At 59.0% G+C, this 57,671-nt stretch carries 46 protein-coding genes (2 of these 46 only partly in view); 19 read left to right on the plus strand and 27 right to left on the minus strand.

All coding sequences use genetic code 11. From position 1 onward, the window contains the following. The 3 genes from BUC26_RS02780 to BUC26_RS02790 all read right to left on the minus strand — a co-directional run. Positions 1-1,392, minus strand: partial view of a bifunctional DNA primase/helicase gene (locus BUC26_RS02780; RefSeq protein WP_073373306.1) — the 5' portion only. Its footprint begins 384 nt before the window's first position; 1,392 of the gene's 1,776 nt are visible here — the first part of the coding sequence; the start codon lies at positions 1,390-1,392; the stop codon falls past the left edge of the window. A 29-nt stretch (positions 1,393-1,421) separates the two neighbouring features. Then, complete coding sequence (locus BUC26_RS02785; protein WP_073373307.1) at positions 1,422-4,808, minus strand: cyclic nucleotide-binding domain-containing protein; 3,387 nt, start codon at positions 4,806-4,808, stop codon at positions 1,422-1,424. 303 nt (positions 4,809-5,111) lie between these two features. Then, positions 5,112-5,783, minus strand: a complete 672-nt coding sequence (locus BUC26_RS02790) for a Maf family protein (RefSeq protein ID WP_341864983.1) — start codon at positions 5,781-5,783, stop codon at positions 5,112-5,114. On the opposite strand from BUC26_RS02790, the gene BUC26_RS23715 reads away from it, so the two are divergent. The 6 genes from BUC26_RS23715 to BUC26_RS02815 all read left to right on the plus strand — a co-directional run bounded on the left by BUC26_RS23715 (position 5,770) and on the right by BUC26_RS02815 (position 11,429). Then, entirely contained in the window at positions 5,770-5,994 is a 225-nt protein-coding gene (locus BUC26_RS23715; protein ID WP_167369252.1) for a hypothetical protein, read from the plus strand. The genes BUC26_RS02790 and BUC26_RS23715 overlap by 14 nt on opposite strands. A 35-nt stretch (positions 5,995-6,029) precedes the next feature. Beyond that, positions 6,030-6,479, plus strand: a complete 450-nt coding sequence (locus BUC26_RS02795) for a cyclic nucleotide-binding domain-containing protein (RefSeq protein WP_073373308.1) — start codon at positions 6,030-6,032, stop codon at positions 6,477-6,479. A 31-nt stretch (positions 6,480-6,510) separates the two neighbouring features. Beyond that, positions 6,511-7,338, plus strand: coding sequence for a GGDEF domain-containing protein (locus tag BUC26_RS02800; RefSeq protein ID WP_073373309.1), 828 nt, complete (start codon positions 6,511-6,513; stop codon positions 7,336-7,338). Continuing rightward, the gene (locus BUC26_RS02805; RefSeq protein ID WP_073373310.1) at positions 7,338-8,807 is read left to right on the plus strand and encodes a transglutaminase-like domain-containing protein; all 1,470 of its coding nucleotides are present in this window, start codon (positions 7,338-7,340) and stop codon (positions 8,805-8,807) included. Before BUC26_RS02800 ends, BUC26_RS02805 begins: the two co-directional genes overlap by 1 nt. Before the next feature lie 175 nt (positions 8,808-8,982). Beyond that, positions 8,983-9,774: an ABC transporter ATP-binding protein gene (locus BUC26_RS02810; RefSeq protein ID WP_073373311.1), complete on the plus strand. Its 792-nt coding sequence runs from the start codon at positions 8,983-8,985 to the stop codon at positions 9,772-9,774. An 11-nt stretch (positions 9,775-9,785) separates the two neighbouring features. Further along, positions 9,786-11,429: a putative ABC transporter permease subunit gene (locus tag BUC26_RS02815; protein ID WP_208609701.1), complete on the plus strand. Its 1,644-nt coding sequence runs from the start codon at positions 9,786-9,788 to the stop codon at positions 11,427-11,429. A gap of 40 nt (positions 11,430-11,469) precedes the next feature. On the opposite strand, the gene fabL is transcribed toward BUC26_RS02815, so the two are convergent. From fabL to BUC26_RS02835, 4 genes are all read right to left on the minus strand, one after another. After that, entirely contained in the window at positions 11,470-12,213 is a 744-nt protein-coding gene (fabL, locus tag BUC26_RS02820; protein ID WP_073373429.1) for an enoyl-[acyl-carrier-protein] reductase FabL, read from the minus strand. 157 nt (positions 12,214-12,370) lie between these two features. Beyond that, positions 12,371-13,303, minus strand: coding sequence for a DUF362 domain-containing protein (locus tag BUC26_RS02825; RefSeq protein WP_084540399.1), 933 nt, complete (start codon positions 13,301-13,303; stop codon positions 12,371-12,373). 44 nt (positions 13,304-13,347) lie between these two features. Beyond that, complete coding sequence (locus BUC26_RS02830) at positions 13,348-14,532, minus strand: phosphoglycerate dehydrogenase (RefSeq protein WP_073373312.1); 1,185 nt, start codon at positions 14,530-14,532, stop codon at positions 13,348-13,350. Between the two features lie 179 nt (positions 14,533-14,711). Continuing rightward, positions 14,712-16,400 (minus strand): B12-binding domain-containing radical SAM protein, encoded by a 1,689-nt coding sequence (locus BUC26_RS02835; RefSeq protein WP_073373313.1) that lies wholly within the window; start codon positions 16,398-16,400, stop codon positions 14,712-14,714. A 333-nt stretch (positions 16,401-16,733) separates the two neighbouring features. Between BUC26_RS02835 and BUC26_RS02840 the strand changes: the two genes are divergently transcribed. Beyond that, the gene (locus tag BUC26_RS02840) at positions 16,734-19,820 is read left to right on the plus strand and encodes a ChaN family lipoprotein (protein ID WP_073373314.1); all 3,087 of its coding nucleotides are present in this window, start codon (positions 16,734-16,736) and stop codon (positions 19,818-19,820) included. Between the two features lie 29 nt (positions 19,821-19,849). On the opposite strand, the gene BUC26_RS02845 is transcribed toward BUC26_RS02840, so the two are convergent. Both BUC26_RS02845 and BUC26_RS02850 read right to left on the minus strand, forming a co-directional pair. Continuing rightward, positions 19,850-20,623: an exodeoxyribonuclease III gene (locus tag BUC26_RS02845; protein WP_073373315.1), complete on the minus strand. Its 774-nt coding sequence runs from the start codon at positions 20,621-20,623 to the stop codon at positions 19,850-19,852. 196 nt (positions 20,624-20,819) lie between these two features. Further along, positions 20,820-22,109, minus strand: a complete 1,290-nt coding sequence (locus tag BUC26_RS02850; protein WP_161949790.1) for a 3-deoxy-D-manno-octulosonic acid transferase — start codon at positions 22,107-22,109, stop codon at positions 20,820-20,822. A gap of 545 nt (positions 22,110-22,654) precedes the next feature. On the opposite strand from BUC26_RS02850, the gene BUC26_RS24360 reads away from it, so the two are divergent. Both BUC26_RS24360 and BUC26_RS02860 read left to right on the plus strand, forming a co-directional pair. Then, complete coding sequence (locus tag BUC26_RS24360; RefSeq protein ID WP_073373431.1) at positions 22,655-23,653, plus strand: peptidylprolyl isomerase; 999 nt, start codon at positions 22,655-22,657, stop codon at positions 23,651-23,653. 467 nt (positions 23,654-24,120) lie between these two features. Then, the gene (locus tag BUC26_RS02860) at positions 24,121-24,651 is read left to right on the plus strand and encodes a DUF4388 domain-containing protein (RefSeq protein WP_073373317.1); all 531 of its coding nucleotides are present in this window, start codon (positions 24,121-24,123) and stop codon (positions 24,649-24,651) included. 21 nt (positions 24,652-24,672) lie between these two features. On the opposite strand, the gene BUC26_RS02865 is transcribed toward BUC26_RS02860, so the two are convergent. The 6 genes from BUC26_RS02865 to BUC26_RS02890 form a co-directional block, all read right to left on the minus strand. Then, complete coding sequence (locus BUC26_RS02865; protein ID WP_084540402.1) at positions 24,673-25,242, minus strand: HDIG domain-containing metalloprotein; 570 nt, start codon at positions 25,240-25,242, stop codon at positions 24,673-24,675. 23 nt (positions 25,243-25,265) lie between these two features. Further along, on the minus strand, positions 25,266-26,231 hold the full coding sequence (gene trpS, locus BUC26_RS02870; RefSeq protein ID WP_073373318.1) for a tryptophan--tRNA ligase: 966 nt from the start codon (positions 26,229-26,231) through the stop codon (positions 25,266-25,268). Positions 26,232-26,391: 160 nt separating this feature from the next. Then, positions 26,392-28,326, minus strand: a complete 1,935-nt coding sequence (gene dnaK / locus BUC26_RS02875; RefSeq protein WP_073373319.1) for a molecular chaperone DnaK — start codon at positions 28,324-28,326, stop codon at positions 26,392-26,394. 150 nt (positions 28,327-28,476) lie between these two features. Beyond that, the gene (locus BUC26_RS02880) at positions 28,477-29,064 is read right to left on the minus strand and encodes a nucleotide exchange factor GrpE (protein ID WP_244155770.1); all 588 of its coding nucleotides are present in this window, start codon (positions 29,062-29,064) and stop codon (positions 28,477-28,479) included. 263 nt (positions 29,065-29,327) lie between these two features. Further along, positions 29,328-30,686, minus strand: a complete 1,359-nt coding sequence (locus tag BUC26_RS02885) for a sigma-54-dependent transcriptional regulator (RefSeq protein ID WP_073373321.1) — start codon at positions 30,684-30,686, stop codon at positions 29,328-29,330. A gap of 16 nt (positions 30,687-30,702) precedes the next feature. Then, positions 30,703-31,281, minus strand: coding sequence for a flavodoxin family protein (locus BUC26_RS02890; RefSeq protein WP_073373322.1), 579 nt, complete (start codon positions 31,279-31,281; stop codon positions 30,703-30,705). 259 nt (positions 31,282-31,540) lie between these two features. Between BUC26_RS02890 and BUC26_RS02895 the strand changes: the two genes are divergently transcribed. From BUC26_RS02895 to BUC26_RS02910, 4 genes are all read left to right on the plus strand, one after another. Next, positions 31,541-32,047, plus strand: a complete 507-nt coding sequence (locus BUC26_RS02895; RefSeq protein ID WP_073373433.1) for an asparaginase domain-containing protein — start codon at positions 31,541-31,543, stop codon at positions 32,045-32,047. 6 nt (positions 32,048-32,053) lie between these two features. Further along, entirely contained in the window at positions 32,054-33,229 is a 1,176-nt protein-coding gene (locus tag BUC26_RS02900) for an AI-2E family transporter (RefSeq protein ID WP_084540403.1), read from the plus strand. Further along, positions 33,213-33,683 carry a CYTH domain-containing protein gene (locus BUC26_RS02905; protein ID WP_073373323.1) on the plus strand — a complete coding sequence of 157 codons (471 nt, stop codon included), beginning with the start codon at positions 33,213-33,215 and terminating at the stop codon, positions 33,681-33,683. The genes BUC26_RS02900 and BUC26_RS02905 overlap by 17 nt, the downstream gene beginning before the upstream one ends. A gap of 138 nt (positions 33,684-33,821) precedes the next feature. Next, positions 33,822-35,279 (plus strand): TrkH family potassium uptake protein, encoded by a 1,458-nt coding sequence (locus BUC26_RS02910; protein ID WP_073373324.1) that lies wholly within the window; start codon positions 33,822-33,824, stop codon positions 35,277-35,279. Positions 35,280-35,435: 156 nt separating this feature from the next. Here the strand turns inward: BUC26_RS02910 and trkA are convergent, their stop codons facing one another. The 4 genes from trkA to BUC26_RS02930 are packed head-to-tail and all read right to left on the minus strand — an operon-like array spanning position 35,436 to position 42,848. Beyond that, positions 35,436-36,845 carry a Trk system potassium transporter TrkA gene (trkA, locus tag BUC26_RS02915; RefSeq protein ID WP_073373325.1) on the minus strand — a complete coding sequence of 470 codons (1,410 nt, stop codon included), beginning with the start codon at positions 36,843-36,845 and terminating at the stop codon, positions 35,436-35,438. 54 nt (positions 36,846-36,899) lie between these two features. Then, positions 36,900-37,295 carry a GatB/YqeY domain-containing protein gene (locus BUC26_RS02920; protein ID WP_073373326.1) on the minus strand — a complete coding sequence of 132 codons (396 nt, stop codon included), beginning with the start codon at positions 37,293-37,295 and terminating at the stop codon, positions 36,900-36,902. A gap of 37 nt (positions 37,296-37,332) precedes the next feature. Next, positions 37,333-41,112 (minus strand): translocation/assembly module TamB domain-containing protein, encoded by a 3,780-nt coding sequence (locus BUC26_RS02925; RefSeq protein WP_143165889.1) that lies wholly within the window; start codon positions 41,110-41,112, stop codon positions 37,333-37,335. Beyond that, positions 41,109-42,848 carry an autotransporter assembly complex protein TamA gene (locus BUC26_RS02930; RefSeq protein WP_073373328.1) on the minus strand — a complete coding sequence of 580 codons (1,740 nt, stop codon included), beginning with the start codon at positions 42,846-42,848 and terminating at the stop codon, positions 41,109-41,111. The genes BUC26_RS02925 and BUC26_RS02930 overlap by 4 nt, the downstream gene beginning before the upstream one ends. Before the next feature lie 101 nt (positions 42,849-42,949). Here BUC26_RS02930 and BUC26_RS02935 point away from each other — a divergent pair, with 101 nt between their 5' ends. The 4 genes from BUC26_RS02935 (at position 42,950) to BUC26_RS02950 (ending at position 47,919) form a co-directional block, all read left to right on the plus strand. Further along, a complete protein-coding gene (locus BUC26_RS02935; protein ID WP_161949791.1) occupies positions 42,950-44,284 on the plus strand; it encodes a class I SAM-dependent RNA methyltransferase in 1,335 nt (444 codons plus the stop codon). 212 nt (positions 44,285-44,496) lie between these two features. Further along, on the plus strand, positions 44,497-46,011 hold the full coding sequence (lysS, locus tag BUC26_RS02940) for a lysine--tRNA ligase (RefSeq protein ID WP_073373330.1): 1,515 nt from the start codon (positions 44,497-44,499) through the stop codon (positions 46,009-46,011). Between the two features lies 1 nt (position 46,012). After that, positions 46,013-47,239, plus strand: a complete 1,227-nt coding sequence (locus BUC26_RS02945; protein ID WP_073373331.1) for a lipoprotein-releasing ABC transporter permease subunit — start codon at positions 46,013-46,015, stop codon at positions 47,237-47,239. Beyond that, positions 47,236-47,919, plus strand: a complete 684-nt coding sequence (locus tag BUC26_RS02950) for an ABC transporter ATP-binding protein (protein WP_073373332.1) — start codon at positions 47,236-47,238, stop codon at positions 47,917-47,919. The genes BUC26_RS02945 and BUC26_RS02950 overlap by 4 nt, the downstream gene beginning before the upstream one ends. A gap of 62 nt (positions 47,920-47,981) precedes the next feature. On the opposite strand, the gene BUC26_RS02955 is transcribed toward BUC26_RS02950, so the two are convergent. Then, positions 47,982-48,569, minus strand: coding sequence for a DJ-1/PfpI family protein (locus BUC26_RS02955; RefSeq protein ID WP_073373333.1), 588 nt, complete (start codon positions 48,567-48,569; stop codon positions 47,982-47,984). A gap of 311 nt (positions 48,570-48,880) precedes the next feature. On the opposite strand from BUC26_RS02955, the gene BUC26_RS02960 reads away from it, so the two are divergent. Next, a complete protein-coding gene (locus tag BUC26_RS02960; RefSeq protein WP_073373334.1) occupies positions 48,881-49,804 on the plus strand; it encodes an ADP-ribosylglycohydrolase family protein in 924 nt (307 codons plus the stop codon). A 31-nt stretch (positions 49,805-49,835) separates the two neighbouring features. Here BUC26_RS02960 and BUC26_RS02965 read toward each other — a convergent pair whose 3' ends face one another. The 5 genes from BUC26_RS02965 to BUC26_RS02985 all read right to left on the minus strand — a co-directional run bounded on the left by BUC26_RS02965 (position 49,836) and on the right by BUC26_RS02985 (position 55,139). Continuing rightward, positions 49,836-50,522: a DUF1847 domain-containing protein gene (locus BUC26_RS02965; RefSeq protein ID WP_073373335.1), complete on the minus strand. Its 687-nt coding sequence runs from the start codon at positions 50,520-50,522 to the stop codon at positions 49,836-49,838. Between the two features lie 55 nt (positions 50,523-50,577). Beyond that, positions 50,578-51,006 (minus strand): ACT domain-containing protein, encoded by a 429-nt coding sequence (locus BUC26_RS02970; protein WP_073373336.1) that lies wholly within the window; start codon positions 51,004-51,006, stop codon positions 50,578-50,580. A 69-nt stretch (positions 51,007-51,075) separates the two neighbouring features. After that, the gene (locus tag BUC26_RS02975; protein ID WP_073373337.1) at positions 51,076-52,290 is read right to left on the minus strand and encodes an anion transporter; all 1,215 of its coding nucleotides are present in this window, start codon (positions 52,288-52,290) and stop codon (positions 51,076-51,078) included. A 61-nt stretch (positions 52,291-52,351) separates the two neighbouring features. After that, entirely contained in the window at positions 52,352-53,446 is a 1,095-nt protein-coding gene (locus BUC26_RS02980; RefSeq protein WP_073373338.1) for a hypothetical protein, read from the minus strand. A 211-nt stretch (positions 53,447-53,657) separates the two neighbouring features. After that, positions 53,658-55,139 (minus strand): serine hydrolase, encoded by a 1,482-nt coding sequence (locus BUC26_RS02985; protein ID WP_073373339.1) that lies wholly within the window; start codon positions 55,137-55,139, stop codon positions 53,658-53,660. Positions 55,140-55,359: 220 nt separating this feature from the next. Here BUC26_RS02985 and BUC26_RS02990 point away from each other — a divergent pair, with 220 nt between their 5' ends. Further along, on the plus strand, positions 55,360-56,082 hold the full coding sequence (locus BUC26_RS02990) for a M15 family metallopeptidase (RefSeq protein ID WP_084540405.1): 723 nt from the start codon (positions 55,360-55,362) through the stop codon (positions 56,080-56,082). A gap of 92 nt (positions 56,083-56,174) precedes the next feature. On the opposite strand, the gene BUC26_RS02995 is transcribed toward BUC26_RS02990, so the two are convergent. Both BUC26_RS02995 and nifJ read right to left on the minus strand, forming a co-directional pair. Beyond that, positions 56,175-56,900: a FadR/GntR family transcriptional regulator gene (locus BUC26_RS02995; RefSeq protein WP_161949792.1), complete on the minus strand. Its 726-nt coding sequence runs from the start codon at positions 56,898-56,900 to the stop codon at positions 56,175-56,177. Positions 56,901-57,085: 185 nt separating this feature from the next. Then, positions 57,086-57,671, minus strand: partial view of a pyruvate:ferredoxin (flavodoxin) oxidoreductase gene (gene nifJ / locus BUC26_RS03000; protein ID WP_073373342.1) — the 3' portion only. 2,936 nt of this gene lie beyond the right edge of the window; 586 of the gene's 3,522 nt are visible here — the last part of the coding sequence; its start codon lies off the right edge, out of view; its stop codon occupies positions 57,086-57,088.

The raw sequence follows: 57,671 nt of genomic DNA on the forward strand, positions 1-57,671 counted from the left end.
GTACTCCCGCTGGGTCTCGTGGCGCATGAAATCGATATGCCGCCGCATGATCTCCGGCGTCAGGCGACGATCGTTAACGATACGAAACCAGGTCAACAGCTTTCTGAACTCCTGACAGGCCTGCTGATAACGCCGGCGATCCTCATCGTTGAAACGACCCGTCTGCAGTCCGCGAAGGGCCAGCCGACTGAGGCGCACCAGCGTACGTTGCAGGATCTTCTGCCTGCCATTCTCGAAATCGTAATAGATCACCGGGATGCCGCGACGAGCCATGTCGGTGGCAATCTGGATCATGAAACAGGACTTGCCGACCTTCGGCGCCCCGCCGATCACGTTGATGCCGTGAATACCGTCGACGGCCCGATCGAGTTTGGCCAGTCCGGTCTTCATACCGCGGAAATCGTCTCCCCGCTGCTGCTCCAGCCTCTTGAAAAACCGGTCATGCTCTCGTTTCGGCGTGGCAAACGGAGAAAAAGCCCGGGAAGAACGGGCCATCGCAATGACCTCGCCGCTGAAACCGGCGCCCTTGTCACAGGCGAGCTGCCAGAGGCTGTAATTGCGGCTCACACCGATCGGCCAGCCCAGCAGGCGCACCTTGTGGCCGATGCGGGAGGCCAACGACCGGGCGCGAATCTCCGCTTCGGCGTTGTTGACGGTAGCGATAAAAAGCGTCCTGATATAGGCGAAACGCTGCGGATCGAGGAATTCCAGGATCTGGCTGTCGGGCACCGCCACGCCGGGCAGACCGATCTGTTTCAGGGTCAACAGACTATCCTCACCTTCACAGATCACCAGGGTGCCGTTTTCACATCGCCGGATATCCTCGACATTGAACAGCTGATACTCTTCAGCGCGCAGGGTCTCGTCTCCCTGCCAGAAAGAGTCGCTCGGTCGATCCGGGTAAACACAACGAGCGGTATAGCAATTGCCATCTTCCTGGAAATAGGGATACACGAGGTATCGGCCGTTATAACCGATGCCGAGTTCACGCAGGACCGGCTCGGTAACGCCAGCCGTCTGGAAATGAGCCAACACCGACTCGGTCAGATTGTCCTGGAAACCCTTGACCTGCTGATTGAGTGTCTGGGCCGGATAATCGATCTGGCGCAGAAGCGGCTCGCGGTCAGGATCAAAGCCCGGCGTCGCCTCCGGATTCAGTTTGGCCAGCGCCGTGAACCAGAGCGGGAACCCGCCCGGAACGCAGCGGTTCAAACAGCGGAAATAGCCGTGGAAAAAGCCGTCCGGATTGATCGTAACCACCAGTCGCTGCTGGCCGTCCAGTCCTTTTTCCGGACAAAACGGGCAATCGGCGCTGTAGATCGATTTATCGAGCGAACCACCGCTGAGATTGCTGACATAGAACTGGTAGACCGCCTCGGCGTAATCGCTCATTTCACTCTCGCAAACGGTGGTGGCAGCCTTTACGGCAAGGTGGTGTCTTTTCCGGTTTTGACGATTGTCTGGAGATCGCTGCCGGAGATATCGTCGACAAACTTGACGTGAACCGAATATTCATTTTCCATGGCCTGGTGTCCGCGCACTGCGATAATCGTTCCCAATACCGCTACCTGACGCTCAACCGCTCCCTCCATCGGCAAGAGGACCCTGGTGCTGCGCCCGAGCAGCAGGCGAGCGTTCTTTTTCTGGGAAATGCGCAGGAAGAACGATACACCGCCGGTTGAGATGTCGGACAACTCGCCCTTGGACGCGATACCGGTGTCGCGTCCCCTACTGTCGAGCAACAACGAGGTCACACGGCCGGACAGCTTGTGCCGCCGCGTCGCCCGGCGATCCTTGCCGCTGCGTGAAAAATACGCCTGCAGGCTCGCCGATTTGAGGCAGAAATCATGAAGTTTCGACTCCAGGGCCGGCGACTCCTCACGCCATTTATAGATGGTGTCGATGCCGAGGTAGAGCACCTCGGTCCGAACCAGGCAGGAGACGCTGACCGTCCACACCGAGGCTTCAAACACGGTGTCTGCTCCGAGGATCTCGCCACGGGTTGCATTTTTAACGAGCACATCGCCGGACGCGTCCCGATAGGAAATCCTGACTTTGCCGCTATTGATCAGATAGAGGCCGGACTGCATATCCCCCTGCCGGACGATAAACTGTTCGTTCTCGTAGGTAACGCGTTTGAGAGCATGGTAAAAGTTGGCAAACTCCTCGGTGGTAAGGACGTCATAGAGATCGGACCAGGCCTCGACCTGATCCCGGTCGATCGCGGAAATCTTTTCTTCCTCGATCAACTCCGCCGCCCGAATGATTTCGGAAAGGGCCATCGGGTCGATCTCGATCAGCCATTCCCGCAACGCTTCCGCCTCGGCAAAGCGATGCTTGGCCACCGCCTTGGCAATGAATTCGAGCAGTACCTCGCGGGCCAGCTCCTTTTTCCCCTGGCCGACCAGCTCCTTGACCTGGCTTACTCCCGGCACCTGCGCCAGCGTCCTGGCCAGCTCCGTGTCTCCTTTTCCTTCTCCTGCCTCTCCAGGGCCGGCGCCAGCGGCTGGAGAGGGAGAGGGAGGCTCGATCGGCGTCGGCTGACTCGCCCGTTTCATCTCTGCAGAGACCGCTTTCAAGGCGTTCTCCGCGTCAACCCAGACCTGATTCCCCAGTTTCCGATTGACTTTTTTGCCGCGGTTATCCAGGAATTCGCGCAGGGCTGTATGAACGGTCGCGGTCGGTATTCGTGACAGGGCCTTGATGATTTCATGGAGCAACGGTTCGCGAACCGCTTCGGAATAGTGTTCCTGGTCGGCCAGAATGACCATCAGCGGCCCGCTCGTCTCTTCATCGGTAAACCGGTGCAGGGCTTTGACGATCTGCAGCAACATCGCCTCGCTGGCCCCGCTGAAGCAGTCGAGCAGTGCCTGCTTCCGCCGCTCACCGCTGATGGTGTAGATGCAGGCAAAGGCCTCGCGCTGCACGCGCAAGTCTTCATGGCGAAGAAACGGCATGATGTCGGCAACCTGCTTCGGCCCGGCCAGCTCCGCCGTCAGCTTGATTAGGTTTCGCTTACCATACCAGGGCATCGGCTCCGGCAGTTTCTCGAGAATCACCGACAGGACAACCGATCCCATCGCGGTCAACAGGTCGATGATCCGCAGTCGATCCTGAGGCTCCTCCTCCTGCAACAGCTGATCGACGAGAAAAACGCCGGCGGGCCGGCCCATCATGGTCAGCCGCTCTCCCGCCTTGCTCTTCGCCCCACTTTCGAGAGATTGTTGCAGCAGCTCCCGAAAGAGCGGTCGATTGAAGGAGCGGTCCTGAATACGACCGATCAACGCCGGGATGGGCGGCGGTTTAGCCAACTGACCGGTACGGATCTTATGAAAGAGCGCCAGGACCTGATCGGCACGGTCGAAATGTCCTCGCTGGCAGGACGCACCGACGATCACCTGCAGCAGAAACGCCGCTTTTTCGTAAGCCGAGTCGCCTTCTTCCGATTCGCGGATCCAGGAAATCAACGCGCCACTCATCTTTTCCAGCGACGTCCAGCGTTTCTGGGCAAACAGGACACTGCCGACCATCACCAGACTGCGAATGAGGCGTCGCCGAAGATGATCGTCGCCGCCGAGCATTTCCGCCGCCATAATCTCGACCAGACGGTCGGCGGTGGCACCATCACCGCGCCGGTAATATTGTTCGATTTCCTCCGGCAGATTGAGCAGCAGTTCCTCGCTGCGCAAACCGGCGAGATTGCCGCTGAGCAGCGCGCCGATACCCGTTTCGATTCGTTTGTCGCGACGCTCCTGTTCGCTGCTTTCCAGCAACGAACGTGCTTTTTCCTTACCGAGATAGAGTTTGCCTTTCGGTGTGCCTGCAAGCAGCTCAACAGTCGCCGCAACGATCGCATCATCGACGCTGATCTCGCCACGCCGCCCACCGGTTCGCTCGCTTAGCTCGCGGAGTCTTGTCATCGCCGTATCAAACAGCTCGTTGGGGACCAGCTCGACCAGTGCATTTAAGAGATACCGGCCGAAATCATCGGGATAATCCTGGCAGTAGAGCCTCGTCAGGAAGAGAGCCGAACCGGCGCGCACCACTATGGCTGCAGCGCCGGCGGCAACCTGTTGATGCTGCTGCGGTGATAGATGGCCACCGACACGGCGCACGAAACGGGAAAATGCTGCCGACCTGGTCGGCAGCGGAGCAGCTTCGACCGCGCTCAATTCCTGCAACGCCTGGGCAACGCCGGCAACAACCAGATCGATCGCCCGCGAAGTGTCCTGCAGATAGGAGGACAAGCCGGCCAGTCGCGTGGACGGATCGCGCCTGGAAAACAGGTCGTTGAGCAGGTCCTGCGGCACGGCCGCCGTCTCGAACGACACCTCCTCGTCTGCCTCGGTCTGAGCCGGGTCGTATTCGAGTTCGGGGGCCTCCTCCGGGAAATAATGGGCGAGGCCCAACTCATTGACAAAAGAACGACCGCCTCCCTCCCGGGCAATTTTCTCTTTTCTCGCGGTAAAGACCGTCAGGATGGCACTGAACACCCTGCGGTCAAACGTCGGACGCAGGACGACATGCTCGAGATTGAGCAGGGCCAGATGACGGTAGACAACCATGTTCTTCAGCTCTTCCGCCACCTGTTCGGCCACCTGGAACCCACAGACCAATGGGACGTCCGGTGATTTTCCATAGCTGAACTGACCGGCCGTCCGGGAAAACGTTTTGATCGCCTGATACGCCTTTTCTACCGCATTGGCGACCTGCGGGGAAGCAGCCGGGTAGAGACGGGAGGTGGTGACAGCCGCATTGAACGACTTGAGGGTCGCCAGTGCTTCATGCTGTATACGCTCGATGTTCATTACCGGCGCTGACCCCATGCTCTGAGGATTGTTATTGCCGCCTCTACGGCGATCTGTCGGAGATCCCGGCACGATAGACAGATCGACAAGCGATCGAACATCACGTCGGCCGGTTTGTCACAACCGATCTGCCGCCACCACTTCACTATATTATTCACTACCACGCCAACATTTCAAAAGTCAAGGAAAACAACTGGTTAATGACATACCTCGAATCCTGTCGGACACCGTCGACAAACATCGCCGGAAACGAATATTTTCATTTACATCCCGGTATGATACATAGCAAACCTACGACCGTTTTCAACCATTGTGCGCCGGTTTGCAGCGGGACGAACGTATCTCGATAATGCCAAGTTCGGTCAACAGATCGCTGATTTCCGCCAACGGCAGGCCGACCACATTGGAGTAGGAACCGTCGATTGCCGCCACCAGCATCCCGCCTTTCCCCTGGATGCCGTAGCCACCGGCCTTGTCTAGCGACTCTCCGGTTCGAACGTATGCTCGGGCCAACTGTCTGCCAAAGGGAGCGAATCTGACCCTCGTTGCGACACAATCGACATGGCAAAACGATTCGCGACGGCAGTACAGCGTAAATCCGGTCAGAACGAAATGCTCCCGACCGGCCAGCCGGCACAGCATCGTCACGGCCTCCTCGCTGTCACGTGGTTTACCGAGTGCTTCAGAATCGAGAACCACCGTCGTATCGGCAGCCAGGATCCACTCCGAAGCAAAATTAACACCGACCATCCGGGCCTTTTCTTCCGCGATTCTGCAGACATAATCGCCGGGATCCTCGCCCTCCTTCGGGCGTTCGTCAAGGGATGCCGGACAGATCCGGAAATGCAGTCCGAGCTCCGTCAGCATACGTTTTCTCCGTGGCGAAGCCGACGCCAGGACAAGTGGTTTGACAGTGGCAAACATCTCGCCGGCTGCTTCGTTATCGTCCGGCTGATCCGGTATGAACGAGCTCATTTCTCTGGTGCAGCGCCTCTGTTGCAATCTTCACTTTCTGCAGACAAATCTTCCGACCACCTTACAAATTGTTCACTATCGTGATAAGATTGGCGATAAATCTTTGCTGAAGGGAACCTTGAATTTTTCAAGCTCCTCCAAAATCCGTAGCCCTCGGCCGGATACCACTGACGAGTGCGTCGGCGATACAGAGCGGTTGCTGCCGGGCTAATCAGGAACCAATCATCTTTTTGCCGAGATGCATCGATGAGCGAAGCAGGAAAAATCATTACTCGCATCTGTCAACCGGAAGAGGTCATCTTCCGGCAGGGTGATGCGGGCCGTCATCTCTATCTTATCCTCAGTGGATTGGTGGAGATTTATAAAACAATCGACGGTAACCGTCAATCAATCAGCCGTTTCGGCAGCGGCGAGATCTTTGGAGAAATGGGGGAGTTGACCAACGAACCACGCTGCGCCACTGCCACCGCCATCGAAGAACCCCGGCTGATCTTGGTCGACGAGTATATTTTCCACAATGCGCTGGGCAACAACAAACTGCCCATTCTCAAACCGCTGACCAGACAATTGGTGCAACGGTTGCAGGAAACCGAGGCTTTGCTGCAGGAAAGCCGCCATCGGGTCAGCCAATTGGAACAACAATTGACCGCTAGCCGCAGTCTGCGTTCCGACGATGGGCGCCGAAGCGGCCGCTGAATTGATCTTCGCTTGGAGGATTGTGCCTGGTATGGCCTTTTCACCCCCCGCAACCATCACGGAATTCGCCGCCGCCGCCCGTAAACCGTTCAGCTATGATCTGCGGCACAACAGCTACATCTGGTTCGGCTTATTCTGGGGAATTCCGATCCCGCTGGTCACCATTTTATATGAACTACGCTTTTTGCACTCGGTGGACAGCATCGCCGCACCGCTGGCGATTTTCGGTTCGCCGCTCCAATGGTTCTTCCTCCTGCACCCATTGCTGTTCGGCGCGGTCTTCGGCATTCTTGGCACGATCCGCCAGGAGAAGGAAAACGAACTTCGCCTTCGCCTGCGGCAACTCAGGGACATGGCCATCCACGACCAATTGACGGGATTGAAAAACCGTCGCCATTTCGCCCATATCTTCCACGATGAATGTGCCAGGAATTTGCGCAGAAACGAGACTTTGTCTATTCTTTTTCTCGATATCGACCATTTCAAGAAGATTAACGACAACCTCGGCCATCACCAGGGAGATGTTGTGCTGAAAGAATTGGGAAACTACCTGAAAAACCAGTGCCGCCCCTACGACACCCCGGTACGCTGGGGGGGAGAGGAATTTCTCATCCTGCTCCGGGCAACCGACGAACAGAGCGCCGTGCGCTTTGCCGAGCGGATCCGAAAGCAGATCGAAAACGGGATCAGCCCTGCCCTGCCGTGCATGTTTACCGTCTCCATCGGCCTGGCTGAATACCGGGAAAACGACACGCTTGAAGCGATCACCAACCGGGCCGACAAAGCCCTCTACCACGCCAAGCAGACCGGCCGGAACCGGGTCGTCTCCTGGAGCATGTTACAAGCCGCCGCTCAATAATGAGACCTCGTTCCACCATTAGGGCAATACCGCTGGTCAAGGCCGTGATCTGCGTCGTCTGGCTGCTGCTCTTTGTCATTCTTCTCCAACGTGATTCTTTTGTCAGGACCATCAGCAGTCGCGAAAACGCCGTTCTGGAACAGGCCAGGCACACCGCATACCAGGGCATCTATTTCAAAGACAGGAAAATCGGTTATGTTCAGCATCATAGCATCCCGGCCGATGACGACACCGTGGCCGTCAGTCAACGGGCGGTCATGGATCTTACCATTTCCGGACAATCCCATCCGATCGATCTCGATCTCAGGGCAACCGTCGACCAGAGCAGCCGCCTGCTGGATTTTCACTTCAATTTTTCATCGCCGTTTTATCGCATGGAAGCCACGGGAGAGGTTTCCGGTGCGACCGTGTCGTTTACCCTCGACACCGGCAATTCGATTATCAAAGATCGAATCACCCTGCCCGACCCGCCGCTGCTGCCGACTTCCCGGCGCGCCTACCTGCTCAGTCAGGACATGACGGTCGGCGAAAAAATTCGCGTCCCCTGGTTCGATCCGCTGTCGCTGACCGCGAAGACCTCCCTGGTCGAGTACCGCGGCCGGGAAAAGACCCTGATCAACCAACGCGTGTACCCGTTGCACCGCTTCACCGAACTGTTTGCCGGCGTTCGGGTCAACGTCTGGCTCGACGACGACGGGAGTGTCGTCAAAGAAGAGTCGCCGGCCGGTTTCGTCTTTATCAGGGAACCGGAATTCAAGGCAAAGATGGTCGATGGCCGGGGCCAGGATCTGCTGGCAGGCGTGTCCATTCAGATTACCGGAACCATGCCCGACCTGATCGGTCGCGAAGAAATGCGCTATCGCCTGAAACTTCCCGAAGAAGGCGACTTCGACCTCTCGTCCGGACGGCAGGACTTTGTCGCCCCGATCCTGACCGTTCGCCGCGAACGGTTGCCAAACAGCGGTTCAAGTGCCTCCGGTCCTTGCGATGATGCCGATCGGGAATTGCAGGCCTCGCCATACATCCAGTCTGATGCCGAAGAAATCATCACCCTGAGCCGGGAGATTACCGCCGGCGCGTCATCGCCTATGGCACAAGCCACTGCACTGGCTGACTGGGTTTTTGACAATCTGGAAAAGCGGCCGGTTATCGGCATTCCCGATGCGCTGAGCACACTGAAAGCACGAATCGGCGACTGCAACGAACACGCCTCTTTGTTCGCCGCGCTGGCCCGTGCCGCAGGAATTCCGACGAAAATCGCCGTCGGCGTGGTCTGGCAACAGAATGCCTTTTATTACCACGCCTGGAACGAAGTATGTATCGGCGGGACCTGGATCAGCCTGGATACCACCACCAACCAATTACCGGCCGATCTCACCCACCTCAAGTTCGTCGAGGGGGAATTGCAGGAGCAGATCCGGATCGGCTCGTTGCTCAACAACCTGGCGATCCAACCGTTGAGCGACTGATCGGGATCTGGAAAAATCACGAATTTCGTTCAAGGTCGAGGCTCGCCAGAAACGTTTACCGCCGTCATATATATGATATTATGATGATAAAATTTGACCGTGCAACGATGAGATTGGGCGAAATGACAATTTCTCAAGGTCCCCTGATATCGACAGCACCGCACTGAGGTCTTTTATGTCCAAGGACGTCCTGGTCCTGAAGCAATTGAGCAAACAATTCGACCGGCTTACCGCCGTCGACGGAATCGACTTGCAAGTGGGCGCCGGGGAGATTTTCGGTTTTCTCGGACCCAACGGCGCCGGCAAGACCACCACCATCAAGATGATCGCCGGCCTGCTGCTGCCCACCGGCGGCTCCGCGTCAATCTGCGGCCACTCGTTGACCTCCGAATCCCGGATCTGCCGGCAGTTGACCGGCTATATTCCGGACCGCCCCTATCTCTACGAAAAACTGACCGGCGGCGAATACCTGAACTTTATCGCCAGCCTCTACCCGGACACCACGGAACCGGGCCGGCAACAGGTTCGAGCCGAACAATATTTGCAGCTTTTCGATTTGCACCAGTGGCGCAACAACCTGATCGAGAGCTATTCGCACGGGATGCGCCAGAAACTGATCATGACCTCAATGCTGATGCTTGACCTGCCGCTACTGGTCGTTGACGAGCCGATGGTCGGACTCGACCCGAAAAGCGCCAGAATCGTCAAGGAACTCTTCCGGAAAAAAGCCCGGCACGGTACCACCATCTTTTTATCGACCCATTCGATGGAAATCGCCGAAGAACTCTGCGATCGGGTCAGCATCATCGTCAACGGCTCGATCATCGCCAGCGGCGACATCGATTCGTTGCGGCAAGACCCGTCGCTGGCCGGAAAAAATCTCGAGGAATTGTTTCTGCAGCTGACCGGCGCCTTCGAGCTGCAACACGTTATCGCCGCGCTGCGCGAAGACAGCGCCGGAAATTGAGGGGGCATCTCGTGCAGACCCGGCTGTTTCTCCCTTTTCTCTGCAGCGCCCGAAACCGACTTCTCGGCCGCGGCGCCGTCACGCTGAAAACGATCCCGCTGACGCTGCTCGGACTGGCAATCTGCGTCGTTCTCTACGTGATCACCTGGCGGGCTGTTTCCTACTTTCATGCACAAAGCGAATTGGGCATCATCCTCAGCATGAAAATCTATCAGATGGCCTGGATCACCATCTTCATCATGCTCGTCTTTTCCTCGATGATTGCCGGAGTCTCAACGCTCTACCTGTCCAAGGACAACGAGATCATGGTCGCCGCACCGATCGGCTGGGCCGAACTCTTTCGGATGCGACTGCTGACCACGTTTTTCAACACCTCCTGGATGGTACTGATTTTCACGCTGCCCGTTTTTGCCGCCTTCGGCACCGTGTTTCAGGCCGGACCGCTCTATTGGCCCCTGCTGCTGGTGACCATTCCAACCACGGCTTTGATCGCCAGCGGCAGCGCCATGCTGCTGGTAATCCTGCTGGTCTTTCTGTTCCCGGCCCGGCGGACCAAGGATATCATCTTTTATCTGACGCTGTGTTTCGGCATCCTGCTCTACCTGGTATTCCGGCTGATGCGGCCGGAAGATCTGGTCAACCCGGAAAAATACAGCCAGTTCGTCGAATACCTGGCAGCGGTTTCCAACCCGGCCGGCCCCTGGCTGCCGGCCGGCTGGACGGCCAACCTGCTGACCGTCTATCTGCTCGACCGGCAGATCGACTGGCTGCTCCTCGGGCTGCTGCTGTGCACCCCACCGGTCCTCGTTTTTCTCGGAGAATGGCTGATGGAGAGATTCTTTATCGGTGGTTACTCCAAATCCCAGGAATCGTTCGGTGGCTATCGCCGGTTTCGGCCGCCGCGGCAACGCAGCAGCCGGTCCTGGATTTTTCGCAAGGAGCTCATTTCATTTCTACGGGACTCGCGGGAGTGGTCCCAATTCTTCATGATCGGAGCGCTGGTGGTGGTCTATCTTTACAACTTCAAGGTCCTGCCGTTGGAATCAACCTTTGGCAGCACCTATGTGGCCAACCTGATCTCATTTGGCAATATCGGTCTGACCGGGTTCCTGGCCGCGGCGCTCGCCGCTCGCTTCGTCTACCCCTCGATCGGTGCCGAAGGGGAAGCCTTCTATCTGATCCTCAGCTCACCGCTGTCGATCGCCCGATTCTTCTGGTATAAATACCTTTTTTACGTCATCCCGTTCAGCCTGTTGACCATCGTGCTGATCGTCGTCTCCAACCACCTGCTGCAGATCAGCGGGCCGATGTGGTGGATCTCCTTGTTTGCCTCGCTGCTGATATGCTGGACGGTGGTGGCCATGGCCCTCGGTTTCGGCGCGATGTATGCCGATTATCATGCCGAAAACCGCTCCGCCTCGCTGGGCATCGGTGCCGTTCTCTACTTTTTCTGCGCCGCCGCCTACCTGCTGGTCATCCTGCTGACCGGTTTTTCTCCCGTCTACCGGCTCGTCAGACGCTGGATCTTCCACCGTGGGCTACCGCTCTTCGACACCCTGCTGACCGGCGGCTGGGTTGTCGCTGCAATCCTGGTTTCACTGGTGATCGGACTGGTCGTCAGTCGTCGAGGCATCAGCGCCCTCCAGCCGAAATAAGGCCCGACCACCTGCTGCTCAAAGGACCTCCGGCAGGCCGTCAGCCCCTGATCGCATAGCCGCCGTCCACCGTGATAACCTGCCCCTGGACCATATCGGCGAGATTGCTGCAGAGAAACAGCGCCACGTCGGCTACATCTTCGGGGGTGGTCAAGCGGCCGAGCGGCGTGCGGTGCAAGGCGTTGTCGAGGATTTCGTCGCGGTTCGGAAATTTCTTCAGCGCATCGGTATCCACCGCTCCGGCACTGACCGTGTTGATCCTGATTCCCTGCGGACCGAGTTCCACAGCAAGATGACGAACCAATGACTCCAGGGCCGCCTTGGAAGCCCCGACAGTAGTGTAGTTCTCTATCGCCCGGGTGGATCCGAGGCTGGAAACAGCGATTACCCTGGCTCCGGATCGCATCAACGGCAGGCCTTTCTGAATCAGGCCGAGCAAGGCTCGGGCATTGATATCCATGGCCCAGTTCCAATGACGCTCGGTCAACTCCAGGGCGGGCTTGAGGACACCGGAAGCGGCATTGCTGACCAGGATATCCAGGGCGCCGAACTCCGTGGTAATGATCTCGAACATCGCGTCGACGTCATTCTGTTTGGCCACGTTGGCCTTGACGATCAAGCAGCGGCGGCCAAGTGCCTCCACCGCCGTCGCCGTGTCTTGGGCGTCCTGCCGGTGGCGGACATAATTGACGATGATGTCGACGCCGTGTTCGGCCAGACGAATGGCTATCGCCCGGCCGATGCCGCGCGATCCCCCGGTCACCAGGGCAACACGCCCGGTCAGATTGAACATAGTGCTATCCTCTCCGCTCAGATGAGCTGTTATGGTTGGGAAATACGGCCGTATTGCGGCGGGTTTTCGCTGCGATACGGCCGATACATCCGTTGTCTTGTCGTCCCGATCAACTGCCCGGTAAAAAGAGCACCCGAGACAGCCGCTCTCAGCGGGACATTCCACCGATCACCCGGCGCAGCGCATTAACCAGAAATCGCAGCGGATTGAACGGAACCGGAGCGAGATGGATCGGCGCGACAAAGCCCGAACCGTGAAATGCCGTTGGTGCCTCAAACGGGAAGGCCAGTGCAGCCGGGTCTGACCCGGTCAGACCGCGCTTACGGGCAGCTGCGCAAATCGGGCAACGCTCGGCCGTCAGCTCAAGGGCATCAATCAGGCCGTAATCGACGGCTATCGGATTGCGCCCGGCGGCCAAGCATCCGAGATGAAGTCGGTCGCCGCGCGCCGGACCCCGTCGATGCATGACCTCGATACCGTCAACCAACGTCACATGCTCAGGCAGCAGGGCCAGCAGGTCCAGGATCAAATCAGCAAAACGCTGGTGGCTCGGACCGTTTTTCATATGGGCCAGGGCCTTTCTCATGCCGCAGACGATGCCGAAGATATTCTTGACCGCCAGGGTCACGTGCATCTGCGTGTGCGCTTTGATTTTCGGCAGATTGACGAGCAGATCGCAAGCCAGCGCTTCTTCGGCAACAGCGATGGCGACACCGTGGGCCAGCCGTACCGGCCGCGGGGTTCTGAGCTCGACGACTCTGAGGTCCAGATCCCCGAGCAGACTGCTGATTCCCTGTCGTTGCATGACCTGGGCGGCACTGCCGAAGGACGGCGAATCACCGATGACAAGCCGGGCGCCGCGATCGAGAAACCACTCGGCCACCGCCCGCAGGAACCTCCTGTCGGTGCAAGCCAGCGGTGGAGCCAGAGCGCTGACCAGATTCGGCTTGAGCAACACCGTTGTGCCGGCCAGCGTCGCCGGCAGTCGGCACAAGGGGGCACAGCGATCGAGAAACTCGTGCAACCCGCGCTTCTCGTAGGCCGCACAACGACCGAGCAGGACCGGAATCAATTCAGCCATCAGGCAACGCCAACCGACACGGAGCGGGCGGCTTCACCCGCAAATCAGCGGGCAAAAGAAATGGTTCGGGTCCTGATAACATTTTCATCGCCTTGAATCTCGGTGATAATTTCCTCGGCGACATCCTGCTCCATATCGATGATATTGTAACCGATGCTGCCGTTGGACTCGTTCTTGAATGAACTGATATTGATCTGGTGACTGCCGAGAATGTTAGTGATAAAAGCGATCATCCCCGGTACGTCACGGTTGATGACGATCAGCCTGGTCCGAACCTGATCGGCCGGAATCGTCTCGATGTTCGGGAAATTGACGCTATTGGTGATATTGCCATACATCAGGTAGTTGGCAAGTTCCCGAACCGCCATCCGGGCACAGTTCTCCTCCGATTCGGTCGTCGATGCTCCAAGATGCGGCGTCAACAGCACCTGCTCATGACCAATCAACTTGACACTGGGAAAATCGGCAATATAGCCGAGCAGCTGCCCGCTTGCCAAGGCCTCCAGGACGGCATCTTCGTCAACGATCGGACCGCGGGCGTAGTTGATCAGTAACGCGCCAGGTTTCATCCGGGCGATGAACTCTCGATTGACCATGCCCCGGGTCTTGTCGATCAGCGGCACATGCACACTGACGATATCGGCATCACCGATGGCATCGGACAGGGTCTGGGTGATCTGCACATCGGGCAGTAGCTTATGGATATTGGCCAATACCGGTTTCGGGTCGAAACCCTTGACCTTCATGTACCTATGGACCCCACCGTTGGCCAGCCTGACGCCGATCTGGCCGAGACCGATCACGGCAAGGGTCCGACCGGCGATTTCCACGCCGCGAAAGGCGGCTTTGCGGCGTTCCACCTCTTTGGCAACCTTGTCCGCCTCGATTTCGGCCAGCGATTGGCAAAAGGAAATGCCCTTGTAGATATTGCGCTGCCAGACGCCGATCATCGGAAAGACCAGGTCGACCACGGCATTGGCATTGGCACCCGGGGTATTGAAGACGCAAACTCCTCGCTCGGTCGCCTTGGCCACCGAGATATTGTTGACACCGGCACCGGCTCGGGCCACCGCCAGCAGCGAGGGGAAATCGTCGGTATCGACCGGTGAGCTGCGAACCAGGATGCCGTGCGGATCGGTTTCGTCATCACTGACGACGAATTGTTGCCCGAGCTGAACGAGCCCCTTGCGGGCGATGGCGTTGATTTTTCTGATGCGATATGCGTTCACGGGATACTCCTTGTGGTAACGGGTTGTCAATTGCACCGCGCTGGTGCACTGGAGCCAGTTGCTGAGCCCTGCTATATATAACTCCCATGATTGGCAGTGGCAACGAACAATGAAAAATTGGCGTCAGGTCGGACCGGCCAGCCCGGGGAGTGATTTTCGTATAAACCCGGGACTGCAGGTCAATCGCTGATTGTCAATAAAACGGTTTTCTGCAAGCCAAACACCCGTTCTTCCCGCTGCGTCAAAAAACAGAGTAGCGCCCCGTCGGGCGGATCACTGCACCCGGTTTGCTCGAGCAGCTGCGGAGAAAAACGATAGAAGATCTGCTTTTTGATAAAACGACTGCGGCCCCGCCGGTCGAACAATCCGTCGATGGCAGCGGGCAGCCGCCGGTACATCTCATCACGCAGCTCCTCGAGGGTGACGTCCTGCTGCAGGTGATCGGGCAGGAAGCGGTGGCCACAGCGCAGCCAATCATAGGTGAGCAGCTCCCGGCACAGATCAGCGTCGCCGCGGCCGTAGAGATGTTCAAACAGCAGGATGCTCAGGGTTTCCTGGGTCGTTCCGGCGCCGCTAAAAACTCGGCGCACGAAGAGCTTGGCCAGGTCCCGGAAAAACATCGCCATGTCCTCGCCGCCGGCAACGAGATAGCGCCACAGGGCGACAAAATAACGATTGTTGACGAACCGCTCCAGACACTCGCCGCGCCGGTACAACGCGCGCAGGGCCGTCTCATCCAGCCAGCGATTGGCAAAAACCGGATAGGGCGGCCGCGGGCTGAAGCGGTAGTGATGGACCGGAGCTGTTGCCGCCATCTCGGTTCCGGGCAGGATCTTGAGCAGTCCCATCTGGATGTAATGGGGCTCCATGGCAAAGGCGTCGTTGATCGAGCGGGCAAAGGTTGCCGCCGATTCAAACGGCAACCCGAGAATCAGGTCGACATGGAGGTGGATCGTCTCCAGTCGTCGCAACCGGCGAATCGTTTCTGCCGCAGTTTCCGGATCGACCGGCCGCCTGATCGCCGCCAGCGTCGACGGATTGGTCGACTGCAGACCGATCTCGAATTGGAACCGGCCCGCTTCGACAGTCTCGAGAAAGGCAAACATCTCCTCGGTGAACCGATCCGGAGCGAGTTCGAAATGAAACAGGGTTGGCCCGTCCTGCTCGGCGAGAAAGCGCCAGATGGCCAAAGCCCGCTGCGGTCGATCGTTAAAGGTCCGGTCGACGAAGCGCAGGGTCTTCGGCCGATGAACCAGGATCGCCGCCAACTCCATCCGAACCTGATCGAGATCTTTGTGGTACAGGCCATGCTCTGCCGACGACAGGCAATAACTGCAGGAAAACGGACAGCCGCGCGAGGATTCGTAATAGACGGCGCGATTGGCCAGCGGGCCGGCAAAGTCTTCCGGTCGATACGGACTGGTCAATACGCGGCCGGCACCGTGAAAGGACGGCGCCCGATAGTGTCCCCGCACCTCTTTTTGCCGAAGGTCGCGGTAAAAATCGCTGCCGGCCGCCTCGATGGCCCCGCTGAAGATGCACACCCGGTCCCGGTCGGCACAACGTATGCCGATCACCTCGGCCTGCGGGCCGCCGACCACGATGCGCGGTCCATTGGAGACGACGAGCAGATCGTCAATAAGGTGTTCGAGCAGCTCGCTGTTCCAGATGACCGCGGAAAAAAACAGATAGTCGGCAGGTTCGTCGGCCAACTGCTGCACAATCTCATAGGGAGGATCGTTGATGGTGAACTGGCGGATGGCCACCGCGGCATCGGGCAGATGGTGCTCCACCTCCTGACGAAGATAAAAACAAGCCAGACAGGAATGGGTATAGCGGGCATTGATGCCGACGGCGACAATTTTCATGTCGTCCCCCGCACCTGTCGAGACCGGCCCCAGTTTTTTTTAGCATCCATGGCCATGCTGGTTATAAGTATCCAATACGCTGCATAACACGTTTTGTCTCTGGACTTCAGGGGAGCTTGAAAAATTCGAAATTTCATTCAAGATCGAGGCGTGCAAGAAAATTTTACCGCAGGCATATACATCATATTCCGAGGATAAGATTTGATTGCGCAACGATGAGATTGGGCGAAATAACAATTTTTCAAGTTTCCCTTTAAACCTGCCGGTTCCAACGTGCTCTGTCCGGTATGCACCCTGACGAAACCATGAAATGTTTCACCGACGAGAATCCCCATGACCCGTCTTTGTACCATGATTCTCTATAGCCTGGCAATGACCCTCGCTATTGCCGCCGCAACCGGTGCCATGACCACCGCGCCGGCCGCTCAGACCGCCCCCCGGATCGAGCTGGCCGTCTCTTTCGACCAGCACCAGGGCCTGCTCCGCGGCACCACCAAACTGACCCTGCCGGCCGGCAACGGGCTGACCCTGCTGCTCGGCGATCTGCGAATCACCGCTGCATTGCTCAGTCTTCCGGGCCGGGAGAACCTGCCGCTGACCATCACCACAGCTGGAACTCTGCCGCTGCCGGCGGCACCCCATGAGCAACGCGTACTGCTTTCCTACGAGAAGCAGGTCGGCGACACCTTTGCCAACAGTATCACCGAGGAAGCAATCGTCCTGACCTCGTCCTGGCACCCGGTGCCCGACCGACCGGTCATTTTTTCGCTGACCGCCCGGGTCCCTCCCTCCTTCCTGGTGATCAGCGAAAGTGATCACCTGCCGGAACCGGACCGGGACGGCTGGATCGACTTTTCCTTCTCTCAGCCGGTCAGGTCGCTGCATCTGGCCGCCGCGCCGTACCACAAGTACAGCCGTACGGTTCGCGACGGTCTGAGCGTTCACACCTTTTTCCTGCCCGGCCAGCAGGAATTGGCCGACGACTACCTCGAAGCCGCGGCGGCCTATCTGAGCAGATACGAGCGTACCATCGGTCCCTACCCCTACGCCCACTATGTTATTGCTGAAAACAGCAAACAGACCGGACTCGGCCTGCCGACCTTCACCCTGCTTGGCAGCCAAGTTATCCGGCTACCGTTTATCCGGCACACCTCGCTCGGACATGAGATTCTTCATTCCTGGTTCGGCAACAGTATTACAATCGCCCCGGGTTCCGGCAATTGGGTCGAGGGATTGACCACCTATCTGGCGGACCTGGCCTATCGCAGTGAGGCCGGCGAAGGTGCGGCAGCGCGCAAGGAGGCGCTGCTCTCCTATCTCAGCTATGTGACTCCGCCGACACCGCCCCTGCGCAGCTTCATCGGGGTCGGTCACGATGATCGGTCGGGTAACCGTGACCGGCGCGCGGTCGGTTATACCCGTTCAGCCCTGCTCTTTCACGAATTGGCCGTACGGCTCGGCGATGCCGCCTTTTCCCGGGCTATCCGGCAATTCTACAACGATTTTCGCGGCCGAGCGGCCTCTTGGGACGACCTGGAGAGGCTCTTTGCCGCCGAAGCGGGTCGGCCGCTGGACCGCTTCTTTCGCGAACGCCTCGATCATAACGAACTGCCGACACTTGCCGTGGAAGACGTCCGTACCGCTTCACGTGCCGATCACACCGTGCTCAGCTTTACCGTCGTTCAACAGCAGGAGCACTCCTACGAACTGCTGCTGCCGGTTACGGTGACCACCGTCGGCGATCCGATCACCCGTCACCGTTTGATCTCCGAACCGCGGACCGCAATTGAGCTGGACCTTGACACCCAACCTCTGGAGCTGATTATCGACCGGGACTACGATCTGGCCCGTACCCTATCCGGGCCGGAACGAAGGCCGGTCTGGTCGCAGATCATGGGCTCGGACCGGGTCCTGACGGTACTTGCCGACGGCGCGGAACGGCACCGCTATGAGCCCTTTCTCAGACTTGCCGAGCATAACTCCTGGCCCGTTGTCGAAACCGGCGATATCGACGCCACCACACTGATCGACAAGGACCTGATCTTCCTCGGCACCTCCGGAGAGGAGAGCCGCGGTCTGTTCGGCACCCCGGGGCTGCCGTCCGACGGTTTTGCCCTGGAGATGCGTGTCCATCCGTTGCGGCCGGAACGGGTCGTCGCACTGGTCTCCTCTGACAGTGCCGAACAGACGGCTGCCGTGGTGGGGCGGCTCAGTCATTACGGTCGTGCCTCGTTTCTCCATTTCCGCCAGGGCAGGCTCGTTGAGCAATCATTCACCCCGTCCCGGCAGGGCATCCGGGTCAGACTGCTGGAGCGCCCGACCGGGCTGGCCCGGGCCGAGCTGGACGACTTTGATCGCCTCGTCGAGCAACTCAGTGACAATCGGGTCGTCTATATCGGCGAGACGCACACTTCCCGGGCCGACCATCTGCTGCAGCTGCTGCTTATCGAGGCCCTGCACCGACGCGATGGAGACCTGGCCATCGGCATGGAGATGTTTCCCGCCTCCAGCCAGCCGGCCCTTGATCGCTACATCTCCGACCCTGATTTCGATGAAGCCGACTTCCTCCGGGAAGCACACTATTTCGATGTCTGGGGCTACGATTACCGTTTGTTTCGGCCGATCTTCGCCCTGGCCCGAAAACACCGGATTCCTGTCATCGGACTAAACGTCGAGCGGCAGCTCGTCAGCACGGTTTATAACTCGGGCGGCATTGACAAGCTGCCCGACGAGCAGCGGTTGGTGCTGCCCGTCGACCGCGACCTAAACCTGCCCGGCTACCGGGAGCGGCTCGTATCCATCCATGCCCAGCACGCCGGCAGCGGAGACGGCGCACGCAGCCCGGAAAGCTTTATCGAGGCTCAGGTCCTCTGGGACGAGGGCATGGCAGCGGCAATTCACCGCTTCCTCAGTGATCATCCGGGAAAAAAGATGGTGGTCCTGGCCGGCAGCCAGCATACCCGCATCGACTCGGGCATCCCGCCGCGCCTTGCCCGGCGGCTGGCCGTCACCCAGGCAACGGTCGGCAATCTGGCCAGTCAATCCATGGCGGCGTTGCGCGATACCGTAGATTATCTGTTTTACCTCGACAGCGAGGCGTTACCGGAAAGGGGCCGGATTGGCGTCAACCTGCAGGACCCCGAGGATTTTTCGGCCGGCCTGCAGATCGTCGGTCTTGAACCGGGATCGCACGCGGCGGCGGCCGGCCTGCAGGTGGGCGATAGACTGCTCGCCATCGACAAGCAAGCGATCACCGATCTGAGCGACGTCCGCATTGCGATGCTCGAGAGACGTCCCGGTGAACTGCTGCCGATCACCATCGGCCGCGCCGGACCGGACGAGCAGCAGGAGATTCAACTCCAGGTGGAGTTGAGCGGATCGCCGGCGCCGCATCCGCCGGTGATGATGCCGGACAGATAGCCGGCAGCGGACAGACACCCGGCCAAGGCTCAGATATCCAGTTCGAGCCCCACCGGGCAGTGATCGGAGCCATCTATCTCGTTTAGAATAAAGGCTTCACGCACCGCCCCGCGATCGATCAGGTCGCGGCTGACAAAGAAATAGTCGATCCGCCAGCCGGCGTTGTTCCGCCGGGCATTGAATCGGTAACTCCACCAGGAATATTTGACGGTATCGGGGTAGAGGGCGCGAAAGGTATCGACATAGCCGCGAGTGACAATATCGTCGAGCACGTCACGTTCGATCCGCAGAAAGCCGGAACGATCCTTGTTGGCCTGGGGGTTCTTCAGATCGATTTCGTTGTGGGCGGTATTGAAGTCGCCGGTAATCACCAGGCTGCGTCCCTGCTCACGCAGCCGATCAGTATAGGCAAAAAAATCGCGATAGAAATCGAGCTTGTAGCCGAGCCGATCGGCATCGCGCTGACCGTTCGGAAAATAGACATTGAAGAGGATGAACGGCCCGTAGTCCAGTTGCAGGACCCGACCCTCCCGGTCGAACCGGTCGATGCCGAACCCACAGCGCACCTCTCGGGGCTGGTGGCGGGCATAGACGGCCACACCGCTGTACCCTTTTTTATCGACTGAGTAATCCCAATACGAATCGTACCCGCTCAGAGCGAGCATCTCACCGGTCCGTTGATCCTGCTGCAGCTTGGTTTCCTGCAGGGCCAGGATATCTGGTGCCATCGCGGCCACCGCCTCGGCAAACCCTTTCTTGTAGATCGCCCGCAAACCATTGACATTCCACGATAACAGCCGCATCAAACACTCCTCGTCTATGCTTCTTAAAAAACAGGGAACCTTGAAAAATTATCATTTCGCCCAATTTCATCGTTGCGCAATCAAATTTATCCTCGGAATATCGTTTATGCCTGCGGTAAAATTTTCTAGCGCGCCTCGATCTTGAACGAAATTCCGAATTTTTCAAGCTCCCCAAAAGTTTAAACCAAACCGATCATCACCGCCGGCACCGATCGCCGAGCGCCGCCACCACCAACGCCGCCTGCCGGTCGACGGCACCGCACTGGTGATGGGCCGCGCGGGCGGCCTCTCCGGACCGTCGGGCCAGCTCGCCGGGATCGTCAAGCAAACACTGCAATCGATCCGCCAACTCCTCGGGCGAGGCTATCCTGAGGCCGCCGCCACTGGCCTCCAGCGTTGCCGCCGCTTCCTGAAAATCATCGGTCGACGGACCAAAAAAGACGACACAGCCCCAGCGCGCCGCCTCCATCAGGTTATGACCGCCGTAATCAACCAGGCTCCCGCCGATAAAGGCGCTACCGGCAATACCATACAATTCGGCCAGATCACCCATGGTGTCGACCAGGATGAAACGCTGACGACGACCCCGGTCGCCGTTAATTTCGCTGAGCAGATCAAAGGCCACCCCATGCTGACGGCAGAGCGCTGCGATCTGTCCCAATCGTTTTGGGTGCCGTGGCGCCAGCAGGCAGATCCGCCCGGTCTCGACCAAGAGACGCAGCAGGGGCAGCAGCATCGCCTCCTCCGGGGCATGGGTCGAGGCGGCGATAAACACCTGCTGCCCTCTGTCCACCTGTAGTCGTTGCCGCCAGTGCGCCCGCACCGCCGCGGGGTCCTGGAGCGGAGTACCGTCTTCCTTGACATTGCCGGTGACGATAACCCTCTCCGGTCGAACCCCCAGGGACAGGAAGCGCTGTCGGTCTTTTTCACCGATCACGGCAAGGCGGTCGAAATGAGCCAGTACCCTGCCGAAAAATGCTCGAAAGCGCTGATAGGTGCCGATGGACCGCTCGGACAGACGGCCGTTGAGGAGTACCGCAGCGGCGCCGGACCGCTTGACCGAATCGAGCAGCAGCGGCCACAGCTCCGTTTCCAGGCAGACATAAAGGATCGGGCGCAACTGCCGCACCACACGGCCGGCCACGCCAGGCACATCAAGAGGCGCCAGGAAGACCGGCAGCGAGCGAGGCAGCAGGGTCCGGGCAAAATCACGACCGTGGATGGTCATCGTCGTCACCACGAAACGTACCTCCGGCACCTGCTGCTGCAACCGATTGATCAGTTCCCGGGCAACAGTGATCTCGCCGATGGAAGCGGCATGCAGCCAGATCAGCGGCCGCCCCGGCTGCCGCTCTGCCCCCCGGTACCAGCCGAGCCGCTCGGTCAGGCCCCGGCGATGAATGCCGGTCAGCAGAACGATCAGCAGCAGGACGGGGAAACAGAGCCAGAACAGCAGCCCGACGATGATGCGGTAACACCAATACACCACTCTTCACCAATTTTTTCTGTGGAAAATGGTAACTCCGGGGCGGTCGGCTGTACCTCCGGCTGCTGCTCTCCGGCCTGATCGGCTGGTCTCAGAGGCCGGCAGACAGGCCATCCATGGCCTGGCCGCCGGACGCGGACGCCCTGTCCGCGCCCCTTCGGGCCCGGTTCTGAGCCCTGCCGGGCCTCCGCGATGCAGCCTGCGGCACAGCCGACCACCCCTCCCGGTTATCGTGATGCTTCTCATCGTTCGCTTTGTCTCTCAAGCAGGAGCAAACAGGATAATCTGGCGCGACGGAGGCCACTTTATCTTCTCGCTCTATGCATCCGCGGGAGGTGCGCTCCCAGATTCGTACGATGCACTAAAACCAGCAATGCAGCAGTCGTCAACCGGGAATCGGCAAACCGCGCCGAATCCTATCGGAAGAGCACGGCTGCTTGACAACGAGGGGCGAATCGAGTAGTGAGAACCTTTCCCGGTAAGCGGATCTTCAGGGAGGAGACGACATGAACAGATCAACAGGGATGATCACCATCCTGATTACCATGTTATGCTGTTTTATCAATGGAGCTGTATCCCCAGTGGAGGCAAAAATGAAGAATGGGTTGTACGCAAAGATCTTTACCGACAAAGGAGAAATCCTGTTGTCTCTGGAATTTGAAAAGACGCCGCTGACGGTCGCCAACTTCGTCGGCCTGGCCGAAGGTACCAAGGAACTCGGTGGTGGAACCGGTTCCGGTCGGACCCGGTTCTACGACGGCTTGACCTTTCACCGCGTCATCCCCGACTTCATGATCCAGGGCGGTTGCCCGCTGGGTACCGGAACCGGTGGACCGGGCTATACCTTTCCCGACGAAATCGATCCCAGCCTACGCCACGACCAGCCGGGCATCCTGTCGATGGCCAACGCTGGACCGGGGACGAACGGCAGTCAATTTTTCATCACCCACGTACCGACCCCGTGGCTCGACGGCAAGCACACCGTATTCGGTCGCGTCGTTTCCGGCCAGCAGGTGGTGGACGACATCAGGCAGGGCGACACCATCACGGCCGTGGAAATCATTCGTGTCGGCGACAAAGCGGAAGCCTTTCAGGCCGATCAGGCCGCTTTTGACAACCTGCTGCAAAATCTGGCCAAGCGACAGCAGGAAAAAGAACTGACCGCCTTGGAGGCCCAGCAGGAATTGATTGACAGCCAATTTGCTGACGCAGTCACCACGCCGAGCGGTCTTAAGTACCTGGTAGTCGAGGAGGGCGTCGGCGAGAGCACTCCACCCCAGGGAACCACCGTCACCGCCCACTACGCCGGCAGGCTTCTTGACGGCACACCGTTTGACAGCTCCTACGACCGGGGGCAGCCGATCAGGTTTCCGGTCGGGGCCGGCCGGGTGATCAAGGGCTGGGATGAAGCGTTTCTGACCATGAAAAAAGGGGAAAAACGGACCCTGATCATCCCGCCGCAGCTGGCCTACGGCAGTGCCGGAAGAGGGCCGATCCCGCCGAACGCTGTGCTCGTCTTCGATGTGGAACTGGTTGACTTCTAACCCCCACAATGGCCAATGTAAATAGGCGCCGTGGTCGGAAGGTCCGGTTAGTGAAAGTGAGCGGGGAACAGGTTAAAACCTGTCCCCCGTTGATAGTGATGCAGACGAACAGCTCGTGGCGCTAAAGCCGGAATCAACACGACCCGTCTCGGACAGCTCCTCGTCAGTACCACACTGACCGGGGGCATTGCCCCGAATCCCGGCACAAAAAAAATGCAGCGGTCATCCCTTTTCAGAGAAAGAGCACGGCGGCCCCTTTCACAAAACCAACCTTAAATATTTATAATTTTTACTGATATGTCACAGACCGGGTATATTTACCAGTTTTTTGCCCCGGTATTTATCAGGATTGTTCTTTTTTTCGCTTTTCGCTACAATAGAATCGACAGGTATACATGGATCGCTGGGGGGGCCCGCAATAGTCCATGGAGCAAGACCCAGGCACATATCACTTGGCAGACAGGGGTATGACCAAAATTTTCGAGAAACGAAGGACCGTAGATTTTCAGGGCTCACTGGACGTTATAGCGATCGAAAACGTCTTCCAACTCCTCTATTACACCAGTCTCTCCGGAAAGCTGCTGCTGCTCAATCCCCCGGCCAAGGCCACCTTTTATTTCAACGGCGGCAGCCTGGTCTGGGGGACCCTGCACACCCGGCAGAAACAATTGGGTCAGCGACTGGTCGAATTGAACGAGATTACCAGAGAACAGCTCGCCGAATGCCTCACCATCCATAGCAACCGGAACCAGCAGGCCCGTCTCGGTGCAATCCTGAAGGAAAAAGGTTTCGTTCGGGAAAACGTTTTGCAGGACTCTCTGAAGGCCCAGGTTAAAGACGCATTTTTCCACGTGCTTTCCTGGAACCAGGGAACCTTTGCCTTTATTTCCAATATCTCGGCAGAAGAAGAGATCGCCCTCAACGAACGGATCGACCATCTGCTGCTTGAAGGGATCATCAGCATCGATCACCGGGACAGCAAAAATCAGGTGCAGTAGGCCCGATTCCAGCCGGTCTCCCTACAACCCGATATCATCGGCAATCCGCTGCATCGCCGTTAGGCTCATCTCGCAGAAATGCGGCACGTCGATACCGAGCAATTCGCACTCGGCAATGATGGTACGATCGGCGCCGCGGGCAAATGCCTTTTCCTTGAAGCGCTTGCGCACCGACTTCGGCTTGACCGCAGCAAGTTTTTTCTCCGGGTTCACCAGCGCGGCGGCAACGATCAAGCCGGTCACCGTCTCCCCGGCGGCCAGCCCGTAATGCAACGGCTTTGAACGCGTGGCGCCGGGATGGGCCTGCAGGTTGTGCAGGCGAATCGCCTCGACAATCTCCGGATCGACCCCGCGATCGTTCAGTATCTCAACAGTCCGCGTGGTATGAGTATCCAGGTCGGGGTGACTTTCGGCATCAAGGTCGTGCAGCAAGCCGGCCAACCCCCACTTGTCGATATCCTCCCCCACCTCCTCGGCCACCGCCCTCAACACCGCTTCGGCGGCCAGGCTGTGATTGACTAGGTGCGGGCTGTGCAGGTGCTCGCATACCAGTTTATAAGCTTCTTCTCGGGTAATGCCGTAATCCGCCATGTCGTTCTCTCCTCCGCCGACTGTCAATAGCGCAGTCCGACCCGATCGCGAACCAGATCGAGGGTCGTGACGGCTTGCGCCCGGGCCTTTTCCGCGCCCTGTTTCATAATCCGTCGGACCTCACCCGGATCTGCCAGCAGTTCCTCCTTGCGGGCCCGGGCCGCAGCAAAATGCTCGCTGATCAACTCAAACAACTCCAGTTTGATATGGCCATAAGCAGCACCCCCATGCAGATAAAGATCACGGACTTCGGCGAGACGGGACGGCGAAGCAAAGAGGCGGAAAATCTGAAACAGATTGCACGTATTTGGATTTTTCGGCTCATCCACCCCGGTGGCGTCCGTCTGGATGGCCATGATCTTCTTTTTCAGTGCCTTTCCGTCAAGAAAGATGGGGATAGTGTTGTCATACGATTTGGACATCTTCTGTCCGTCCAGGCCGGGTACCGTCGCCGTCTGCTCATCGATGCCCGGTTCCGGGATCACGAAGGTTTCGCCATATTCATTGTTGAACTTCTGGGCAAGATCGCGGGCGACTTCAAGATGCTGTTTCTGATCCTTGCCGACCGGCACTTGTTCGGCCTGATAGAGCAGAATATCGGCAGCCATCAGGACCGGGTAGGCAAACAGACCGTGACTCGGACTAATGCCTTTGGCAATCTTGTCCTTGTACGAATGACAGCGCTCGAGCAGTCCCATCGGGGTCAGAGTCGAGAGGATCCAGGTCAACTCGCAAACCTCCGGGACATCCGACTGCACCCAGAACAGACATTTTTCCGGGTCGAGACCGAGGGCCAGGAAATCGGCGGCGGCCTCGATCGTCCCCTGCGCCAACCGGTCACGATCATGCACCGAGGTCAAGGCGTGCAGATCGACGATGAAGACATAGAGTTGCGCCCGTTCCATGTGGCCGATCATGGTTTTCATCATACCGAAGTAGTTCCCGATATGAAGCTTTCCCGAAGGTTGGATCCCTGACAAGATTCTCATGGCGATTTATTCCGTTGCGAAGACATCTTTGCGGTCCGGCCCGGTGCCGGTACAAAACGGAAGACACCTTACCGGAAAACAAAAAAAAAGGGGAGAGGGAAAAATCCCCCTCCCCGCAGCCGCTCTGCCGGCAACCTGGCTGAAGCTGTCGGCGGCTGGACTATTTCACTTCTTCAAAGTCGGCATCGACAACGTCATCGTCGCCTTTGCCGCCACCTTTCGAGCTGCCACCGGTCTGAGAAGACCCGCCTTCGGGGCCACCAGCATCGCCGCCGTCGGGATTCTCCTTGGCGGCCTGGGCATACATGATCTCCGCCAATTTGTGCGATGCGGTGGTCAGCGCCTCGATACCACTCTTGATGGTCTGAAGATCGTCTCCCTTCAGGGCGTTTTTGACATTTTCCAGTTCTTTCTCTACGTTGCCTTTGGTTTCACCGTCGACCTTGTCGCCGAGGTCTTTAAGGCTCTTTTCCGTCGCATGCACCAGGGCATCACCCTGGTTCTTGGCTTCGACCAGTTCACGCCGCTTACGGTCTTCTTCGGCGTGCAACTCGGCGTCCTTCTTCATACTCTCGATTTCCGCCTCGGTCAGGCCCGATGAAGCGGTAATACGAATCGATTGTTCTTTGCCGGTGCCGAGGTCCTTGGCGGACACGTGCAGAATACCGTTGGCGTCGAGATCAAAGGTTACTTCAATCTGCGGGACACCGCGGGGAGCCGGCGGGATATCGGTCAATTCGAAACGCCCGATGGTCTTGTTGTCCTGAGCCATTTCCCGCTCACCCTGGAGCACATGGATGGATACGGCCGGCTGGTTGTCGGCGGCGGTGGAAAAAATCTGACTCTTCTTCGTCGGCACCGTGGTATTCTTTTCAATCAGTTTGGTGGTCACGCCGCCCAATGTCTCAATGCCAAGAGACAGCGGAGTAACGTCGAGCAGCAGAACGTCCTTTACGTCCCCTTGCAGGACACCACCCTGGATAGCAGCGCCGATCGCCACGACCTCGTCGGGGTTGACTCCTTTATGCGGAGTCTTGCCGAAGATCTCCTCGACTTTGGCCTGGACCCGCGGCATCCGGGTCATCCCGCCAACCAGGATAACTTCATCGATTTCCGATGCATCGAGACCGGCATCCTTCAGTGCGGTGCGGCACGGACCGACTGTCCGGTCGATCAAATCTTCAACGAGCCCTTCAAATTTCGAACGGCTGAGTTTCACGTTGAGATGTTTCGGGCCGGTCGCATCGGCGGTGATAAACGGCAGGTTAATATCGGTCTCAACGGTGCTGGACAATGCCATCTTGGCCTTTTCCGCCTCTTCCTTGAGACGCTGCAGGGCCATTTTGTCGCCACGCAGATCGACCCCCTGATCACGTTTAAATTCATCTGCCAACCAGTTGACGATGCGCATGTCGAAATCTTCACCGCCAAGGAAGGTATCACCGTTGGTCGATTTGACCTCAAATACGCCGTCGCCGATTTCCAAAATCGAAATATCGAATGTGCCGCCGCCAAGATCGAAAACGGCGATCTTTTCCTCGTTCTTCTTATCCAGGCCATAGGCCAGTGAAGCAGCGGTCGGCTCGTTGATGATACGCTGTACGTTGAGACCGGCGATCTTACCGGCATCTTTGGTGGCTTGTCGCTGCGAATCGTTGAAATAAGCGGGTACGGTAATGACCGCATCGGTTACCTCTTCGCCGAGGTATTCCTCCGCCGTCTGTTTCATCTTACCCAACACCATCGCAGAAATCTCTGCCGGTCGATAGCTTTTGCCCTCAACTTCGATGGCCACGCTGCCGCTGGTTCCCTCGACAATTTTAAAGGGGCTCAGGCTGATCGATTTCTGCACCTCAGCATCGGTGAACTTGCGGCCGATCAAGCGCTTGACGGCATGCAGGGTGCGGGTTGGGTTGGTCACCGCCTGTCGTTTGGCAACCTGTCCGACGAGCCGCTCATTGTTATCGACAAAGGCCACCACCGACGGCGTCGTTCTGTTTCCTTCCGAGTTAGCGATCACCTTCGGGTCACCGCCTTCCATTACCGCCACACAAGAGTTGGTGGTACCAAGATCAATTCCGATGATTTTACCCATAATTCCTCTCCTTATATCAAATAAACCGGACCGTCAGTTCCAATCCGAATTCCTACCGGATATAGTCAGTTGTCAAATAATCCTCTATCACAATTCTCATTTATCCAGGGTTGTCAAGGGGATCGATACGCTCTTCTGCCGCAAAGTCGATCACTGGACGGCCCCGGAAGAAACAACCACCCGCGCCGCCCGCAGCAGGCGGTCCTTATAGCTGTAACCTTTCTCGAATTCACTGATCACATGGTTGGTCGGCACCGAATCACTCGGCTCCATGGCCAGCGCTTCCTGAACGTTGGGATCGAATGGCTCGCCGGCGCTCGACATCGGTCTAACTTCAAATTTTTCCAGGATGGTGAGCAGACTCTTCAATGTCAGCTGAACACCTTCACGCAACGCCTCAAGATTCTTTTCCGCTTCAAGGCCCTCGACGATCCCCTGGTCTACGGCCCGTTCGAGGTTATCAACCACCGGCAGCAGTTCGCGAAAAATCGGCTCACCGGCATACTTGAGCATCGTCGACCGTTCGCGTTCCATCCGCTTCTTGTAGTTCTCAAACTCGGCGGCAACACGCAGCACCTTATCGCGGAGTTCGGCAGACTCGGCACGCGCTCTTTCGAGCTGCTGTTCGATGCTCTCTTCCTCCGCAACCAGTGCTTCTCCCTCATCAGAAGGCGTCGTATCCGCTGTTTCCGCCACTTCGTCTTCCCAGGGCTGTTCGTGTTTGCTGTCCTTAGTCACCAATACCTCCGCTTAAAAAACCACACGTGAACCGAGCAATACGCACGCAACTGTTCGTCCGGAACGTTCGTCCCGCAGACGCGTCCCCAAACCTGAGCGAACAATAATGAGCGCATTTTTCGTTGTCAAGCTGACCCCGGAAAAAAGCAAAGAGCGGGGTTCGGCCCGATTTTCACTATGTCGGACGGAAAGGCAAGGAAGGACAAGAAAAAGCAAAGAGGGCCCGGTCAGCACCTCAGTCGGCAGAGCCGGGGGCCACCGGCTTATGGTTCGTCATATTTCTGCAACTTGTTTTGCAGGGTCTTGCGGGTGATGCCGAGACGGCGCGCCGCCTCACTCTTGTTGCCGCCGGTCTCCTCCAGCGTCTGCAGGATCAGCAGCCGCTGGGCCTCCTGCAGCGTGGCCGGACGCTCTCCGGTGGTAACGGGATGCTGCCTGGCATAGTTTTGCACCTGCAGCGGCAGACTTCGCTCGGTCAGCTGATCGCCGCGCATCAGAATGATGCCCCGCTCGATGGCATTTTCCAACTCCCGGACATTTCCGGGCCACGGATAGGAACAAAGCAACTCCATGCAGGCCGGCGCAACCGACTGAACCCGCCTCCGGTTCTTGTCGGCGAAGTGCTTGACGAAGAAATCGACGAGCAGCGGAATGTCCTCGCGCCGTAGGCGCAGCGGCGGCACCTCGATGGTCACCACGTTCAGCCGGTAAAAAAGATCCTCGCGAAACACTCCGGCGGCCACCTCTTGCTCCAGGTTACGATTTGTGGCGGCGATAATGCGCACCTGAACCGACAGCGAATCTTCGCCGCCGACCCGCTGCACTTCACCTTCCTGCAAGGCTCGAAGCAATTTAACCTGCATGGCCGGCGTCGTCTCGCCGATCTCGTCGAGAAACAACGTCCCCCCGTCGGCCTGCACAAAACGGCCGTCGCGACGGCGATCGGCCCCGGTGAAAGCGCCCTTTTCGTGGCCAAACAATTCCGATTCGAGCAGAGATTCGGCAAGCGCCGCACAATTGACCTTGATGAACGGTCCCTGTCGACGCTCACTGTTGCGGTGCAGGGTTTCGGCCACCAGCTCCTTACCGGTACCGGACTCCCCGGTGATCAGTACCGTGGCCTCGGTCGGCGCCACATAGGAAATCATTTCCAGCAGCTCGCGCATCGGCGGCGAGTCGCCGATAATCCTGGTCTCCAGGAGTCCCTGCTCCTCACCTACCTGCTGCCGTCGCTCTTCCACCTGGTGGTGATCGACGGCCCGTCGCAGGCTCAGCCGCAGCCGGTCGAAATCGAGCGGTTTGGTCAGGTAATCGTGGGCCCCCTGTTTAATGAGGTTGACCGCATCATCGACCGAAGAATAGGCGGTCATGATGATCACCGGCAGTGCCGGCCTGATCCGGTGAATCTCGGCAAAAGCCTCGTGGCCGCTCATTCGGGCCATACGCACATCCATCAGCACCGCATCGTAGGCACGTTCCCTTATGGCCGCAACCGCAGTATCACCATCGTCGGCCTCGACGCACTGCCAGCCCCAGTCCCGCAGCAGAGAGCGCAGCATGAAGCGATGCACCTGTTCGTCGTCGACAACCAGAATGCTCCCGGCCACCTTGCTTGGTACCATCGCCGAAGTTCCCCGGCTACGCTCCGTGCAGTTTGGTCAACAGCCAGGCCATATTTTCACCGAGCTGCCGCATGGTCTTCATGCCCTCCTCGTCACCGCTCACGTCGCCTTTTTCGCGGCCATGGCCGATATTCCAATAACTCGACCCGACAACGATCATCTGGCCGATCAGGAAAAAGTGGTTCATCGAATCAAAGGCGTGAATGGCGCCGGCCCGACGGGCCGCTACCACCGACGCCCCGAGTTTGCGCCGGTACAGGTCGCCGTTTGCCCGGCTGACCATACCACAGCGATCGATCAGGGCCTTCATCTCACTGGAAACATCGGCAAAATAGGTCGGCGAGCCGAGAATGATGGCGTCGGCCTGAACCATTTTGGCGATGCACTCATTGATGATGTCGTCCTTGACCGCACAGGTGCCGTCTTTTTCCTTGAAACAAACATAACAGGCCTTGCAGCCTTTCGGGTTGGTTCCGGCCAGTTCGACCAATTCCGTCTCCGCCCCTGCCTCAGCCAACGGCTGCAGGACCGCTTCGAGCAGCATGGTCGTGTTTCCCTTTTTTCGCGCACTACCGTTAAATGCCACTACCTTCATCTCCTACCCCCTGAGATATTGCCGGTTGAATGTTTGACCGGACCGTGATCGGCCGGCAGACTCCGTTGAAAAACTTCCACTTTCTCCTTGAAGCAAGTATATAAACACGGATAAAAGAGAGAGACAATTCTTTTGACGACGGCAACCGTCTGCCGCCCCGAAGCCGACAGACGTGCATCTGAGAATACCGCGCCGGGTCATCACCGACCGGCCCATACCGATCGTCCCGAACCGGAACCTCGCGCAGCGCGACCATGCCATGGACCCCATCCTGATCCTGACCACCGGCGGCACCATCGACAAACTCTACTTCGATGCCCGCAGCACCTATGAAGTCGGGCCGCCGCACGTGGAAAAACTGTTGGCCGAACTGAACCTGTCGCCCCCGTATCGAATCGTTTCCCTGATGCGCAAGGACAGCCTCGATCTCACCGACGAGGATCGCCGGGTCATCTGTCGGGCTGTGGCCGAAGCGTCGGAGCGGAGGGTACTGATCACCCACGGTACCGACACCATGGCCGAGACCGGCCGGGCCCTGGCTGAGGCGGTCGGCAAGACCATCGTCCTGACCGGCGCCCTGCAACCGGCATTATTCCATAGCAGCGACGCCCTGTTCAATATCGGCGGCGCTCTGATCGGAGTGCAGACCCTGCCGGCCGGGGTCTATATCGTTATGAACGGCACCGTCTTCAAGGCCGACAACGTCAGAAAAAACAAAGACATCAATCGTTTCGAGCGGCTGTCCGACAGCCGCCGTGCAGAGTGAGGTTCCGTGCGCACTCAAGCCGTTCAAAAATTGGTCCTGCTGGGCCTGGTGTTGATCATTTCAGCGGTATTCCTGTCGATGATTCAACAATTTCTGATGCCGCTGTTCATGGCCGGGCTTTTCTCCGCGATGCTCAGTCCGACCCATCGCTGGCTCAACGAGAAACTCGGCAACCGCCCGCAAATCGCCTCGGTCCTGACGGTGGTCGCCATGGTGCTGCTGGTCCTGGCACCGCTTTCGGTGTTGATTGGCGTGGTGGTGGGCCAGGCGATCAACGTCGCCCAGTCGATCACACCGTTCGTCCAGACCCTGATCAACGAACCGACGATCCTCAACCGCTATATCGAGAAAATCCCCTATCTCGACCAGCTCCTGCCATATCGCGACGTACTGATCGAAAAGGCCGGCCAGCTGGTCGGCACCGTCAGTTCCTTCCTGATCGACGGATTGTCGTCGGTGGCCAATTTGACCATCAACGCGATCTTCGGCACGATCGTGATGCTCTACGTGATGTTTTACTTCCTGTTCATGGGCGACGTCCTGCTCGGCAAGATTCTCTATTTCCTACCGCTGCGCGATGCCGACGAGCAGTTGCTGCTACGCCGCTTCACCTCGGTGACCCGGGCCACCATCAAGGGCACGTTGATCATCGGCCTGCTACAGGGCTCGATCTGCGGGCTGGCCTTTGCCCTGGCCGGCATCAACGGCTCGGTATTCTGGGGCACGGTCATGGCGGCGGCATCGATCATCCCGGCCTTCGGCACAGCCCTGGTCTGGGTGCCGGCGCTGGTCATCCTGCTGCTCATCGGCGATTTCAGCGGCGCTCTCATCTTGGCGCTGCTCTGCGGCGCGGTGGCCGGCAATCTCGACAACCTGGTGCGGCCGCGCCTGGTCGGCAAGGATACTGAAATGCACGATCTCTTCGTGCTCTTCGGCACCCTGGGCGGCATTGCCATGTTCGGCATCCTCGGCATCATCATTGGCCCGATCATCGCCGCGCTGTTCATTACCATCTGGGAAATCTACGGCACCGTTTTCCGCGCCTACCTGCCGGATATGAACATGGTGCTCCGGCCGGATCGCCGGCAACATGCTCCTCCGGAAACCGATCAGAGGCAACCCGACGACACCGGCCCCGAACCGAAAACTGATAACGAGGCGCCCGATGGGCATCGAGATTGAAAGAAAATTCCTGATCGTCGGCTCCGACTGGCGGCAGACCGCCGTCGGCACCACGTATCGGCAAGGTTACATCGTCGCCGACCGGGAGCGGACCGTGCGGGTCCGCCGCGCCGGAGAGCGGGGTTTCCTGACTATCAAGGGTCCCGGTGACGGCGCACGCCGGCTCGAATTCGAATATGAGATTCCGATCGCAGAGGCCGACGAGATGCTCGCAACACTCTGCCCCGGCCCGCTGATCGAAAAGATCAGGTACTGGGTCGACTATCAGGGCTTTACCTGGGAGATCGATGAGTTTTTCGGTGAAAACCGCGGCCTGCTGCTGGCAGAGATCGAGCTGGCCGACGAGCACCAGATCTTCGCCCGCCCCTCCTGGGTCGGCGCCGAGGTCACCGGGGATCACCGCTATTACAATGCCTGCCTGGCGCGCTCTCCCTATGCAAACTGGAAAGAATAAAACGATCAGGCCAACGGACGCAGCGCCCGGAACACTGCAACCGTTCCCAGGGCGTTGTCGCCGCCGTCCCGCGAGAACCGGCCCGATCTCCACTGCGGCCATCGCGTCTGCGGCAGCAGTCCAAAGGAGGGGGGCAACGTGAACCTGGCCTGCATCTGCCATGTCATGAGCACCCTGTTGTTGGTAACCGGCGGCTCATTGCTGTTGCCGATAACCTGTTCCCTGTTCTATGGCGGGGACGACCTGTGGCCCCTGGCTGTTTCGGCCTGTGTTATCTCGTCGGCGGGCCTGCTGCTGCGCCTGTTCTTCCGACATTTCAGCGATCTTAGTTTCAGAGAGGGGGTGTTGGTCGCCGCAAGCGGCTGGGTCATCATCTCTGCGCTGTCTACGTTGCCGTTCTTGCTGCATGGCTCCATCGGCTCGTTCACCGACGCCTATTTCGAGATGATGTCGGGCTACACCACCACCGGAGCGAGTATCCTTACCGATATCGAGGCCCTGCCGCACGGGCTGCTGTTCTGGCGCAGCCAGACGCATCTGCTCGGTGGCATGGGCTTTTTGACTCTGACCCTGATTTTCCTGCCGCACGGCATGGGAAGTCTGCGCATCTTTCGGGCCGAATCGAGCCCCGGTCAGGTCATCACTCGGGAAAAATTCGTCGCTCGCAACCGTGACGCGATGATCTGGTTGTGGGCCATCTACCTTTCCCTGAACATCCTGCAGGCCGGCTTGCTGCTGCTTGGCGGCATGGACCTCTTTAACGCGCTGTGCACCGCTTTCGGCACCGTATCCACCTCGGGCTATTCGCCGAAAAACGCCTCCATCGGTCATTACGGCAGCGCCTACATCGACTGGGTCGTGATCACCTTCATGTTCCTCGGCGGAATCACCTTCCTGCTCTACTACCAACTGCTGCGCGGCCGGCTCGGCAGTGTCGTGGCCAATACCGAATTGCGCTGGTATCTAGTGCTGCTGAGCGCCTTCTGCGGTGCCGTATCGCTCGATCTCTGGGCGGCCGGCACCTACGAAAGCTTTGCCGAAGCGCTGCGATTCGGCACCTTTCAAGTGACATCGCTGCTGACCACCACCGGTTTCACCACCGCCGATTATGAGCGCTGGCCGCAGGCCGCCCAGATGTTCCTGTTCGTCGTCTGTTTTATCGGCGCCTGCGCCGGCTCGACGACGAGCGGTATCAAGGTGGTGCACTACGTTATTCTGTGTAAATATCTCGTCGGGGCCATCAAAAAGATTTTCATTCAGCCCCTGTCGGTCGTCTCCGTCCGCCTCAACGGCCGTCCAGTGGAGCAGGCGGTCATCGATCTGGCGGTCTGCTATTTCGTCGTCAACATCTTCATGGTCCTGCTTGGCGGTTGCGTCATGGTCCTCTCCGACCGGCTCGACTACCTGTCGGCAATGAGTGCCGTCATCTCGTCACTGATGAACATCGGTCCGGGGTTCGGCGCTGTGGGTCCATCTGAGAATTTCGCTTTCATCTCCGATTTCGGCAAATGGTTCCTCTGTTTTAATATGCTGGTCGGCCGGCTGGAGATGTTTTCCGTGCTGATTATCTTCTTCCCCGCTTTCTGGCGACGCTAACGGGTACCGGCAGTTTATCTGGAATCAGTTTTCCGGGCTGGCCGGTTTTACCGGAGACTGCGGCAAGAAGGCCCAGCTGGACGGAAAGTCAGGCCCGAAGGGCTGTAGACAGGGCGCCGCTTTTCATTGTTCGTTGTAACTTCCCGTCAGGGGGGGCTAGACCGCAAAGAGACGACGGACGTGCCGCAGCTGCAGCGACTGGCAGACGACAATGGCCCGTTCACCGGCCTTGATATGGGTGTCGCCGACGGCGATCCGCCAGCTGTCGGCACGAAAGACGGCACCGACCAGGATGTGGTCTTGGAAGGAGGGATCGAGCCGGGCCAACGGCTTTTTCGTGATCGGCGATTTCGGCGCGGCCACCAGTTCCACCACCTCGGCATCAAAACCGTGCAAATGCGCGACCGAAAGAAGTTCACTGCGCCGAATATATTTCATGATTTCACTTGCCGCCATGATCTTTTTATTCAGGGCCAGATCGATACCGATGGTTGACGCGAGCACTAGATAATCTTCCTTGTTGACCAGGGCGATAGTCTTTTCGTTGCCCGCTTTGGCGCCACCGTTTTGTTTCTTGACGATCAAGTTTTTAGCCAGCAACGAGCTCATAATATTGGTCTCGTTCTCACCGGTGGCGGCAATAAAGGTATCGACATCCTCGACCCCGGCCATGGCCAGTACGGCGGCATTGGAACCGTCACCCTGCAACACTTCCGCATGAGACAGGGTTTGGGCCAGAGCCTGCGCGCGTTCTTCGTCGGCCTCGACCACTTTGACCTCCACCGATTTCTGCAGCAATTCGGCAACCCGATGACCAATCAGTCCGCCGCCAACTATCATGATCCGTTGCCGGCTGTTCCGGGACATCCCAACAATATTCATCATCTCCGACAGATTGCGGTCGCCGACCATGATGACAATCTGGTCGTGTGGCTGCAACTCGATATTACCGCTCGGAATAATGGTCGAGATACCGCGGGCGATAGCCACCACGCGAAAAGCAAACGTAGCAAACTCCTGACTGATGTCCCGCAGCTTCTTGCCGGCGAGGGGCGAATCATCATCGATCCGGGCAGCCAGCATCTGTATCTGGCCACCGGCGATCTCGATCACCTCATTGCCGTCACGCAATCTGATCAACCGTACGATTTCCTGGGCGACCAACTCTTCCGGATGAATGAGCAGATCGGCGCGCAGGTCTTCGATGCCGAGAACGGAATCGGCCAAGCCGAACTGTCGGGAACGAACCCGGGCGATCCGGCAGGGAATATTGAACTTTTCGCCGATCCGCATGGCCATCATGTTGACCGCATCGTTATTGGTAACCGCAATAACGCAGGACATCGATGATGCGTCAGCCTCACGCCACCGTTCGATATCCATCGCCTCGCCCTTGATCAGTCTGATATCGAGCGCCTCATCGGCATAGCGCAGTCTGCTGGCGTCGGGTTCGATAGCACTGACGGCATATTCCTCGAGGGCCAGCCGCTTTGCCAGATAAAAGCCGACGCCGCCGAGACCGAGAACGAGCACGTGCTCCCGTTTCGTCTTTCTGCTGCCAAGCATAATAGTCTCCTTATCGTGGTATCCGCAGCCCTCTCCATCGCCACTGTCGCATACTTAAAAATCCTGGAGGATGCGTTTTACCGTCGCCCCGTCGGCACTGCTGCCGAAATGAGCCATGATCGGCTTCATCGCCTGCATCTTATTGGCATAGTCGGCCAACTCGATGTTCTCGGAAATCCAGGCCCTGATCTCCTCCTCATCGGCCTGCCGGGGGAGATACCCTTCCAGGATCTCAATAAAGGTTGATCCCGAGCGGCCGGCAGCACTCAGCAGCTCGCTCTCCGATTTGATCAGCTTTTTGATGATGGCGACGACCTGGTCGTCACTGAGTTGTTTGTCAGGCTGTCGCTGAAATTCACCGATGAGCACCCTGACAGCCGCAGTCCGCTCGGTATCACGGTTCTTCAGTGATTCCTGCAGTTGGCCCTGAATACGATGTTGCAAATCCATGACACCTCCCCCGCCGCCTCAGCCCGACTGCCCGGGCCTAGCGTTCAAATGAATACAGCAACTCCACGCCGTTCGACTCGATAGAGTTTCTGCTCTGCACGGAAAAGCCGCGACCGAACTCGTAGCGTACCCGAAAGGCGGCGGCATGTTCGAACAGGTTGAAATCGTAACTGATCGACAGATCGTCGGTCAAGCGTTTCCCGAGGACCAGCGATGCTCCACCCTGATCGGCGCTGCCCTCCAGGTGCAAGTCATCGATTGGCAGGAAACCGCTGATATCCCCCAGGATGTCATTGCCGGCCGCGAGACCGACCGCGCTGATCGCCTCGTTGACGATGCCTCGGCTGCTGTCGTCGCCGGCGGCAATCGGTTTATCCAGCAACAGGTAGGCGACGATGTCGTTTTCCGCCATGGTCGGTTGGGAAAACAGCTCCAGATGATAATCTTGGGCACTGCCGGTAACCTTGACGCCGACCACCGCTCCGTCCGAGCCGAAAGCGGCCCCCTGCACCGTTTTTCGGGCAACGATGTCAAGGTCCGGGTTGTCGATCATAGCACCGGAAAAGACCAATCGGCCGCGGCTGATCTGCAGCGGCTGACCATACAGGGCAAAGGTGCCGTCGGCGACGACCAGTTCGCCGCGGCCGGTCACCCCCTGCTCGGGAGTATCGCTGACGACGAGTCCCCCGGTCAACTCCGCATCCACCCCGTAGCCCTCGACCCGTACCTTTTCACCCAGTTCGACATCGACAGTGAAACGAAACGGCCAGGCTGACGATTCTTCGTTCTGATCCTCAAACACCACATCGGACGACGGCGATACCGAGCCGCGCATCTCCTCCGGCTGCACCAGCGCTTCCGGGACCAGTACCCGACCGTTCAGGCTGCCGCCGTCCGGACCGATCGCCAATTCAACCTGGGGGCTGGCAACGATCATCAGCTCACTCTGGTCGACCAGCAGGCACTTATCCCCGCTGATCCGGAAATTGCCGCTCCAACCGGAACCGGGAAACGACATTTCGCCGCTGCCGTGAGCCGTACCATCGCCCGAGCGGCCGCGCAGTTCGACGGTCAACCGCTCACCCCGGCCATGCACGGTACCCTGCAGATCGCTCAGCGCGATACCCAGCTCGGGGAAACCGATCTGACCATCTTCCAGAACGACGCGGCCGGACAGCCATGGTCTGCCAAGCTCGCCGCCGATATTCAGATCGGCAGTCAACCGGCCGGACGGTAGCAGGTAATCATCGGTCAAGGGCGCCAGCGGGTCGGGGGCGACATCGTCGAGTCGAAGCCAACCGCTGACCGGCAGCCGCCGGAAATCGGCGTCAAATCCGGTCATCTCGTTTATCGCCAGCCGGGCGGTAAGCAGACTGGCATCGCTGAACCGGGAAGAGAGCCCGGCAGTCAAACGCTGGTCGACCAACTTCACATCGAGCCGACTGTCGTTCCAGCGCAGCTCCGGATACCACCCTCCCTCACCGACATTGATCGAGAGCTCGGCGGCAGAGAACATGCCAGCGGCGTGCCTCAGCAGGATTCCCTCGCCGCCGAGCGATAGGTTCCCTTCAACGGTGCCGGCCAGCGGGGAATTCGCCACACCCCAGCCATGGAGATCGCCAAGGGCCAGACGCAGTGAGGAAAGATCGACGGACCAATCGCCGGCAGAGTGCCAAGCACCATCGCTGCACAGAGACGATGCCCCGGATGCGATGCAGAGCCCGTCGACCTCCACCTGGTCGGCACCAAACAGACAGGCGGCGGTGCCGCGCTGTTGCCATTCGCCGTACATCTCTGATACGAAACCAGCCTCATGCAGGGTTCCGGCCCAACGCCATTGTTCTGAAAGCGCACCGGTTAACATCACCCGCAAATGCCCGGCAGCGGCGCGCAGGTCGAGATCGACCCGGTGGTCGCCGCGCGAACCGACAACCTGCAAACCGCCGCGTTCCACCGTCAAGCCGTCACCCGTCAGTTCTCGGACCTGCACGCCCACATCAATCGTCTCCGGGCCGTCATGGCCGAAACGAATGGTCCCGCTGCCGGACTGCAGTCCATAGCCACGATACGCCAGCGATGTCGCCGTCAGCCGGCCATCGACCACCGGGGCGCTGCGCGTTCCGGACAGTCGGCCGGACAGTGCGACATCACCGCGCAGCGGTTCATAGAGTCGCTCCAGCTCGGCGCCGTCAACCACGATCTTCAAGTCGAGCCGGTCATCGACCGTCCCATCGATGACCAGCCGATTGGCGCCATTCTGGACCTGCAGGTCGTTGACCAGCAATCGTCCGTCCCGATAGGTCAGTCCACCGCCGCCCGCTATCTGATAGCCTGCAAGGCGGCCCGACAAACGCTCCACGGTCGACTCGACTTCGAGATGCTGCCCGCCGCTGCGACCACGGCTGGCTATCGTCGCGTCGATGGCGCCGCCCGGCAGATCATCGAGCAGCGATGGATCGAAGGCGTCTAGCACCACCCGGCCGTCCCAATCCACCCCGTCAATCCAACCGACCGCCGCCCGCGCCGAGACACTGCTGCCGCCGGCGGTGAACTGCACATCGCCATCGAGACCCGTCGTCGAACCGGTGAGCAACGCCCGGCCGGTCAACGGCTCATCGATAAACTCACTTTGGTAGTGCAGAGCAACGAGTTCGGCCTGCCAGGAGAGACCGGCATCGCCGACTCGGCCGTCAGCACGCACCGTCAGGTCGAGCGGACCGGCCAGCGAGGGGTTGAAAGAACCCGGGTCAAAGCCGCTGCCATCGAGCTCGAGCTGCCAGGACAGCTCGTCCCGCCAGCTCAATCGGCCATCCAGCCGGCCACTGCCGCCGACCCCTTCGAAGCGCCCGTGCTCCAGAATCAGCCCGGCGAGCGTGCCGGAAACCGGGAGCGTCACGGAAACCGCCGGCAGGTCGGGAGCCGCGGCGGTAATGGCGATATCGCCGCGATAATCGGTGTTGCTGCCGCTCGCTGCAAGCGAAAGGTCGAGCGTCGCTGCCGGCCAGGCGGGGCAAATGGCCGCCGGGTCCAATTGCCGGCCACCGGCCTGCACCTGCCAGCTCGGTTGGCCAGGCAGGCCGGTGAGGGTGGTGTTCATCGTCACTGCCTGCGGTTGCTCCAACTGCAGCAATATTTCCGCTGCGGCCACTGAACCGTCCACGACGGCAGTCCCCTGCAGCTGATGGCAGCCCGGCAGCGCGGCCGACCAGCTACCGTCCAGGTTGAGCGGCCAGTCGCCGGTACTGCGCACGCTGCCGGCGAGATCAAGCTGAAAGTCGGCCGTCTGCAACCGCATTTCGGTCAGGTTCAGCTGCCCGTGCTCCAGCGCCAGTCCGGCCGACATACGGATCAACGGAAACAGCTCGCCGCCGGCTTCATCCCGGACGCTCAGCTCGTTTACCTCCAGGCTGCCGAGCAGTATGGCAAACGGCAGGCTCAGCGACGGCAGTTCGCCCGGACCCTTGACCGGTGCGGTCTCCGTCTCTCCCTGCTCCGTATCGGCCACCGTTACCATTACCTGGCGGGCGGTCAACGCACCGATCGACAGCGTGCCGCGCAGCAGCTTCCGAGGCTGCCAGCGGCAGGCCAACTCACCGATGGTAATCCGGCCACCGCTCATTTCCACAACCACGTTCTCAAGGCGCCAGGCGCCGGCCAGGCGACCGTGGCTCTCGCCGATGACGACTCCGCCGCCGGAAAGTCCACTGACCAGCCGGACGGTCGTGCTCAAGCCGGCATTGCTGAACAGCAACGCGGCAACCAGGGCCAGCAGAACGAGGCAAACCACCCCCCCGGCTATCACCATTTTACGTATCACAGATCGGCACCGACGCTGAGATAGACCGCCTGCGACCGGCCCTCGTCCTGGAGCGGGTAGGCCAGGTCGAGTCGTGCCTGGCCGAACGGCAGCGCGACACCGATACCAATGCCGACGCCGTCAACCAGATCGACCTCGAAGTCGTCCATCGCGTTGCCCACATCGTAAAAGGCCGCCGCCCGCCAGTAACGCGACAAACGGCGCTCGATTTCAATACTGCCGGTCAGCAGCAGTCGGCCACCGATGACATTGCCACTGTCGTCGGCCGGCCCGAGGCTGCGATAGCGGTAGCCCCGTACGCTCTTTTCCCCGCCGGCATAGAAGCGCAGCGACGGCGGGACGTCATCGATGTCCTCGACCAGGATGCCGCCGATCGAACCACGGCCGATCAACCGCCAGCCGTCGACCGGACTGAGGATCAATTTACCGTCGCCGCGCAGCTTGAGAAACGAGGTCTCGGACAGCAGATCCTGGCTGGCCCCACTGATGTCGACGGTGACGCGCAGGCCGTTTTCGGTGTTGACCACATCATCCGCCAAGGCAAGCGATCCCTTGGCCCCCGGCATCAACAGGCTGGTGGAACCGCGCGTCGAGCCGATCCGATAATCCTCGTTGAGCACCTCGACGGAAACTCCGAAGAGATACTCGGGGGTGAGATAGTCATAAGCGAGCCCGGCCGACACCTTACTGGTTACCGTATCTTCCCACAATTCGCGGTTCCACAGACCGCTGGCGGTCACCGTACTGAACCGCGGATCGGCCACCGGAACGGAATAATTGATCAGGCCGAGACTCTTTTGTTCACCGACCAGAAAGGAAGCGAACGCCCGATGCCCCTGCTTGTTGAGCAACCGGTTCAACCATTCGAAGCGTACGTGACTCCTGATATCGGTGGCGTAGCCGACACCAAAGCTGTAGCGGTTGTAATGCTCCTGTTCGGTGAGTCTGATAGTCACCGGCACCGAAAGATGCTCCAGATCACTGGTATCGGCGGCAACGACCGCGGTATCGAACCAGTCGGTCCGGTACAGGTCCCGCTGCAGATCCTGCAGCAGCGATCGGCTAAACGGTTCCCCGGGCTGAAACGGGAGGAAGCGGGCCAGCAGTTCCCCGGAGATCACCAGCTGATCGGTATCCACTTCGCCAAAGACAAAGCGTCTGCCGGTATCGAGAACCAACTCGATCTCGGCCCCGTTGTCCGCTCGGTCCACCCTGATTTCGCTGGTGGTATAGGTCGCTGCAAGCAGGCCGAGTGAGCGGGCGCGACGCAACAGCTCTTTTTTCCCTCGTTCGTAGCGCTGGTGGTCGAGCACTGCCCCCGACCGCAGCGGGAAGCGCGCCTGAGCATCGGCCAATTCGGGCAGCTGCGCGGCCTCGCCGATGACGGCGACGGAGAGATCGGTGACCACCACCGGGTCGCCGAGCGCCACCCGGTAGACCGCCTGCCAACTGGCATCGTCACGTTCCAATCGCCCGTCGACCGTCACGTTGTAATAGCCGTAGGGTTGCAGGGCTGAAACGATGTCTTCTTCGGCAAGCCGGTGCAGGCGCCTGATTTCAGCAGCACTTAGCGAACTGTCTGCCCGGAAGAGATTGATGCGCAGACGGGCCATGACGTTTTCGTGGAGTCTTCCCTCCACCCCGGTAACCGAAACGGTAAGGTCGGTTTCACACCTGCCGTCGACGGCAATCATAACCAGCAGCAGGCAGAAAAAAAACGGGGTTCGATAACGCAATGATCGTGTACTATGGGCAGCGGATGATGGACGGGTGCTCGCCCGGAGAACAACCGACGGACAGCAAGACGGCACGATGGCCATTATAGTCGGATATGGTTGTGAACTGCAAGAATAGTCAGGTCGTCACGATAAAAAAGGTGGTCAACGGCGGTTACGGCCTCGCCTCCCTGCCGGATGGCAAGACCGTATTGGTCCAGTTCGGCCTGCCGGGCGAGACGGCGACAATCGCCATCGACCGTCAGCACAAACAGCTCGACCATGCCCGGGCAACGGCTATCGTAGCCCCTCACCGCGGCCGCATCGAACCGCCCTGCCCGTTCTACGGCCGCTGTGGCGGCTGCAACCTGCAGCATGCCAATTATGACACCCAGTGCCGGCTCAAACACGACATCCTCGTCGACCTCTTCGCCCGCAGTCCGGTCCCGGCGATCAGCAGTCAGGCCAGCTCGATCGCTCCGGTCCGCGGAGCGGCTCAACCATTTGGCTATCGCCAGCGCATTCGGCTCCGGATCGACGACCGAGGGCAGGTCGGTTTCCACCGCTTTCACTCGCACCAGGTAGTCCCGATAAATCGCTGCCTGCTCGCCCATCCCCTGATCAATGAGAGCCTGAACCGTTGCGGTGGGGCAAAGCCGTTTCGCATGTTGGCCGGCAACAGCGAGTCGGTCGAATTTCTGCTGGATCCGCGGGAATCGTCCCTGTGCCTGTTGTTCCAGCTCCGGCGGCCGCCCCGCCCCGCCGACCGCACCGCGGCACGGCAACTCGGCGAGGGCGGGGGCGAACGGACCCGGATCCTGCTCGTCGGCAGGAACTTCGCCGCCGAAGGACCGTTCGGCACACCTGAAGGCGCCGCAAGCCGGTTGCTGTCCATGGAACTTCCGGGAACACCACCACTGATGCTGGCCTGGGAAGCAGGCGGTTTCAGCCAGGTCAACAACGACCAGAACCGGGTCCTGATCGACTGTGTCACATCCCTGGCCGCGATCGACGAAACCAGCCGTGTCCTCGATCTGTTCTGCGGCATGGGCAATTTTTCGCTGCCGCTGGCCCGCCGGGCAGCTCACGTGCTCGGCATCGAAAGCCAGGGCAGTGCTATCCGCAGCGCCCGCCTGAACGCGGCCCGGAACAACCTCGACAACCTCACATTCCGGCAGGCAGCCGCCGTCGACGGTTGCCGTCAGCTGGTCGAGGAGGCGCAATCCTTCGATGTCATCGTCTGCGATCCGCCGCGCCAAGGGATGCCCGGCCTGGCCGCGTTGCTCGGCCGCCTTTGCCATGACCGGCTGATCTATGTCTCCTGTGATCCGGCGACACTGGTCCGTGACTGCGCGGAATTGACGGCCACCGGCTTTCGCGTGGTTGCCATCCAGCCGATCGATATGTTTCCCCAGACCCATCACATCGAAACCGTTGTTTTGCTGGAAAAGAATTGACAACCCGGACGAATGCCGGTAAACGATTTGAAGGGTGAAGACACACGCAGCACCAGATAAAGGGGACAGATTCAACATCTGTCCCCTTTGTAAATTGAGAGCCTCGCAGCAACCGACCCGACCGACGCAGACACCATATTAACGTCCCCGCAGTCTTGCGGCGGGCGTCCCGGTTCGGGCATCGCAACGCCATCAACAATCAGGAAAGGACAATGGGTACCGACAACCAGTTTCTTGCGCAGCGCCGGGAAAAAGCGGCGGCATTGGCCGACCTCGGCGTCAAGCTCTACGCCAATTCTTTTCAACCGCGCCACCGGATCGCCGAGTTGCTGCCCAGCGGTGAGCCTCTGCAGCCGGAAGAAAAAGAGGCCGGCGGCGCCGTCTACCGCGTTGCCGGGAGAGTTATGGCCATGCGCAAATTCGGCAAGGCCGCCTTTTTCTCCCTGGCCGATAGCAGCGCGCGGATCCAGGTCTACGTCCGCAAGGATACGGTCGGCGAGGAGCAGTTTGCTATCTTCGGCAAATGGGACATCGGCGATATCGTCGGCGCCGAGGGCACGTTGTTCAAAACCAAGACCGGTGAGTTATCGATCCATGCCATGGCGATCGCCATGATCTCCAAGTCGCTCCGGCCGCTGCCGGAAAAATGGCACGGTCTGACCGATGTCGAGACCCGTTACCGCAGACGTTACGTCGACCTGATCGTCACTCCGGAGAGCCGCGCCACCTTCCGCACCCGGGTACAGATCATCAAACTGATCCGCGACTTTCTCAGCGATCGCGGCTTCATGGAGGTCGAGACGCCGATGATGCAGCCCCTGCCCGGCGGTGCAACGGCCAAGCCGTTCAAGACCCACCACAATGCACTCGGCATGGACCTCTACCTGCGCGTCGCCCCGGAACTCTACCTGAAACGGCTGCTGGTCGGCGGATTTGAACGGGTCTTTGAGATCAACCGCAACTTCCGCAACGAGGGTCTCTCAACCAGGCACAACCCGGAATTCACCATGCTCGAGTTCTATCAGGCCTATGCCACCTACGAGGACATGATGGAACTCACCGAGCAGATGATCTCCTCGGTCTGCCGGCAGGTCCACGCCACCATGCAGATCAGCTACCAGGGCAATCCGGTCAACCTGGCGCCGCCGTGGCGACGGCTGACCATGGACCAGGCCCTGACCGAGATCGCCGGAATCGAATCTTCACTGCTCGCCGACGACCAACAGGTTATCGAGATGGCCCGACAGCGCGGCATCAAACTCGAAGCCCAGGCCGGTGCCGGCAAAGCAAAGACAGAACTCTTCGAACTGCTCGTCGAGGAACAGCTCATCGACCCAACCTTCATCACCTCCTATCCGACCGAGGTCTCACCGCTGGCCCGACGCAACGAAGAAAATCCGGCGGTCACCGACCGGTTCGAGCTGTTCATCACCGGCCGGGAGATCGCCAACGGATTCAGTGAGCTGAACGACCCGGACGACCAGCGACACCGCTTCGAGAAGCAGATCGCCGAGCGCGGCGAGGACGAAGAGATCCACCCGGAACTCGATACCGATTACATCCGGGCGCTGGAATACGGCATGCCGTCGGCCGCCGGCGAAGGGATCGGCATCGACCGGTTGGTCATGCTGCTCACCGACTCGCCGTCGATTCGCGACGTTATTCTCTTTCCGCACATGAAGCCGGAGGAGCGCACCGCCGTCGTCGATCCGGAGCTGGACGCCTGATATGTTCGAGTGGTTTATCGGCCTCAGGTACCTGCGCGCCAAGCACCGGCACGGGTTCATCTCGCTGATCTCGCTGATCTCGGTGATCGGCATCACCGTCGGGGTCATCGCCCTGATCGTCGTGTTGTCCGTCTATACCGGTTTTACCGAAGGGCTGCGTGATCAGATCCTCGGCGTCAATTCGCATATCATCGTGCAGCGCAGCGAGGGCCGGATCACCGACTACGAACGGGTTCGCCGCCAGATCCTCGAAGTACCGGGGGTCGTCGGCGCAACGCCCTATCTCTATGCGCAAACTCTGGTCAGTTCCGCCAGCGGCGGCTCCGGTGTGGTCCTGCGCGGTATCGACCCGGTCACTGCCGATTCGGTGATCATCCTGGCCGACCAGCTGATCGCCGGCTCGCTCGGTGACCTCGTCGACGAGGCCGGCGCCCCGGTCCCCGGCATCATCCTCGGCAAACAGTTGGCCGCCGACCTCCGGGTGTCCCCCGGCGGCAAGGTCCGGCTGATCTCACCTTCCGGTCCGCTGACGCCGATGGGAGTTATCCCGAAGATCAAGACCTGCCGGGTGGTGGGCATATTCGAATCGGGCATGTACGAATACGACTCGTCGCTTGCCTATATGTCGCTGCCGGCCGTCCAGACCTTTCTGGAGAGCGGCGATATCGCCCACGGCATCGAGGTGCTCGTCGAGAAAAACCAGCTGAGCCGCGCCGACCGGATCGCCGGAGCAATCGCCACTGAGCTTGGCCCGGGGACCATCGCCCGCGACTGGATGGCCATGAACCGCAACCTGTTCGCCGCCTTCAAGCTGGAGAAAATCGGCATGTTCATCTGTGTGGCCCTGATCATCCTGGTCGCCGCGTTGAATATCATCAGCGCTTTGATCATGGTGGTCATGGAGAAGGGCAGAGATATCGCCATCCTCAAGTCGATGGGCGCCACCTCTCGGTCGATCATGCAGATCTTTTTCCTGCAGGGTCTGGTGATCGCCTGCGTCGGTACGATCCTCGGCGTACTCGGCGGACTCGGCCTGTGCGAACTGCTGTCGCGCTACCAGTTCATCGAGCTGCCGTCCAACGTCTACCCGATGACCACCTTGCCGATCAAGGTGTTGCCCCTTGACGTGGCCATCATCGCCTGCAGCTCCATCGTCATCACCCTGTCGGCAACCCTCTACCCATCCTGGCAGGCCTCGCGAGTCAAACCGGCGGAGGTATTGTCATGAGCGAACCGCTGTTTGAGGCGCGAGCTATCCGCAAGATTTTCGGCAACGGAAATAAACAGATCGAGGTGCTCAAGGGGATCGACCTGACCCTGAGGCCCGGAGAGATGACCGGCATCGTCGGTGCGTCAGGCTCCGGCAAGACGACACTGCTGCAGACCCTCGGCACCCTGGCCGCGCCAAGTTCAGGGCAATTACTGTTCAACGGCGAGCGGCTCGACACGAAAGGCGAGCGGGAACTGGCCGGCTTTCGTAACCGCTCGCTCGGCTTTATCTTCCAGTTCCACCACCTGCTCCCCGAATTTTCCGCACTGGAAAACGTGATGATGCCGGCCCTGATCGGTGGCGCCAGGCGCAGCCAGGCGACAGCGCCGGCCCGCCGTCTGCTGGCCGCCGTCGAGCTCGATCATCGCCAGGAGCATCGGGTCAATGAACTCTCCGGCGGCGAACAGCAACGCACCGCCCTGGCCCGCGCCCTGATCATGGAGCCGGACCTGCTGCTCGCCGACGAGCCGACCGGCAACCTCGACAGCCGGGCCGGCGAGCTGGTCTTCAACCTGCTGCACGATCTCTGCCGCCGGCGCGGCCTGGCGGTGCTGATGGTCACCCACAACCTGCAACTGGCGGCCCGCATGGACCGCCGGCTGACACTGGTCGATGGCATTCTCGAAACAAACAGTTGAGTAAGCGGAGTAGCGCTGCTCTCTTTCGGACTGTCAGCAGATCCGCCGGCTGCTACCGTATGTCAAGGTTCAATGGTGCTGCCGAGCACCTTGAGAAACGCGCGCATCCATTCCGGATGGCCCGGCCAGGCGGCCGCGGTCACCAGATTGCCGTCGACATAGGCGTTGGAGAAGGTGTCGTTGACCTCTCCCCAGATGCCGCCGGCCCGTTCGATATCGGGCCGGACCGCCGGGTAGGCGGTGCAGGTCTTGCCCTCGACCACCCCGGCGGCGACCAACACCTGCTGTCCGTGACAGACCGCAGCAATGGGCTTGCCGGCCGCGGCGAAGGCACGGACGATCTCCAGCACCCGCGGGTTGAGCCTGATATATTCGGGAGCGCGACCGCCCGGAATGACCAGGGCGTCGTAGGCGGCCGGATCGACTTCGGCAAAAGTCGTGTTGATCGCGAAATTATGCCCCGGCTTTTCGCTGTAGGTCTGGTCACCCTCAAAGTCATGAACCGCGGTACGGACCGACTCGCCGGCCTTTTTGTCCGGACAGACGGTATGGACGGTATGACCAACCATGGTCAGCATCTGAAACGGTACCATTGCCTCGTAATCTTCCACGAAATCGCCGACAAGCATCAAAATGTTGCGCACAGCCATGGTCTTCCTCCCTTGTTGAGATGGTAATCTGAACAACGCGACAAATCGGCCGGTGGCGGCTGTCGCCTGACAACGAGACAGTCCAGCACCGACGTCACAATGGTAAGACACAACGGAAGGGAACACAAGACGGGCTCCGGCAACGACGGAAAACCACTTCTCAATGCCGCCCCCCGATACCGGAGGTCACAACGACCAATGGAAATCGGGTTAATTCTTTTCTGTCGTCCTTTTGACAGCCGCACGTATTATCACTATTGTTTGTGGGACTTATCAAAATTCGTCTTGCCTGGCATGAACGGAGGGGACCCATGAATAACAAAGCGCTCGTTCTCGCGTCATTCGTTGCCGACTCGCTGGCACTCGGTGCGCACTGGATCTACGACACCGATAAGATCGACGCCGCCTTCGGCACCATCCGCTCCCTGCAACACCCCCTGCCTGACTCTTTTCACAAGAACAGAAAGAAGGGACATTTTACCCACTACGGTGACCAGACGCTGGTGTTGCTCCGCTCGATCGTCGAACACGACGGTTTTTCCCTGGAAAAGTTTGCCCGAGACTGGCATGACGCCTTGCGCACCTATAACGGCTATATCGACAAGGCGACCAAGGAAACGCTTGCCGGGCTGGAAAACGGCCAGTCGCCACAGACCTGTGGCTCGTCCTCGGCCGACCTCGGCGGCGCGGCTCGCATCGCCCCGCTGGTCTACCGCTACCAGAACCATCCCGACCAATTACTGGCGGCGGTGCGAGAGCAGACACAACTGACTCATAACAACCCGACGGTACTGGTCGGCGCCGAGGTGCTGGCCAGAATCACCCTGAAGGTCCTGGCCGGGATACGGCCGATGGAAGCAGTGGAAGAGGTGCTCGACGAGGGAGTCAACGATCTTGACCTGGACCTGAAAGTCCGGGCCGGACTCGACTCGGCCGGAGAGGACACTCGAAAAACGATCAAGGCTTTCGGCCAGGCCTGCTCGATCGCCTCGGCGATGCCTGGCGTCATCCACCTGATTGCCACCTACGAAAGCGATCTGGAGACCGCTCTCGTTGAAAACGTGATGGCCGGCGGCGACTCCGCCGCCCGCGGCCTCGCCGCCGGCATGATCCTTGGCGCTCACCTCGGCATCAAGGCCATTCCGCTGGAGTGGCTCGGCGATATGCGCGCCTACGACACGATTATGGAACTGCTTGCCGACGAACGACCGGCCGACAACGGCGACGAACCGTAAAACGACCGGCCGTTCAGTCCGCAGCCGCCGATTACGACTCCTGCTTCAGGCAGCGATAATAACTGTCCACGTTATAGATCGCAGCCAGCGGGTTATGGCCGAGCATTCGGTCCTTGACCGCCAACACCGTGCAGGGGGCCGCGGCGTAGGTGAAGAACATTGAATCGTGGCCGACGCAGAGCCCGAGCAGTACGTTGAACTCGGTCTTCTGCTCGTTGAGCACCATCGCCTGCAGGATCGGATTACACATCGCCTCACAGACCTGCGGGTCGATCTGCTGGTGCTTCTCGATACCGATCTGCTCCTTGTCGGTGCGCCCCACTTTACAGACCGCGGAAACAACCTCGAACCCCCGTCCAACGAAAAGTTGCTCCACCGTCTTGGCCTCTTTGCGCAGCCCGATGCAAAAAGCGAGGCCAAGGCGACGGTAGTTCATCCGCCCTGCAAATTCGATGATTTCCTCAATCCTCGTCTTGCCCGCCCGGACGCGGTCGTAGCCGAGATCACGGTTGAGATATCCCTCACCTTCCTGAATGGAGGCCTGCCGGGCAAACTCGTGAATCTCCGGCTTAGCACCATATTCTGCCAGGCTCCGAGCGCATACTTCGGGCAGGTTGCGGGTCGGACAGAATTCGGGGGCCTTGCCGTTTTCATTGCGACAGAGACGGTCGGCGGGTTTATAGGGACAGCGGGCACACTGTGCTAAAAGATCCTTCATGTCATGCTCCTTGCTCTGAATGTGCGAATAATAAGACTGCTCTACCTGGACTCCTTCATATCCGTCGAGAAGCCTGCGGGCCGCTCACAGCCGCCAGAGCGGCCAGAGCCCGCCCAGCCTGATCGGCCGGTACGAAGAGGTGGTCGTGATACATGGCGGCAACCACGTTGACGCTGATCCCGCGCCTGGCCAGTTTTGTCGACACCGCCGCGGTCAAGCCTACGCCGGTCAGGCTCGAATGAACCGTCAGCGTGATACAGCAAAACACAGAACTATACGCGATGTGAGCCTCTTTTGCACACCGTTCGGGAACCACCAGGGTCAAGCCCTCTTCCTCCTGAAAGCTTGCCACCGGCGCCAGCTCTGCGCCGTCGCCATAGCTCCCGTGCGGCAGAGAATAAAAGACATATTTCTCCGCCAACAGGCGCGGCGCCAAATCCGCCAGCAACCGGGACAGCTCGGTTTCTCCTTGCTTTGTTGACATGCATCTCTCCTTGATGAACCGTTTCGGGTACCACAACAAAAGCTCGCCCGGCCGCACTATGTGTCGTCGTTAAACAAAGGCCAGCCAGCCCAGCAAAATACCGATGGACACGAGGGTCACCGGTATGCCGACAGCCGCATGCTGAACGAGAGAGATGCGGATCCGGTAGCGCGCCGCCTGTTCTACGACGATCAAATTGGCAATACTGCCGAGCAAGAACAGGTTTCCGGCAAAGGTGCTCGAAACCGCCAGCACATACCATTGCTCCGGTATGGACGAATCGAGAAAGCCGAGTAATAACATGACTGCCGGCACATTGCTGAACAGATTACTGAGCACTACGGAAAAAGCTGTCAGCACGGACGGTTCGACGAGATCCACCCCGACCCGGGAAAACCATGCCACGCTGGCGTCTAGGTGTCCACTCTGCGTGACCCCGTGAACAAGGACAAACAGGGCACAGAACAGGGTGATCAGGTGCCAGTCGACCAGGCCGGTAATATCCCTGGTCTTCATCTTCCGACTGCAGAGCAGCAGTCCGGCCACCCCGATGGCCGAAATCTCCCGCGGCACCGGAGTCAGGAATAAAACGACCAACACAGCCACGGCCAGCAGCCCCTTGCTACTCTGCCAGCGGTCGAAGGGTTGGCCCGGTTCACGACTCGTTTCCACCACCACTAAATCCCCATGGAGTCGGCGGCGGAAAAACAGGAGAATGAGCAGGTATGCCGACGCCAGGGCGAGCAAGGACGGCGGCGCACACCAGATGAAATACGCGAAAAAATCGAGCTGTGCGGTCTGACCGATGAGCATGTTCTGAGGGTTACCGATGAGCGTCGCGGCAGACCCGATATTGCTCGCCACCGCCAGTCCGACAAGAAACGGCACGGGGTTGAGTCTGGCTGCGAGCAGGGCCAACGCCAGAACAGGTGTCAGTGCAAAACAGACGATGTCGTTAGCCAGCAGAGCCGAGAGCAGACCGCTCACCAGCATGATTGTCAGCAAAAACAGCTTTGGATGGATGGAAAGCGGTACGAGGCGGTGGGCAACCCAGGTATAAAAGCCGCCGAGGCGCAGTTGGGCGGAAACGATCATCAACGAATAGAGCAAGAGAACGGTCGGCAAATCAATGGCGAGAAACGCTTCATGGGGCGTCATTACCTGAAACACGACCATGGCGATGGCCCCGAGAAGGGCAACTCCGACACGATCGATGAGCAATCCGGGCACCTTGCCGAGAGCAATGCCAAGATAGGCGAAACAGAAGATGATCACCGCTATCATAACGCTTCGCCAAGCCCAAAGAATAGTATCAGCACGAGCACGTTACGCATCTTGCCGCCGCTCACGAGAGCTTCGGGCCACCGATCTGTTGATCCCGACAAACGATCAGGTCGTAGAGTCGTCGGTCGAAACAAACCAACGGATCAATAATCTTCATGATCTCCGGGGTGTCGCAGTCGAAGAGATGGTAGCGCTGCGAGCGGTTGGAGCGAGGGGTCTGCTGTTGGGCAGGCAGGCCGAGATGACGGCAGAAGCGGTCCTGAAAGTGATGGTAGTACTCGGTCAATCCGATTGCCGTGAAACGCTCGACGGTCTCAACCGCTTGCCGATAATCTGCCTCTGTCACTCGTTCGGGGCGGTGGTCGAGAAAATAGCGGGTCTGGATATTGTCGAAGAAATCACATTGATAGCCGGACAAGTCGGCGACAAAGCGCTGCAACTGGTCCGTGTCGGAAAAATCGATCGCAGCCAGCCGAGTCCCCATCGCCCTGATCGTGTCGTTGTGGCGAAACAGAAAGTGGTGCTCATGCTCGGCATCGGTATGAACCCGGCGAACGTAGTTGAGATGGCTGTGCAGGTGAGCAACGGGTTCTCTGAGAAGAGCGTAGAGATCATAGTGCGCCGGTTCGATCACCTCGACAATCTCACGCCAGGGCAGGTGTCCGGACAAAAAGCGGGCCCGCACCGTTATCTGTCGACGCTGCTGCTGAGCCAACCGTTCGATGTGGGTGAAGTACTCGCTGCCGGCGAAACACTGCCGGACAAACGCGTTGAACGACGTACCGGCCGTTTTCGGGATATGCATGAAAAATATCGGCCGCCCGGGAATCGGCGCAAGGAGCGGCAATTCACGACAGTCGAGGCTGACCAGCGGCCGTGAGCTGGAATCGAAATAAAGGTGCAGCGCGCTATATCGTCTTGGATCGAAATCGGCCGGGAAGCTGAAATCAAAGCCGCAGCACCCGCTCGGATGCAGCCCCTGCTCTTTCAGGTCACGTCGGTATTCGCGACAGGAGAACGTCCCGAGATCATGTCCGTCAGCCGCCACCCTGACGGCGACCGGGCGATTCGTGAAGATGCGGTGAAAACTCCAGCCGCTGATGAAACGACCGTTGATTCGATCGATGGCATAGCGATAGAGTTTCTCGGCAAACATGGTTATTCCCGCTGAGTCGCTGCCGATACGAATGGCCGCTCACGCCGACGGCCGATCGTCATCAACGTTGCGGCCCTGTGGCTGCCTTGTATAAGCTGAGTTCCAGTCCACGGTCACAGCCGATGTCAACCACTGACCGGCAGACAGAGCGTTTCACCTGCAAGGACCTGCCATCCTCGCCCGCCCCAGAGGCTGACCGAAGCTGCCGCTTTCACGGCAACTTCTTGTTCTTGAGATCTCGATAGACCAGCGACGAGACCTTTCTGATGACATTGCCCCGGGTCAGCATCCAATTGCCATAATCCTTGGCCCGGCTCTCCCGCTCTATGACGCCGATCAGGGCATAGGGGTAGCGCCTGCCGTTCTTGCCGCGTAGCACGATAATACCCATGTCGCCGCAGAGATGCGCCGTCGAACCGCTCTTACTATAGACCAGCGTCCCTTTCGGGATCGGTGTGCCGTGATAGAGCCGGTTTCGTTTGGGGAGCGACATCAGGCGACGAATCTCTTTGCTGTAGGGCAAGCGATCTTCCCACAATTCTTTGAGAAAGCGCACATAGTCGGACGGCGAGGCACTGTTGCGATAGGTTTTCCCTCCGGCCGGAATATATTCGACAATGCTGGTATTTTTGAAAATAGCTCCGTATTCCGCTTTGAGCAGTCGATCGATTTTCTCCGGACCGCCAGCAGCCCTCATGATCCAATTGGTGGCACTATTGTTGCTGCGCTGGATCATCAATTCCATGTTGCGTCGACTCTTCGGACCGTAGGGGATTTCCTTGCGTGCCGCCTGATGGAAAAAAGCGAGTGCGACAAAGGGCTTGATCATGCTGGCCGCCTGAAACGTCTGATCGCCATTGATCTCGGCCAGGGTCCGGTCGTTGGCCAGGTCGTAGACCATCCAGCCGGTCCGTTCTTCGCTGAGCAGTTTTCCCTGCCGGCGAATATCGTTAATCAACTCCTCGATCGACTGGGAGAGCGCGCTGTCCGTTACCACCGACAGTGTCGGCTGCCGTGGCTGGACCGGTTGTTTGTAAACAGTTTCAATAACCAATTTCTCCGGCGGCGGTTCGACGCTCTGGTCATCGAGCAGGCTCGCCTCGCCGAAGACCACCGGGTTATTGTTCTCGGCAATTATCGTCGTCGAAATTTTGTAACGTCTCAACATCTTTGCATGTTTCTTCGCCACTGCATAGGTCGAGCTTCGGTCCCCACGACGGCGATAGATCAACGTGTAGTTGCCGGCACCGGTCTGTTCGATAAACAGGTTGCTGCCAACCTCGGTGCCAAGGACCCGATAGATCGTGTCATAAACCTTTTTCAGCGCATCGAGATTGGGGCCGAGACCGTAACTGACGTTGAACAACTCGTCGTAATCGTTGTCTTCGATGGCCAGACATTCGGAAAAGTCGGCATTGCGCAGGATCTCACTGTGCTGGACCATGATCTTTGCCGAACTGAGCGCTGTGCCGTTATGATCGTAGATTACCCCGAAGCGGCCGTCTTCATGCCGAACGATGCGCAACTGACGGGCCACCTCATCGCCGAGCAATTCGGCCAGCTGGCTCTGGTAATCAAGGACGTTGTCGAGATTATCGTCCCAGACATAGAGAACATCATAAGCCGGTGCGGCCAGACCGGGGCGGATGGACGACAGGCAGAAGATCAGGGCGATGAAAAAGAAGCGAAACATCGGTACGAATAGCGGGCAGCGGTTAACGTTTGGGGTTCGTTCAGCACGGTTGTCTTCCTGTGACAGCGAGCTACTATAACAGAAGGAGCTATCAATCTCTGTAAAAAATCACCAGGGCTGCCATTGCCGAACAAGGGTGTCGGGTTACGAGCGCCAAACAACCTGCCGACGACCGAAACGGTACTTGCCGACTGCCGGCACCTCTGGTACATCTGGACGCATGAACAGAGACACCGCTCGTCGACGATTATCGCCCCCTGTCACCCATCGTTTGGTGCGCCCGTTTCTTCAGCCGGCCCGGCTGCTCGCCGGTGCCATTATCGCCGGTTTTCTGGCGGTATCTTCGGCAGCACACGCAGACCGGTCCGACCGAGCGACACCGGCAGGCCCTGCTGCAACACAGCACCACAGGGCCTCACCGACCGGAGTAACGGAACGGGAGATCGTGGTCATCGACGGGTTTTACTACATCGTCCCGGCTCCGTGGGCAGGCAACAAAATCGAGGCACCGGCGCTGTCCTCCGATTCGTTTCGCCAGGTTCCTGCCGAACTCACCTACAACCGGACAAATATCTACGTCCATTCGATTGCGTTGCCGCCATTACTGGCTATGCTCGACCGCGCCCGCGAGGACGGTGTGGAACTGCTTGTCGAATCAGGCTATCGCAGCGAGCGGTATCAACGGACGATCTTCAAGCGAATGATGGCCCAGGGACGGATTTTTACTGATATCATTCGCTACGTAGCCCCGCCCGGCTATTCCCAGCATGCACTCGGCACCGCAGTAGACTTTCACCCGAGCAACTGGCGATTCGCCGACACCCGGGCCTATGCCTGGTTGCAGGAGAACGCAGCCGCCTTCTCCTTCAAAGAAACTTACTCGCGGAGTAACAAACGCAACATGCCCTGGGAAGCGTGGCACTGGAATTATTGCGGGAAATAAAGCGCGGTGACCGACGGGCACCGGCCTCGCCGATCATCGGCGTCAACCCGTTCACCGGCCGGCACCGGGAGGAGAGATGACCGCATACCGGTTTATGGACGCGTTGCTGCCGTTTCCTTTGAAATGAGACGATTCAGCAACGATTCGACATAGGCCAGATGCTCTTCCATACTGTTCAGGGCCAGTTCCTCGTCGTGCGCCTTGATCGCGTTGACGATGGCCTGGTGCTGTTTGAAAATTTCCATTGCCTCGTCATTGACATAACAAAGGCCGACCTTTTCCTTGAGCAGGTCATAGATGGAGAACATCAGGTGGGTTTGAATCTTGTTGTGTGACGCCTCGGCAATGGCGATATGAAATTCGGCGTCGTCGTCGGTGACGCTTTCGTGGTTATCCAGCTTATGACGCATCGACTCAAGGCTGCGTTCCAATCGTGAAATATCGGCATCGGTAGCGCGCCGAGCAGCCAGACGAGCGTTGCCCCGTTCAATGATGGTCCGCGCTTCGATCAATTCCAGCGACGTGCTCATGTCCTCCTTGAGCAGGCGGTGAAGCGGTTCGGTAATGTTGCTCGGCACCAGGGACCTGACCCTGGTTCGCTGCCGCTGAGCCATTTTCACAAAGCCCATGGTAGACAGCGCGTTGAGCGCTTCGCGCAAGGTCGGCCGGCTGACGTTGAAGACCTTCATCAATTCTCGTTCCGGCGGCAACGCATCGCCCGGTTTCAACTTGCCGCTGGCGATCAGGGTTTTGACCTGATCGATTATTTGCGCGGACACCTTCTTTTGTTCAATTGCCCGAAATACGTTGTCTTCCATGGTCATTTTTTCACCGGTGAACAGGTAAAGAAAACGGGGACAGAGCTATTTGCCCTAAGGAAAATAGCTCTGTCCCTACTTTTTTTACACGCTCTCTATTCTTGAAGGAGCCTTGATAGTAACGAATTGTCTGCCAGCTGCGGTGAACGAGGAGAAAGCCCCTCGTTCACCGAATCCTTCACGTGTTATACGCCGACACCGTGGTCAGCCATGCTTTTCAGGAGTTGGTAATGATCCTTGACCTCCTCCTCGATTTTCGCCCGCAGTCGCTTCGACTCCTCAGGATTGCTTTTTTCCAGAGCGGCAAAACGAACTTCGCTGGACAAAAATTCCTGCAAGGAGCCGTCCGGTTCCTTGGAGTCGAGGATAAAGGGGTTCTTTCCTTCACCCTTGAGGATCGGGTTATACCTGAACATCGACCAAAAACCGCTGTCTACCGCCAGTTTCGCTTCACGCTGCGATTTGCCCATGCCGGCCCTGATACCATGAGCGATACACGGTGCATAGGCAATAATCAGAGACGGTCCGGGATAATTTTCCGCTTCGGTAATCGCCTTGAGCATCTGCTGTTTGTTGGCGCCCATGGATACTGAGGCGACATAGGCATGACCGTAGGTAATGATCATCCGGGCCAGATCCTTCTTGGCTATCTTCTTGCCCGAAGCAGCGTATTTGGCCACGGCGCCGGTCTGGGTGGCTTTCGATGACTGGCCGCCGGTATTGGAGTAAACCTCGGTATCCATGACCAGGATGTTGATATCTTCGCTCTGG

The organism is Desulfofustis glycolicus DSM 9705, from assembly GCF_900130015.1.
GTDB lineage: Bacteria > Desulfobacterota > Desulfobulbia > Desulfobulbales > Desulfocapsaceae > Desulfofustis > Desulfofustis glycolicus.

Coding starts and splice junctions, on each gene's coding strand:
- BUC26_RS02800 (WP_073373309.1), top strand. CDS start 6,511: ATGGCCTTTTCACCCCCCGCAACCATCACGGAATTCGCCGCCGCCGCC.
- BUC26_RS02785 (WP_073373307.1), bottom strand. CDS start 4,808: ATGAACATCGAGCGTATACAGCATGAAGCACTGGCGACCCTCAAGTCG.
- BUC26_RS24360 (WP_073373431.1), top strand. CDS start 22,655: ATGTTATGCTGTTTTATCAATGGAGCTGTATCCCCAGTGGAGGCAAAA.
- BUC26_RS02945 (WP_073373331.1), top strand. CDS start 46,013: ATGTTCGAGTGGTTTATCGGCCTCAGGTACCTGCGCGCCAAGCACCGG.
- BUC26_RS02890 (WP_073373322.1), bottom strand. CDS start 31,281: ATGAAGGTAGTGGCATTTAACGGTAGTGCGCGAAAAAAGGGAAACACG.
- BUC26_RS02795 (WP_073373308.1), top strand. CDS start 6,030: ATGAGCGAAGCAGGAAAAATCATTACTCGCATCTGTCAACCGGAAGAG.
- BUC26_RS02810 (WP_073373311.1), top strand. CDS start 8,983: ATGTCCAAGGACGTCCTGGTCCTGAAGCAATTGAGCAAACAATTCGAC.
- BUC26_RS02990 (WP_084540405.1), top strand. CDS start 55,360: ATGAACAGAGACACCGCTCGTCGACGATTATCGCCCCCTGTCACCCAT.
- BUC26_RS02885 (WP_073373321.1), bottom strand. CDS start 30,686: ATGGTACCAAGCAAGGTGGCCGGGAGCATTCTGGTTGTCGACGACGAA.
- BUC26_RS02805 (WP_073373310.1), top strand. CDS start 7,338: ATGAGACCTCGTTCCACCATTAGGGCAATACCGCTGGTCAAGGCCGTG.
- BUC26_RS23715 (WP_167369252.1), top strand. CDS start 5,770: ATGAACGAGCTCATTTCTCTGGTGCAGCGCCTCTGTTGCAATCTTCAC.
- BUC26_RS02995 (WP_161949792.1), bottom strand. CDS start 56,900: ATGGAAGACAACGTATTTCGGGCAATTGAACAAAAGAAGGTGTCCGCG.
- trkA (WP_073373325.1), bottom strand. CDS start 36,845: ATGCTTGGCAGCAGAAAGACGAAACGGGAGCACGTGCTCGTTCTCGGT.
- BUC26_RS02790 (WP_341864983.1), bottom strand. CDS start 5,783: ATGAGCTCGTTCATACCGGATCAGCCGGACGATAACGAAGCAGCCGGC.
- BUC26_RS02975 (WP_073373337.1), bottom strand. CDS start 52,290: ATGATAGCGGTGATCATCTTCTGTTTCGCCTATCTTGGCATTGCTCTC.
- dnaK (WP_073373319.1), bottom strand. CDS start 28,326: ATGGGTAAAATCATCGGAATTGATCTTGGTACCACCAACTCTTGTGTG.
- BUC26_RS02950 (WP_073373332.1), top strand. CDS start 47,236: ATGAGCGAACCGCTGTTTGAGGCGCGAGCTATCCGCAAGATTTTCGGC.
- BUC26_RS02965 (WP_073373335.1), bottom strand. CDS start 50,522: ATGAAGGATCTTTTAGCACAGTGTGCCCGCTGTCCCTATAAACCCGCC.
- BUC26_RS02920 (WP_073373326.1), bottom strand. CDS start 37,295: ATGGATTTGCAACATCGTATTCAGGGCCAACTGCAGGAATCACTGAAG.
- BUC26_RS02955 (WP_073373333.1), bottom strand. CDS start 48,569: ATGGCTGTGCGCAACATTTTGATGCTTGTCGGCGATTTCGTGGAAGAT.
- BUC26_RS02835 (WP_073373313.1), bottom strand. CDS start 16,400: ATGAAAATTGTCGCCGTCGGCATCAATGCCCGCTATACCCATTCCTGT.
- BUC26_RS02865 (WP_084540402.1), bottom strand. CDS start 25,242: ATGGCGGATTACGGCATTACCCGAGAAGAAGCTTATAAACTGGTATGC.
- BUC26_RS02845 (WP_073373315.1), bottom strand. CDS start 20,623: ATGCGGCTGTTATCGTGGAATGTCAATGGTTTGCGGGCGATCTACAAG.
- trpS (WP_073373318.1), bottom strand. CDS start 26,231: ATGAGAATCTTGTCAGGGATCCAACCTTCGGGAAAGCTTCATATCGGG.
- BUC26_RS02980 (WP_073373338.1), bottom strand. CDS start 53,446: ATGTTTGCCGAGAAACTCTATCGCTATGCCATCGATCGAATCAACGGT.
- BUC26_RS02960 (WP_073373334.1), top strand. CDS start 48,881: ATGAATAACAAAGCGCTCGTTCTCGCGTCATTCGTTGCCGACTCGCTG.
- BUC26_RS02840 (WP_073373314.1), top strand. CDS start 16,734: ATGACCCGTCTTTGTACCATGATTCTCTATAGCCTGGCAATGACCCTC.
- BUC26_RS02905 (WP_073373323.1), top strand. CDS start 33,213: ATGGGCATCGAGATTGAAAGAAAATTCCTGATCGTCGGCTCCGACTGG.
- BUC26_RS02825 (WP_084540399.1), bottom strand. CDS start 13,303: ATGGCTGAATTGATTCCGGTCCTGCTCGGTCGTTGTGCGGCCTACGAG.
- BUC26_RS02970 (WP_073373336.1), bottom strand. CDS start 51,006: ATGTCAACAAAGCAAGGAGAAACCGAGCTGTCCCGGTTGCTGGCGGAT.
- lysS (WP_073373330.1), top strand. CDS start 44,497: ATGGGTACCGACAACCAGTTTCTTGCGCAGCGCCGGGAAAAAGCGGCG.
- BUC26_RS02985 (WP_073373339.1), bottom strand. CDS start 55,139: ATGTTTCGCTTCTTTTTCATCGCCCTGATCTTCTGCCTGTCGTCCATC.
- BUC26_RS02895 (WP_073373433.1), top strand. CDS start 31,541: ATGGACCCCATCCTGATCCTGACCACCGGCGGCACCATCGACAAACTC.
- BUC26_RS02860 (WP_073373317.1), top strand. CDS start 24,121: ATGACCAAAATTTTCGAGAAACGAAGGACCGTAGATTTTCAGGGCTCA.